The organism is Citrobacter sp. CK195 (assembly GCF_030333365.1).
In the GTDB taxonomy this organism is placed as follows: Bacteria; Pseudomonadota; Gammaproteobacteria; order Enterobacterales; family Enterobacteriaceae; genus Citrobacter_B; species Citrobacter_B koseri.
The window spans coordinates 183,628-241,298 of sequence record NZ_JAOWGB010000023.1 but is presented as its reverse complement, the minus strand read 5'-3'; the positions used below and the strand labels follow the sequence as shown (position 1 = coordinate 241,298).

Sequence of the window (57,671 nt, the reverse complement as noted above, 5' to 3'; positions counted from 1 at the left end):
GATAAAAGCCAGACACTTCGTTATGTAGTTATTTACATAACGAATAAATCGCTATATAGTTTTGTATATAATGAATATGAGAAAAATCAGCGATAAATGCTAATCTTCATTCGAAGGTAGTATTACCCCCAAAGGGGTAACCATTCTTGTCCGGTGTCAAACAGGCATAAAAAAAAGCGCCCGGAGGCGCTTTTTAAGCAGAGAGAAGCGGGGATTAGCCGATATATTCCAGTCCGTTCATATACGGACGTAATACTTCTGGAACTTCGATGCGGCCATCAGCCTGCTGGTAGTTTTCCATCACGGCAACTAAAGTACGCCCAACCGCCAGACCGGAACCGTTCAGAGTATGAACCAGACGGGTTTTCTTGTCGGACTTACTGCGGCAGCGTGCCTGCATACGACGCGCCTGGAAATCCCCTACGTTCGAGCAGGAAGAGATTTCACGATAGGTGTTCTGCGCCGGGATCCATACTTCGAGATCGTAGGTTTTACATGCGCCAAAGCCCATGTCACCAGTACACAGAACGATTTTACGGTACGGCAGACCCAGCAACTGAAGCACTTTCTCAGCATGGCCGGTCATCTCTTCCAGCGCATCCATTGACTCTTCTGGACGCACAATCTGCACCATCTCAACTTTATCGAACTGGTGCATACGGATCAGACCGCGCGTGTCACGACCGTAAGAACCCGCTTCAGAACGGAAGCATGGCGTATGCGCAGTCATTTTGATCGGCAGCGCATCTTCGTCGATGATTTCATCACGCACCAGGTTAGTCAGCGGCACTTCCGCCGTCGGGATCAGCGCATAGTTGCTGCTGTCAGCCTCTTCTTCCAGCGGGCGAGTATGGAACAGATCGCCCGCAAATTTCGGCAACTGCCCTGTACCGTACAGCGTGTCGTGGTTCACCAGATACGGCACGTAGTTTTCACTGTAACCATGCTGTTCAGTGTGCAGATCCAGCATGAACTGCGACAGCGCGCGGTGCATACGAGCAATCTGCCCTTTCATTACCACAAAACGAGAACCGGTCAGTTTAACCGCAGCCGCGAAGTCGAGACCGGCGTGCATTTCACCCAGCGTCACATGATCGCGGACGTCGAAATCAAACTCACGCGGGGTTCCCCAACGGCTGACTTCAACGTTGTCGTTTTCATCTTTACCTACCGGTACATCATCAGCCGGTAAGTTAGGAATGGTCAGCGCGATATCGCGAATTTCAGCCTGTAAGCTCTCCAGCTCGGCTTTTGCCGCATCCAGCTCTTCGCCCAGCTTGTTCACTTCCAGACGTAAAGGCTCGATATCTTCCCCGCGCGCTTTCGCCTGGCCGATGGATTTCGATCGAGAGTTACGCTCTGCTTGCAGGTTTTCCGTGTTGACCTGCAAAACTTTACGACGCTCTTCAAGAGCGCGCAGCTTATCTACATCCAGCTTAAAGCCCCGGCGTGCCAGTTTTTCAGCGACTGCGTCTGGCTCATTACGCAGCAGATTGGGATCGAGCATGCTTATCCTGTGCTTATCGAATTAAAATAGGAAACGTGACCACAGCCTGCAGTCACAGGGATACAGTGCCAACATTACCGCAACGATCGCGCTAACGGTAGCGTTTTGTGGGGCTATTTTGATCCTGTTCAGCCAGCCAGGCGAGCTTTTCGCCAATCTTGCCTTCAAGACCCCTGTTTGTGGGATGATAATAGCGTGTTTGCGCTATTTCCGGCGGGAAATAAACCTCGCCTGCGGCGTAGGCGTTTGGCTCATCATGCGCGTAGCGGTATTCCTGGCCATAGCCCATTTCTTTCATCAGTTTCGTCGGCGCATTGCGCAGATGCACAGGCACGTCATAATCCGGGCGTTCACGGGCATCAGCCAGCGCCGCTTTGAACGCGGTATAAACCGCGTTACTTTTCGGCGCACAGGCCAGATAAACAATCGCCTGGGCTATCGCCCGTTCCCCTTCCGCAGGGCCGACGCGGGTAAAGCAATCCCACGCAGAAATCGCCACCTGCATTGCGCGAGGATCGGCATTGCCGACGTCTTCAGAAGCAATCGCCAGGCAACGTCGGGCGACATACAGCGGGTCGCCGCCAGCGGTAATGATCCGGGCATACCAGTAAAGCGCCGCGTCCGGGGCGCTGCCACGCACCGATTTATGCAATGCGGAGATGAGATCGTAAAAGCGGTCGCCTTTATTATCAAAGCGCGCGCTGCGCTCCCCGGCGATTTCGGTCAGTAATGCGGGCAATAATACTCGCTTACCGCTGTCATCCACTTCCGCCATGTCTGCCATCATTTCCAGCGTATTTAACGCCCGACGCGCATCTCCGTTCACCAGTTCGGCGATCGCCCGGCGCGTCTCGTCCGGCAGAACGATATCCTGGCCGCCATAACCACGCGCTTTGTCATCCATCGCCTGATTCAGCACCTGCTCAATATCTTCAGTCGTTAAGGATTTGAGGAGATACACGCGGGCGCGTGACAGCAAAGCCGAGTTCAGCTCGAAGGACGGGTTTTCGGTCGTCGCGCCAATAAACGTAATCGTGCCGTCTTCGATATGCGGCAGAAACGCATCCTGCTGGCTCTTGTTGAAGCGATGGACTTCATCGACAAACAGAATAGTGCGGCGCCCGGCATTACGGTTCTGGCGGGCGCGTTCAATGGCTTCACGGATCTCTTTTACGCCAGAAGTCACGGCGGAAATGCGTTCGACGTCAGCATTGGCATAGCGGGCAATCACTTCGGCCAGCGTGGTTTTGCCCGTACCGGGCGGCCCCCACAAAATCATCGAGTGCAGGTGCCCGGCCTCAATTGCACGAGGCAAAGGCTTACCCGCAGCCAGCAGATGCTGCTGACCAATATACTGCGCTAAATTTTCTGGCCGCATACGCGCGGCCAGTGGCTGAAAGGTATTATCAGAAAAATCGAGCGACAGATTGCTCACTCATGCGCCTCTACTTACGTTGGTCGTCTACCGTTACACCTTGCGGCGGAGTAAAGGTAAATTTTGATGCATCGACAGCGCTATTCTGCTGAGATTTCAGCTGATAGCTGCTGCGCTGATCGTCTTGTTCCACTGCGCTGAACTGATGAATAGTCCCGTCGCGACCCACATTAATGGTGAACTGTTTCAGGTTACCGCTGCTGCTTTTTGGCGTCAGCACAAAGTCATCGCCATTTTGTTTGATGTTGTACTGCTGCCAGTCGCTGGACTGGTTGCGGGCTATCAGCATAAACGGCGTATTGCCCGTCGCATCTTTTAACCAGGTCGCCGTTGCCTGCTCGACAAACGGGTTAAAGAACCATAGCGTTTTCCCGTCAGAGACCAGAATGCTCTCGTCGGGCTGCGTCATATGCCAGTTAAACAGATTAGGACGCTTAACCCATAAGTCGCCCTGGCCTTCCTGAACGGCGGCGCCGCTGCCGTCAGTCACTTTTTGTGTAAAGCTGGCGTGGAAGCTGCTGACTTTATCCAGACGGCTTTTCAGATCGCTGGCGGCATCCGCCCATACGCTGCTCACCACAAAGCCGGAGAGTAATGCGCAGGTGATTGCGATTTTTTTCATCATTATTCCTCAAAATACGTCACTCCCGATGGGGAGTTCCCTCTGCTCTCTATTCCAGGCCAAAAATCAGCATGAGGAAAGAAGAAAATACTGAATTCTTATTTATTTACCGATCTTTGCAATCATTCGAACGGCGGTGGCGCCAGCACCTCGCGGTTCCCGTTATGGCCTTGTTCGCTGACAATGCCCTGGGCTTCCATCTGCTCGACAATGCGCGCCGCACGGTTGTAACCGATACGGAACTGACGCTGAACGCCAGAAATGGACGCTTTGCGTTTTTCGGTCACAAAGCTCACCGCCTGATCGAATAACGGGTCCAGCTCCTCGCCGCCGTCAAAGCCGCCGCCGCCCCCTTCGCTTTCGCTATCCGAGGTGATGCCATCAATGTATTGCGGGCGACCACGCGCTTTCCAGTCCTGCACCACCGCATGCACTTCCTGGTCGCGAACAAACGCGCCATGAACACGTACCGGCATGGTCGAGTTCGGGCCGGAATAAAGCATATCCCCCATCCCCAGCAGGGATTCCGCGCCGCCCTGATCGAGGATCGTGCGTGAGTCGATCTTACTGGATACGGTAAAGGCGATACGCGTCGGAATGTTGGCCTTAATCAGACCGGTAATAACGTCAACCGACGGGCGCTGAGTCGCCAGCACCAGGTGAATACCTGCGGCACGCGCTTTCTGCGCCAGACGCGCAATCAGCTCTTCAACTTTCTTACCGACGGTCATCATCAGATCGGCGAATTCATCGACCAGAACCACGATATACGGCAGTTTTTCCAGCACCGGATGCTGGGCATCCATGCTGTCGCCCGGCTTCCAGTACGGGTCTGGAATCGGACGCCCCATCCGTGCCGCTTCGGCAATTTTCTCGTTATAGCCCGCCAGATTACGCACGCCAAGCGCCGACATCAGCTTATAGCGGCGTTCCATTTCATTAACGCTCCAGCGCAGTGCGTTGGCGGCGTCTTTCATATCGGTAACCACTTCGGTCAGCAGATGTGGAATGCCTTCATAGACCGAAAGTTCCAGCATTTTCGGGTCAATCATGATGAAACGCACGTCTTCCGGCTGCGCTTTATACAGCATGCTGAGGATCATGGCATTGACCCCAACCGATTTACCGGAACCCGTCGTCCCCGCAACCAGCAGATGAGGCATTTTCGCCAGATCGGCCACAACCGGATCGCCAGCGATATCTTTACCCAGCACCACGGTGAGCGGCGACGGATTCTCGCGGAATTTAGCGTTATCCAGCACTTCACGCAGGTAGACGGTCTGACGTTTTTTGTTCGGCAGTTCGAGGCCCACGTAAGGCTTACCAGGGATCACTTCTACCACGCGTACCGCAACGGTTGACAGTGAACGCGCGAGATCGCGTGACAGGTTAGAAATACGCGCGGCTTTCACGCCCGGCGCCAGATTCAGCTCAAAACGGGTAATAACAGGCCCTGGGGAATAGTTCACCACGTCAGCTTTAATGCGGAAATCCGCCAGACGCGCTTCGACCAGGCGCGCCATTTGTTCCAGCGCGAAAGTATCGACCGGTTCCACTGCGCTCGGCGGCGGCGTCAGCAGATCCAGCGACGGCAACGGCGTGGTAGGCTTCTGCAACGGACGACTGTCGCCATTACGCATCAACAACGGATGGATCAGGCTTTCCTGCGGCTGTGGCGCGGCCGGTTGTTGCGGCTGTTGATACGGTTGCTGCGGCGCAACCGGCTGCTGCGGCTGTTGATACTGTTGCTGCGGCGCGACGGGCTGTTGCGGCTGCTGATACTGTTGCTGTGGCGCAACCGGCTGTTGCGGCTGCTGATACTGCTGCTGTGGCGCGACGGGCTGCTGCGGCGACTGATGCTGCGGCTGCGGCGCGGCCGGCTGCTCAGGCATCACGCCGGGAGTAAACAACGGCTCATGCGGGCCTTCATCCACCAGCGCTTTCATCGGCGAGAATTCAAAATCATCCAGCGAGAACGGATGGGCTCCCGCAGGCTGTTCCCCGGCATAGCGCTGCTGCTGCGAAGAGGCAAACTGGCGAGCCAGTTCAGCTTCTGCTGCATCCTCATCTTCTGCCTGAGGAGCGTCATGTTGATATTCGGAACCATAACGATGCTGCTGAGACTGGGCGAACTGACGTGCCAGCTCATCCTGCTGCATCTCATCAATTTCATCATCGGTATACTGCGTTTCGGCATCATACTGATGACGCCCCGCCGCACGCGCTTTCTCTTCCGCGATACGCTGAGACGGTAATTTTATGCCATACGAGGCCAGCTCACGGCGGGTCGGAACGCGAACGCGGTTAGGGCGAGGCAGTTGCGGGCCAATCCCCTCTTTAACCTGCGGGCGTGGCGCACCACCGCTTACCGGGCTAAACGCAGGTGCAGCGGATGCCGCCGCCGCGCCTGCGGCCAGCGTTGCATCTTTGACGCCTGCCGCCAACGGCGCAACCGCGGCAACGGATTCAACAGGCGGCACAGAAGCTGCTGTCGGTGCCGATGGTTTAACCGACTCCGGCGCTTTCGCTGGCTCAGGAATCGGCTGATACCACGCAGCCAGCTGCTCACGCTCACGCGCGCGTTTTTCTTCCACTTCTTCAAAGTAGTAGAGCGGCGGACGGGCGGGTTTAATTTCTTCTGCTACAGGCTCAGGCTCTACCGCAGACGGTGGCTCAACAGCAGGCTGCTGCTGGTAATACGTATCCTGAACCGGTTCCTGCGGGTAAGCCGGCTGCGGCTCGAAAGTCGGCTCGTGTTGATAAACAGGCTCTTGCGGATAAACCGGCTCAGGGTGCCAGGGTTGTTCCGCCGCAGGTTCCTGCACCTGCGGCACAGGCTGTTCATACGCGTGTTCAGCGTAATACTGCGCTTGCGGCTCGGTCGGCGCAGGTTGCTGCCACGGTTCATGATGTGGCGCTTGCGGCTGCGCATATTGTGGTTGCGGCGGATAACTTTCCGGCGCAGACGCAATGACCGGCTCGCCGGTTTGCGGCCCCGGAACAGGCTGCCATTCCACCACCGGTTGCGCAGACGCGGCTTCAGCACCCGGCACCGACGGTGCAGACATAACTGGATCGACAGGCGCCGCCCAGGCTTGCGTTGCCGTTGTCGCCGCAGCGGCGGAGGCAACAGGCTCCGTGACCGAATGTCCATTCAGCAGAGGATCGTATTCCTCATATTCCGGCTGCGTCGCACGATGGCCAGAGAACAGCACATCATCAGGATCGGCAGCCACGCCACGCGCGCTGTATTCGATATCGTCTTCATCATCCATACGCTTGCCGGAGAAAAGCGCCGCATCCGTGTGTCGCCCACGCGGATTGCTGAACTTCTCTGCCAGCCGCTTACGGCGCGCCAGGGCGCCACGAAGGATGCGCGCACGTCGGGATTCGCGCTGTGCACCCACCGCTTCATCTTCGTATTCGTCATCATCTTCATACTCGTCGTCATCGACCCAGGTGTCATCGCGGCGAGTACGGTTGCTGGCGAAGGTGAGAATATTCAGCAGCCAGCCACCCAGTTTTTCTGCAATGCTCACCCAGGACCAGCCGGTGAAGAGCGTCAGACCGGCTGCCCAGACGCACAGCAGCGTAATCGTTCCCCCGCTGCTGTGCAGCAGAGGCTGAAGCGTGGTGCTTAACAGGCTGCCAATGACGCCGCCGGACGCGAAGTACCAGATATCATCAGCATTAATTGCGGCTAATCCGCAGGAGGTAAGAATCAACGCCAGGACGCCGATAATGCGCAGCGACACGGCAAAATAGTCGATGTAATCGTCGTTGCTCTGGTGCCGCCAGGCAAACCAGCAGCCGCCAACGATAATCACCGGAATGGTGTAGGCCATCACGCCAAAGATAAAGAACAGCGTGTCAGCCAGCCACGCGCCCGGCGCGCCGCCCAAATTATGGATAGGCTCATGCCATGCGGTTTGCGACCAACTGGGATCTGAAGGGTTAAAGCTAAGTAAGGCTGCCATCAACCAGACGGCAAAAAGGGCAATAAGGATCAGCAACGCTTCCAGAAGTCGGCGCCCGCTGCTTAACTTTTTCAATGTGACTTCTTTGTCTTCAGTGTATTCCTGGCTCAAAAAAGGCTCTCCAGGTTTCGGGCTTTTCCTGCCCGATGCTAAAACGGACAACAGCACCGGGTTGCCCCGGCACTGTTGCTGTATGGATTAACAGGAGTGTAATCAAACTACGTCGATTTTGCACCTGTTCCGTGTTAGCGCGTCTTAATTACCAGACGATTGCTCTGTTTGACTTCTTCCATTACCACGTAAGTACGTGTGTCATTCACGCCAGGCAGACGCAGCAGGGTTTCACCCAGCAGCTTACGGTACGCTGACATATCCGGCACGCGTGTTTTCAACAGGTAGTCGAAATCACCGGAAACTAAATGACACTCTTGAATTTCTTCAAGTTTTTGTACTGCGGCGTTAAATTGTTCAAACACATCTGGAGCGCCACGATTCAGAGTAATCTCAACAAAAACCAGAAGTGATGCATCCAGATAATGCGGGTTTAACAGCGCCGTATAGCCCTGAATAAAACCCTGTCTTTCCAGCCGACGGACACGCTCAAGGCAAGGCGTCGGTGAAAGTCCCACTCGTTTAGAAAGCTCGACGTTAGAAATACGCCCATCCTTTTGCAACTCATTAAGAATGTTACGATCGATACGGTCGAGATCTTTGCCAGGGCGCTTCTTGCTATCTACCATTATTATTGTCTCTCTGTATTCCTTCCCTACTCCTGCCTGACTCTACTAACATCACTGTTCAGAGTCGATGCCCATCACAATAGACCGAACCCAGAGGGATTAACGGCGCGCAATGCCAGGGCCTATGGTGAGAAGACCGTTGCCGGATGGCAGCTATCGACATCACGAATGGCGTCTGTCCACGCCATGCGTAGATTTCACTAGCCCGGTAAACATGGTGCTTATATGCATGATTATGCAGCACACACATAACACTGTTTTTTTCTTCCAGAAGATGTTTTCGCAAAACAGCAGGGGATTGTCAAAGCAAAACATCGATTTTTAGTACAACATGCCAGTTATTCATTAAGAGCGGCGCTAAATCGTCATTTTATCACCTTATAACTGACCGATTTTAAGTAGAAAGCGTTATATCGCAGCCCTAAATCCGCCCATTCATCGGTTCCTGCTATTACACATATTGTTAACAAAATCGCTATACTCTTTTTTTACGTCTGCAAATTCCCTACAATCCTGCCCATTGTCTGCCAACAACTATGGGGATCTCATGGGCACGACCAAACACAGTAAACTGCTTATCCTGGGTTCTGGACCGGCGGGATATACCGCTGCGGTCTACGCTGCACGCGCAAACCTGCAACCGGTTCTGATTACCGGTATGGAGAAAGGCGGTCAACTGACCACCACGACGGAAGTGGAAAACTGGCCTGGCGATCCGAACGATCTGACCGGCCCGCTGTTGATGGAGCGCATGCACGAACATGCGACGAAATTTGATACTGAAATCATCTTCGATCACATCAATAGCGTGGATCTGCAAAACCGTCCTTTCCGTCTGACCGGCGACAGCGGCGAATACACCTGCGATGCGCTGATCATCGCAACCGGCGCTTCCGCACGCTACCTCGGCCTGCCGTCTGAAGAAGCATTTAAAGGCCGTGGCGTGTCTGCCTGCGCCACCTGCGACGGTTTCTTCTATCGCAACCAGAAGGTCGCGGTCATCGGCGGCGGCAACACGGCGGTTGAAGAAGCGTTATACCTGGCGAACATCGCCGCTGAAGTGCATTTGATTCACCGTCGCGACGGCTTCCGCGCCGAAAAAATTCTGATCAAGCGCCTGATGGATAAAGTGGAAAACGGCAACATCGTGCTGCATACCCACCGCACTCTGGAAGAGGTGACCGGCGATCAGATGGGCGTTACCGGTTTGCGTCTGCGTGATACGCAAAACCCGGACAACATCGAATCCCTTGACGTTGCAGGCCTGTTTGTCGCCATCGGCCACAGCCCGAACACCGCGATTTTTGAAGGTCAGCTTGAACTGGAAAACGGCTATATCAAAGTCCAGTCCGGCATCCACGGTAACGCCACGCAGACCAGCGTTCCCGGCGTGTTCGCCGCAGGCGACGTGATGGACCATATTTATCGTCAGGCAATCACCTCAGCGGGCACAGGTTGCATGGCGGCGCTGGACGCTGAACGCTACCTTGACGGTCTGGCTGACGCGTGCAAATAGTTTTTACAAATCAGTAACAAAAGTAAAAAAGGCGACTATAAGTCGCCTTTATTTTTGCCCCGTTGTAACATTGCCGTGCCAAAAATTCCGATAACTCACCTGCTAAGCGTGCAATGAATAAAACCCGTCAAAAAGAATTGACCCGCTGGTTAAAACAGCAAAGTGTAATTTCCCAACGTTGGCTGAACATTTCACGCCTGTTGGGTTTCGTGAGTGGCGTACTGATTGTCGCTCAGGCCTGGATCATGGCTCGCATTCTCCAGCATATGATCATGGACAATATTCCCCGCGAAGCCCTCCTGCTCCCCTTCATCGTACTGATGTTGGTGTTTGTCCTGCGCGCCTGGGTGGTCTGGCTGCGCGAGCGGGTGGGTTTTCATGCCGGGCAGCATATCCGATTTGAGATCCGCCGCCAGGTGCTGGATCGTCTGCAACAGGCAGGGCCAGCCTGGATTCAGGGTAAACCGGCTGGTAGCTGGGCGACGCTGGTGCTGGAGCAGATTGACGATATGCATGATTACTATGCCCGCTATCTGCCGCAAATGGCGCTTGCTGTCTGCGTCCCCCTGTTGATTGTGGCGGCGATTTTCCCGTCAAACTGGGCCGCCGCGCTGATTTTGCTCGGCACCGCACCGCTGATCCCATTATTTATGGCGATGGTGGGAATGGGCGCCGCCGACGCTAACCGCCGTAATTTCCAGGCGCTTGCCCGCCTGAGCGGGCATTTCCTCGACCGCTTACGCGGAATGGAGACGCTGCGCATCTTCGGGCGCGGTGAAGCAGAAACGGAAAGCATTCGTGTCGCTTCACAAGATTTTCGCCAGCGCACAATGGAAGTCCTGCGTCTCGCCTTTTTATCCTCCGGGGTACTGGAGTTCTTCACGTCGCTGTCCATTGCGCTGGTCGCGGTTTATTTCGGTTTCTCCTACCTCGGCGAACTTAATTTCGGCCATTACGGGACGGGCGTCACGCTTGCCGCCGGCTTCCTGGCGCTGATTCTGGCGCCGGAGTTTTTCCAGCCACTGCGCGATCTGGGCACCTTTTACCATGCCAAAGCACAGGCGGTAGGTGCGGCTGACAGCCTGAAAACCTTTATGGAAACGCCTCTCGCTCACCCGGAACGCGGTGATGTCGAACTTTCCGGGAAAGAACCGGTAACCCTTGAAGCACAGGATCTGATAATTACCTCGCCGGAAGGTAAAACGCTTGCCGGACCGCTGAATTTCACACTGGCCGCAGGTCAGCGCGTCGTACTGGTTGGTCGCAGCGGTTCAGGAAAGAGTTCGCTGTTAAACGCGCTGTCTGGCTTTCTCTCTTATCAGGGCTCCCTGTGCATTAACGGCGTTGAACTTCGTGATTTATCCCCGGAATCCTGGCGAAAACATCTCTCCTGGGTGGGGCAAAACCCACAATTACCGGCTGGCACGCTCCGTGAAAACGTCCTGCTTGCCCGCCCGGATGCCAGTGAACAAGCGTTACAGGCGGCTCTCGACAGCGCCTGGGTCAGTGAGTTTTTACCTCTGTTGCCGCAAGGCGTAGACACGCCGACTGGCGATCACGCGGGTCGCCTTTCCGTCGGTCAGGCGCAGCGGGTTGCGGTTGCCCGCGCCCTGCTGAATCCCTGCAAATTGTTGTTGCTGGATGAACCCGCCGCCAGTCTGGATGCCCACAGCGAACAGCGTGTAATGCAGGCGCTGAATGCCGCATCAAAACGCCAGACCACGCTGATGGTAACGCATCAGTTAGAAGATCTTGCCGACTGGGACGTGATCTGGGTTATGCAGGACGGGCAAATCATCGAGCAAGGTGATTATGCCCAACTCAGCAGCGCCAACGGCGCGTTTGCGACACTATTGGCTCATCGTCAGGAGGACATTTAAATGCGTGCCTTGCTACCGTATCTGACGCTGTATAAACGTCATAAGTGGATGTTAACGCTCGGTATTATTCTGGCCATCGTCACGCTACTGGCCAGTATCGGTTTGCTGACGCTCTCTGGCTGGTTCCTCTCCGCCTCAGCCGTAGTCGGTGTGGCGGGTATCTATAGCTTTAACTACATGCTGCCGGCTGCTGGCGTGCGCGGTGCGGCGATCACCCGTACTGCGGGCCGGTATTTCGAGCGTCTGGTCAGCCATGACGCCACCTTCCGCGTATTGCAACATTTGCGTATTCATACGTTCAGCAAGCTGCTGCCGCTCTCCCCTGCTGGTCTTGCCCGCTATCGTCAGGGCGAGCTGCTGAACCGCGTCGTTGCCGATGTCGATACGCTGGATCACCTCTACCTGCGCGTCATTTCTCCGCTGGTTGGCGCGTTTGTGGTGATTATGGTGGTCACTCTGGGGCTGAGTGTTCTCGATTTCACCCTCGCGATTACGCTGGGTGGCATTATGCTGCTGACGCTGTTTATTATGCCGCCGCTCTTCTATCGCGCCGGAAAAAGCACCGGGCAGAACTTAACCCATTTACGCGGTCAGTATCGCCAGCAGTTAACCGCCTGGCTACAGGGTCAGGCGGAACTGACTATATTTGGCGCCAGCTCGCGCTATCGGGCGCAAATGGAAGCCACGGAATTACAGTGGCATGAAGCCCAGCGACATCAGTCTGAATTAACGGCGCTATCCCAGGCCTTAATGCTGCTGATTGGCGCACTGGCGGTAATGCTGATGTTATGGATGGCTTCCGGCGGCGTCGGCGATAACAGCCAGCCTGGCGCGCTGATAGCGCTGTTTGTCTTTTGCGCACTGGCGGCATTTGAAGCGCTTGCCCCCGTTACCGGCGCGTTTCAACATCTTGGCCAGGTCATCGCCTCTGCGCTGCGTATTACCGAACTGACCGAGCAGCAGCCTGAAGTGACCTTCCCGGATGGCGAAGCAGCGGCTCCCCGGCAGGTAACGCTGACGCTGCGTGACGTTTCATTCAGTTACCCGGAGCAGCCGCAAAAAGCGCTGGATGCCCTTTCTCTGCAAGTCGCGCCCGGAGAACATATCGCTATTCTCGGACGCACCGGCTGCGGGAAATCGACATTGCTGCAACTGCTCACCCGCGCCTGGGACCCGCAGAGCGGCGATATTCTGCTTAACGATCAACCAATTTCAACGCTGGATGAAGCGGCCCTGCGTCGCACCATTAGCGTGGTGTCGCAGCGAGTACACCTGTTCAGCGCCACATTGCGTGACAACCTGCTGCTGGCAGCGCCAGACGCAAACGACGATACGCTCTCAGAGATGCTGCGCCGTGTCGGGCTGGAAAAGCTGCTGGAGGATGGCGGACTTAACAGCTGGCTAGGCGAAGGCGGACGTCAGCTGTCAGGCGGCGAGCTTCGTCGTCTGGCTATCGCCCGTGCCCTGCTGCACGATGCGCCGCTCATGCTGCTCGATGAACCCACTGAAGGGCTGGATGCGACAACCGAAAGCCAGATGCTTGAATTGCTGGCAGAGGTTATGCGCGGGAAAACCGTTTTAATGGTCACGCACCGTCTGCGCGGGCTGTCACGTTTTGATCAAATAATAGTGATGGACAACGGACAAATTATTGAGCAAGGTAATCACGCAGATCTGTTAGCCAGGCAGGGTCGTTATTACCAGTTTAAGCAACGTCTGTAAGCTATTATTGAACGATCCGACTTGCGTACTGGAGTTTTGCGGTCATGCGCCTGGTTCAGCTTTCTCGCCACTCAATCGCCTTCCCCTCGCCGGAGGGCGCGTTACGTGAACCCAATGGTTTATTGGCGCTTGGTGGCGATCTCAGCCCTGCCCGCTTATTGATGGCCTATCAGCGGGGTATTTTCCCGTGGTTTTCACCGGGCGACCCGATTCTTTGGTGGTCACCCGATCCTCGCGCTATTTTGCAACCTGAAACATTACACATCAGCCGCAGCATGAAGCGTTTTCACAAACGATCGCCCTATCGCGTCACGCTTAATTATGCGTTTGGTCAGGTTATTGAAGGCTGCGCCAACGATCGTGACGAAGGAACCTGGATCACGCGCGATGTGGTGGAAGCGTATCACCGCTTACATGAGCTGGGGCATGCGCATTCCATCGAAGTATGGCGACACAACGCTCTCGTCGGCGGCATGTATGGCGTTTCGCAAGGCACCCTGTTTTGCGGCGAATCGATGTTCAGTCGCCAGGAGAACGCCTCCAAAACCGCGCTGCTTGTTTTTTGCGCTGAATTTATTCGTCAGGGTGGAAAATTAATCGACTGCCAGGTGCTGAATAGCCACACGGCATCGCTTGGCGCTGTCGAAATTCCCCGCAGGCAATACCTTGAGCATCTGGGATCATTACGGCAACAGCGATTACCGGGTCATTTCTGGGTGCCGCGCACGTTATTTTCGCCTCAGGCGTGAATGTTTTCGGCACATTTTTTGTCAGGGTGTTATAATTGTGCCGCAGAGCAGGTTATGCCCATTACCCCGCCGCCGTTAAGGAACCGTTCGCGTCAGGTAACGCCCATCGTTTATCTCATCGCTCCCTTATACGTTGCGCTTCAAGTGCGGCTTTGCCGTGTTTTTCGGAGTAATGCGCCAAACCTGATTTGCTGCGTTTTAAACGCGCAAATCTTTACTTATTTAAAGAACTTCGGCATTATCTTGCCGGTTCAAATTACGGTAGTGATACCCCAGAGGATTAGATGGCCAAAGAAGACAATATTGAAATGCAGGGTACCGTTCTCGAAACGTTACCTAATACCATGTTCCGCGTAGAATTAGAAAACGGTCACGTGGTTACTGCACACATCTCCGGTAAAATGCGTAAAAACTACATCCGCATCCTGACGGGCGACAAAGTGACTGTTGAACTGACCCCGTACGACCTGAGCAAAGGCCGCATTGTCTTCCGTAGTCGCTGATTGTTTTCACGCCCGGGTGGCGTAAAGATAAAAAAAGGTCGGTTTATCCGGCCTTTTTATTGTCCCTTTCCTGCATGAATACCGTTGATGCGAATTAACGTTATTTTTATTCCCCGCAGCGTCCCTTCCTTCTACATTAAATACTGAACTGCCTGTACGGCAGTGAACGAAACGCTACGGCGAACAACGGTGATCAACTTTTTCTAAGCTGCCTGTACGGCAGTGAACATAACTTTGCTGGTGGCGGCGGTGCTTCCACTTTTCTAAGCTGCCTGTACGGCAGTGAACAGGAATAATATCAGACAATCACGTTGATTTATTGAAGAAAAACGCAACGTCTTTCTGTCAGCCCCTTTTTCACCCAAGTTGTATATATAAAATAAAATCAATAAGTTAGTAACATAAAATAAAAAGGGGTATATTGCGCTCTGTTTTAATCTTCCACCATCCGCGCATACTCTTCTGTCAAAAAATCCACCAGCGCGCGTACGGACGGCAATAATCCACGGCGGGACGGGAATACCGCATGAATCACCTCTCTTCTGGGTTCCCATCCTTCCAGCAAGGCAACCAGCTCCCCCGCAGCCAGTTGGTCTTTCACCATTAAAACAGGTAACTGAACGAGGCCGACGCCCGCAACGGCCGCTTCACGCAGCGCCAGCATGTCTGTGGTGATCAAACGCGGTGTAAAGTGAACTTCAGCGCGCGCGCCCTGTGGACCAAAGAGTTCCCAGCGGTGGATATGTTTACCTGAAGCCAGGCTCAGTCCGGGCCAGTGATGCAGTTCTGCTGGCGAAGAAGGATTCCCCATACGCTGTACCAGCGCCGGGCTGGCAAACAAACGGTGCCCCCTGTCCGCCAGCACGCGCATCACCAGATCGCTGTCTTCAAAAGGACGCGGCCGGACGCGAATTGCAACGTCAATGCCCTCACCAACCACGTCAACACGGCGGTTGGTTGCTTCAAGTTGTAACGACACATCGGGATAACGCGCCATAAACTTCGCCAGCATTGGGCCGATATGTACATGTAGCAACGTCACTGGACATGTCAGTTTTACAATGCCGCGCGGCTCGACCTGTAAGGCGGCTATCGCATCCTGCGCCGCCTGTGCTTCCACCAGCATTGCCTTACAATGTTCATAAAAGGTCTGCCCGACTTCGGTGACATTAAATTGCCGCGTGGTTCGTTGAATAAGGCGAACGCCCAGCCGTTCCTCCAGTTGCGCAATACGTCGGCTAAGCTTTGACTTTGGTTCATCCAGCGCTCGCCCTGCCGCCGCAAATCCCCCCTCCTCGACGACATGAACAAACCACGCAAAATCATTGAGATCCGGTTTTGTCATTACATTGTCCTGTTTATAGAACGGTAAGGTCTATTTTAGCGACTACTCAGATCATTGTCATAGATATAAGCTTATTTACATCAAGACAACGCCACCGAGGAGACCACCATGAAACAGATTACAGGCGTCTATACCGCACCTCGCCCGCACTGGGTTGGCGATGGATTTCCGGTTCGTTCGCTATTCTCTTATCAGTCCCATGCAGAGCAGTTAAGCCCGTTCCTGCTGCTGGACTATGCCGGGCCGCATACCTTTGCCCCTGGCGCCGAAAACGAAAAACGTGGAGTGGGAGAACACCCGCATCGCGGCTTTGAAACCGTCACGATTGTTTACAGCGGCGAAGTTGAGCACCGCGATTCAACAGGCCGCGGCGGCGTCATCGGCCCTGGCGATGTGCAGTGGATGACCGCAGGCGCAGGCATTTTGCATGAAGAGTTTCATTCTTCAGCCTTTACCCAACAGGGAGGCGAGCTGGAAATGGTGCAACTGTGGGTGAACCTGCCCGCGAAAGACAAAATGGCGGTGCCGGGTTATCAAAGCATCAGCAGCGATCTCATCCCTGCCGTAACGCTGCCTGACGAAGCCGGAACCGCGCGCATTATTGCGGGCCGCTATCAGGATGTGAAAGGCCCGGCGCATACCTTCTCGCCGTTGAATGTCTGGGATATGCGCCTACAACGCGATCGTCATCTTACGCTGCCCGTCGCTGAAGGGTGGAGCACCGCGCTGGTCGTCCTGAAAGGAAGTATTACGGTGAATGGCACAACACCGGTAAATGAAGCGCAACTGGTGGTGTTAAGCCAGGAAGGTGAAAACCTGTATCTCGAAGCCAGTAGCGATGCCAGCGTTCTGCTGTTGTCGGGCGAGTCGCTGAATGAACCCATTGTCGGTTACGGCCCATTTGTCATGAACACAAAACAAGAAATCGCAGAAGCCGTACGCGATTTCAACTCCGGCCGTTTTGGCCAAATCTGAAAACATTGAGGAGTACACAATATGTCCAGTCCTGCTAATTTTAATGGTTTGCGCCCGGTAATTGACGTTAACGATTCCGTTATGCTGTTAATCGACCACCAGAGCGGGCTTTTCCAGACCGTTGGCGATATGCCGATGCCTGAATTGCGCGCCCGTGCGGCCGCGCTGGCCAAAATGGCAACCTTGTCGAAGATGCCAGTCATTACGACGGCATCTGTACCGCAGGGACCGAACGGCCCGCTGATCCCGGAGATCCACGCCAATGCACCGCACGCGCAGTATATTGCCCGTAAAGGCGAGATCAACGCCTGGGATAACGCTGATTTCGTCCAGGCGGTAAAAGCGACCGGCCGTAAAACGCTGATCATCGCCGGTACGATTACCAGCGTTTGCATGGCATTCCCGGCGATTAGCGCAGTCGCGGAAGGTTATAAAGTGTTTGCTGTCATCGATGCTTCCGGCACCTACAGCAAAATGGCCCAGGAAATCACGCTGGCACGCGTTGTTCAGGCGGGCGTCGTACCGATGGATACCGCCGCAGTGGCTTCCGAGTTGCAGAGCACCTGGAACCGTGAAGACGCAGCAGAGTGGGCTGAGGTCTACACCAAAGTGTTCCCGGCGTATCAGTTGTTGATCGAGAGTTACAGCAAAGCGCAGGAAGTGGTGAAAAACGGTGAGATACTGGATTCACAGCGCTAATCGTATTCCCTGCTCCCCCAGGGCAGGGAATATGTTCATTGCGTAACCAAACGATAATTAAAGCGTAAATTCTGCTTGACCGTTTTGGCGCAACTCCCTATAGTAGCGCCCCGTTGCCCCCCAAGCGGTCAGGCAGCAATACAATATGGTGAGGTGTCCGAGTGGCTGAAGGAGCACGCCTGGAAAGTGTGTATACGGCAACGTATCGGGGGTTCGAATCCCCCCCTCACCGCCATATTCAGAAAGAGAGCTCGTACGAAAGTACGGGCTTTTTTTTCACCTATTGCACGTACTGTGGGGGGATGAGAACCCACGACCGGGGTTCGACAACTGGCGGCAGCCAGTTGGACAGACCGCGAACGCAGAGAGCGGGCTGCCCGCAGGGCGAGCGAAGCGAGTCAATCCCCCCCTCACCGCCATATTCAGAAAAGAGCTCGTACGAAAGTACGGGCTTTTTTTTCACCTGTTGCACATCGCCGGATGGCGGCGCACACGCCTTATCCGGCCTACGAGTGGCGCTCTGTAGGCCTGATAAGCGAAGCGCCATCAGGCTTCTCAGAACCAGGGAATGGTCGCCGTAGAACTTAATCCATAGCTTGTGAATGTCCCGCTAACAGGTTCAGAACGCAGTTCGCCGTGGCGAATAAACACCCGAAATTGTTGCTGATTCGACAAGCTCTTAACGTTCAGGTAAGGCAAATCGCTATGCTGTTCGGTTGACTCCACCAGGCGCAGTTGCGCCTGCTCTTCCGTTAACCATCCCTTCCTGACGGAACGCCGCAATAACCGTTGCGGACTGCTTTTCACCTGCACCCGACTCACCGTGCGCCAGCCTTTTACAGCCGGAACAGGCGTTATCGCCATACACTGGCAATAATCATTCAGCCCCTTGCGCCATGAACCGGCCTCAAGTTCCTGTAACGCCAATAACGAACCATGAAGACGCAAGCACGATCCTGGCGTCACGCCAAACTGGGGGAAGCTAACGCCAATATCCCCCTTTCCCCTTGCGCCTAACGCACGATGCAGTTTGGCAAATAACGCCGCCATCAGCATTTCAGTATTAAATTCAGGGTCTGGCAGGACACGGAGATCAAGATAGTGATCCATCATCGCTCCTTATTCGCTTTTCTCACCAAATACGCCGCCGCGAACCAGTACCGCCATCACATAATGCTGCTGAGCGGCATCCGGTTTCATACCCTTAGTGACCCAGTTATCCAGTAAGGTATAAAAATCCATTTTATCCTTCGGCTGGCGACACGCTACGCCACGACTGGTTACTGAGCCATAGGGTTCTACCGCAATCGCGCCCAATTCTTCTACTTTTGGGTGCCACGTATCGACGGTACGCAAAGCGTTGCCGATTTTCTGCGAGTGAATGCCCGCAACACCACTGACCTGGTATAACACCCTGCTTTTACTGCTGTTACTGTCCAGCACCAGTTCCTGCGAAGGAAAAACCTCCTGCCCGGCGCCCAGATGCACCTGCGCTTCGACAGTCAGCATGACCCATTCCTGACCGCTTAATCCTTTTTCGATTATCGCCGCCAGTTGGCTCAGCGAAGCATCTTCCTGCTCAAACTCACGCAGGGAATAGTTGTGACTGTTAAAAATCCATTCCTGCCCACTGGCCGCGACATTCACCTGGATCTGCTCAGCGCCAATGCGGTTGCGCCACAGGAAACGTCCGTTCGCCAGATTCGTGGCGTACCTGCGTGCCAGTTCACCAAATCCATACTCATTGATATAGCCATCAATAACCTGCTGAAGCGCATCCTGATATGCCATATCATTACATACCGATGGCGTAGATAAATTACCCAACACGCGCAGCGTAAACACCACTTTCAAGGTGTCGGCATCTGCCGGTAAGGCCGCAATATCCACACGTTGCAGGTTTGCTTTTTGAATTTCCGCATCCAGCTTCGCCGGATCGCTGGAAATCGCATTTTTCAGCCGATTGGAAATCGTTCCTCGAACCGCCTTTTCCTGAATTTCAATCGGTTGCCAATGATCGCTTTGCCAGTTACCCGCATACATCATCGCATCGGACGTAGCGAGTTTGCGCTCAAATGCCAGTACAGAAGCGGTTTTTACAGATACAGGAGCCTTTGCCATAGTCATGTCCTTATTCTAAATCGTCGTCTTCGTTAAACGTAAAGTCGTCTGCGACAGGCATTGCAGAGCAATAGTAGCCAGTGTCGGTTGTGCGGTAACGCCAGAGAAGCGGCTGAATATCCGTAACACGATGCAACCCACGCCATTCTCCTACGCCATACACCGCCTCGGTAAACGCAAACGGCGTCGAATTATCGCGCGCACTGGCAACCTCTCCGGGGGAATAAAGCGGAGAAATACGCTGATAGCCGCACATCAGCGGCACCAGATAACCAGGCATCGGCTTAGGCTGATATTCCCATTGAGCGTTGTCCCCCTCTCCCGGTGGTATAGCGCGGTACTGGATTGCGGCAAAATCTAACCAGGCATCCAGTAATGTGCTTTCCGGCTGTTGTTGTCGACGCTGGTGATAATGCGTTGTCAGCCATTCGCTGCGGTCGCAAAGAGCAAAACCCGGCATCAGCCGCCAGAGGATCTGACGGAGCTGTTTTTCATCATCCGGCGCAGGAAATACCTGCGGATCGCGCAGACTGACAATACTTCCGCCCGCCAGCTTTTGACTCTGACACAGCATTTTCAACCGCGAACAAAACGCCTCTTTGCCGTATTCGCCATTCACGATTTCACCCTGGCACTCAATCACCAGGGAGACGGTAAGGTGCATTCTTCCTTCTTCATTGAACGAGGCCGTTTTCCCTTCTTTAGTCAAAGGGTTACGCGTAAGCGCAAACTGATAGTCACGCCCTGAGGAATATGCCTGAACATGAGAATGATGGCTGATCACCGCGCAGCCATCAAAATGCACGCCATGCGTGGCGCGCACTTTACGGGAAAGCGCATGCACGTACCCCAGGAAATGGCTTATCGCGGGAAAACCCCAGGTTAACCCGGCAACGGCATTCGCATTCTCAATATGGATATGGGGCAATAAAATCAGATAACGCATTTCAGCGCCTCCCGCAAAATCGCTTCCATTTCCCGCATCCGCTGGCGAAACAGCGATTGCGTCCGCCATTCCCGGCGCTCAACAAGCCCCACATCCAGACGCGCCTTATTCAGCCGATAGTTCAGCCAGCGTGCGAAATCATCCGCAACGCTTATTTGCCAGTCATCTTTGTCACGTTCAAGACGGAAAGTTTCATCCGTCTGGCCGCGCCAGGGATCGAGCCAAAGCTGCTGATGGATGGGGAGATCGGTATTATTTCGCGTCCAGCCTTGCCAGGACGCCTGCTGGAAAGTGGCGGCATGCATGAAAAGAAGGTCGATAAGCTCATCAACATACGCTGCTCGCGCATTGCGAATAGCGTGATTATTCTTCTCAGTATTTTCTTTCAGCAGAAACACCATACGGGAAACAATACCTGACGCGGCCCGATTAAACGCGCCGCGCAACGCAAAGAGATTGCGCATATTTTGCGGCGCTTTATCCAGATTCAGCCATTGAGGCGGCTGCGACGACAGCAGCCAGATACGCCCACCGCGCGCGCTGTTCAACGCAGAAATATTCTGCGGCTTGGTACCGCCAAAATGCATTTCAGCCATGTCTGGATAACGAACATCGGGCTGCGGATGCCATTTACCCGCTTTGCGCGCATCGCGTACCGCTTTCGCCTCTTCTCCAAAGCGAGATGCGACGAGTTTTTCATGCAACACCTGCGCCAGCGAGGTAGCAAACAACGGACACAACAGATGGTAATCATTGCCTACGGGGAAATAGACCTGTTTAGCGAGTTTATGCGATGCCGGCTGAGTGGGCGTTAACGCACGATTAAACCCTTCCACCCACTGCGTCAGTTGAGCGTCATTCTCAGCAAAGGCGTGAAGCGGTTGATGTTCACCCCGTTTCAGGCAGGCCAGCAGCGAGTCACCCTCGACGTCGGTTTGTAACAATTTCGCGACGTCAAGCGCGGCGGCGTTTCCAACGGCATCCGTCGGGAGGTTCTTAAGCGACGCAGTGCTTAAATACCCCTCTTCACCCACGGTATCGCGATATATGCTGCTGCTTTTTGAATCCCCGTGGGTAAATTTAGCCGCATGCGTCACCAGGCTAATTTGCTCTGCTCGCCTTGCCGCATCCGTCAACCAATTTTGCGGTTGATAGCGTGCCTCAAGCGTCTGACGTTCCAGGGCGATGGTACTGGCATCTTCTCCCTGCGCCAGTCGCTTTGCAGCCTCTTTTTCAAAGGCTTCCAGCTTTGGCTGCCTTCGCGAGGCAATGTAATCGGTAATAAAATGGGTCAGTGCTTCGGTTGTCATAACTGCTCCCGACGTTCTTAATTAATATCCCTGTAAACACCCAACCACGGGTGGTAACGCCAGTCGCTCGTCACATCCTCTTCATTTACAGGTACGCTGATCTCACCGAAAATTTCACCTACGCGGTTAATCTCAGCCTGTTGGGCATCGGCCAACGCCAGCAACACCTGGCGGTAGTCCGTACATCCCCAATGGTCTGTTCCCTCTGCATACTCAACGTCCTGAAGAACAAATTTATCGGAAGCCTTGATGTTGCCGTTTTCGGTATGAAATGCGAAATAAGGCTCGCTCTCTTCCTCTTCCATATGCAGAAAAAATCTGGCTTCCGGCTGCGACTGACGAAACGGTGTCTTACGCTGTAGCCAGGCGTTCCAGGTGAGCGGCTTACGCCACCAGTTTGCGGCAATAATCTGCCGGCTCTTACTGCTGAGTAATTCTTCCCTGAGCCGCATATGCTCCAGTTCCGCCAGTTTATTTTCACCATTTGCAGGCAAAATACGTGGCAATGCAGTGATCGTCTGATAATCCTGCGGTGGTAATAGTTCACGCAGGTCGTGACTGGCTAATGGATGATCCTTATTTTCAAATCCCGGCTTACAAAACGCGGGAGAGCGCTTTCTCAGCGCTTTAATATTACTGCTGAGAATCACCAGGTTTTCGTTCTCTGGAACGACGCGTCGATGGCGCTGTATACGTCCGGCGAACTGAATAATGGATCGCATAGAGCTGGGTTCGATGATGCCCCAACTGCTGTCCCAGTCCCTGCCAACCTCCATGACGGAAGTCCCTAACACGACAAAAAGGTGATGCTTCTCCGGGCGGAGATTGAGAGCTTTTGCAATATCTGGATGTTGCCAGAGCGTATCGGGCTGATGGCGAGTAAATGCGCTATCCAGACATTTTTCGATGGCTGAACGCACCGCCAGCGGGTGCCGGGCATGGTAGACACAATAATGGATACAGACATCCTGCGGCGAAGGGATCGCCATTAACGCTTTTGCGACAGCGACCAGCGGATCGATATTCGCGAACCGGACTAAACCCAATGACACGGTCTTACCACCGGAATGCGTCTCTTTATGCGCGTGATGTAAAACCTGCATTTCCGTATGCACGGCGCGGGCCACGCAGGTAATGACATCGCTCACCTCTGGCGACACTGGAGATACGGGCGAAATACGCCCAAAGTGCAGACGAGGTTTTGCCGCCAGCATTGCCGCCCGCTGCTCAACAAATGTTTTATGCGCAATGCTAAAGCTGCGTCCATCCGCGATGTGCTCCACCTTCGCGCCTTTTTCATCGAACCATGCGCAGCAAATATTCATCGGTTTCTCTGACGCGCCGCAGGACGCCTGCCATATTTTGCGCCCGGCAAGCCAGGCGGCAAACATTGCCTGGATAAGATCCGGCGGCAGCGTTGCCGACGAGAGCAGCACGCGAGTTCCCAGCATCCCGGCCCAGTTCATCAGGCGGCAAACGGCATGCAGATCGGCAATATCAAAATCATCAGGTTCATCCAGCACCAGATCGCTGGTCAGCAAGCGCAACATCGCCGGTAGCTGCTTCCCGCCACGCACGCCTTCCGTCGCCGAAATCAAATGATCGAGGGTTGTCACTAAAACAGGCGCACTGACTAACGCCGACAATTTCCTGTCGCCGCTCAACCATTTTTCCAGCGCCCCCGTTTGCACACTGCCTTCATAATGAACATATTGCTGTTCTTCAGACAAGGCCTTCGCCGAGGCGCTATCCCTGTCTGGTTCCGGTTCTTTTTCCTTCTGCCACAACTGCTTCACCGCACCCGAGCCAATCAGTACCGCCAGGTCGTCGTCGTCCAGCTTCAGTCGATTACGCAACGCATCGCCAGTTTGCAGCGTCAGCGTGCGTAATCCCATTGCCACAGTGAAGCGACAGCCTTCCTGCTCATCAGCCAGCGCATACATTATTCGTGCATTGGCAAACGTCTTCCCGCAGCCCGTCGAAGCCATATTGACGCCGAAAAAACCCTCTTCCCGACTCCGCTCACGCAGCGCGGCAGCTACATCCCAGGCTTTATTTTGCCAGTGATAAAGCGGATTACCCGAACGCTCACGAAAACCTTTATGCCTTGCAATCGCCGGAAGCGACGAACGCACACGCGCCAGTTGTCTCCCCAGAAGCAATGCGTGATGCGCGACACCGGTCAGATGCTCATCAACCCGTTGTTTTAGCGTGCCATTTTTCCGATCGCTGTTTGCCCATACACAATAATCAGGATCTTGCCACGTTGGGTGAGGATGGCTGGAAGAGTAGAAGTGATCGGCCAGCATCAGACAAAAACGCGCCATATGCAGCGTGAACAGTTGATCCATCTGTCCCCACTGTTTTAATGCCGCGGCATTCTTAGCGCGCCGGGAGATCTGACGTGCTTTCTCCCGCCAGACGCGACTTTGTACAGGCGTACCTGATGGAAAAACCCAGACATTACGAAAATCGACGTCTCGCCACCCTTCTTTTATATGATTCACGGCGTTCCAGTCTGCATTAAGCTGATTTTCAAGCCAGCTCTGACATCCCTCCAGCACGTTGTCGCCACGCAGGTTTTCAGGAAGACGGTGATGAGACAAAATCAGCCAGGCGACGACGCTGGCGAGCGGTGGAAGCGTACGAAAAGGGCTGTCAGAATAGCAGGGGTTATCCTTGCGCAATCGAGCCAGAAGTTCAGCGTCGTCATCCGCAGACAACTCACCGAGTTTTGCCAGCCACTGTTCATCATGTTGCTCACCGACAAACGCCTGAAACAGGCGTACCGAAACCCATTCATGGCGATAAGGTTGATAACTTTTAGCTGTTTTTTTCGTCAGGCTTTCCTGAAAACAGAACCCTGCCTTACCAAAATCATGAAACAAGCCCGCAATCGCTGCTAACAGCGCAATGCTTTCCGCACATCGCCACCGATGTTCATCGGTGTTCGTGATAAGCGTTTGTGTGGTTCGGTTGGTAGGAACACGCCCTTGCGCATTAAAACGACGTATATTGCCGACAATCCATAGCAATTCCATTTGCCCGTTTTTCTTCAACCAGTGGCAGGCAACCGCAGTATTACGCCTTGCGGTTTTCCGTAATAAACGGCGCAGCGTGTTAACGCCTTCTAAGGTGATGATGGTTTGCCAGGCCGCGTCTCCCGTTCGCTCAGCAAACTGATCAAGTATACGGCAACTCTCCTCGCGAGCGCGTTTGGTGCAGCGAGAGATAATCAGCACATTCATTCGCTATCCTCAGCCAACTGTCGCGCCGTGTCCTGAAGCGTGGTGATCATTAAATCTAAAGCATCAGACTGCTGAAATCTATTAATACAGCGCTGGCGGAACGCCTGTGCATCCTCCCCCTCCATTGCCGCGATAAACGCTTGCGGCATGACAAGCGCGTCTTTGATAAGATCGGCCAAATCAAAGACCAGGCCGCCGCGACGCGTTTTACCGTGCATAACTGCCAGACCGTGTGGGAGCCCTGTAACCCATGCCGCAACAGCCGCTAATCCGTATGCCAGATAATTACCCTGATCCAGAAACCGATTCGCCATATCCAGACCACCGCCCCGTTTTGCTCGGGTAAAATCGCCATATCCAACGGTCTGGCTCACCAGTTTATACAGCGCTTTTGTTAATTGCGCCTCTTTGAGCATTAAATGAGTATGATCCTCTGCTTGCGCCATAGACGCATCCGCGCGCGTGATAATATCATTTAATCGTTCCCGGTCTGGCTGAAATATTTTCTGTGATGATGGAGCTAACCAATATTTTTCTATTTGCTGCAATCTTATTTTCTGAAACATCTTTGCCGCGATCAGTCTTTTTTCTTCTTTAAACCAGAAAGAGACCCAATGCTGTAAATATTCAGTCGGCCGATATTCACTTTGCGGTGACAGCCATGACACATCAATATCAACTTCATTTGCGGAATAAAGCGGCGTACCATCAGTGCCACAGAAGCCAACCATCACGCCAGCCCTTGCGAACTCCCGCATCGCCGCCTGTGACACTGACGTGCCCATGCCCAGCATCACTGCCGTAGTATTCGCGACAGGAATATTCCAGTAATACGATTCATTACCTGCACTCGTAATGTATTCAACTCGCCCACCATTTACCTGCACACGACACTTTTCAAGATAATATATATTGGCGCGTTTAGAGTGCAGAATGGTTTTTAAATCCGAAGGCATAATTGAATTTGCAGACATATCTATTTAAACCCCGTCATTTTATGTGTTATCGATAGTACTGATGAGGCTCCGGCAGATGAAATGATAAAAATCAACAAAAGAGCTTTCAAAATAAATAATTACATTTGTGGTGTGGTAGCTGCCTGTACGGCAGTGAACTGATAAGTGAATCGCCAGTCCTGAACCCCCTCTTTCTAAGCTGCCTGTACGGCAGTGAACTGCTGCCACTTGCCTGGATGCCGTGACCCGTTTTTCTAAGCTGCCTGTACGGCAGTGAACATTTGGGCGTTGTAGCCGGAGCTGCCGATTCGTTTCTAAGCTGCCTGTACGGCAGTGAACCTTCTAAGAATGTCCCCGGGGAAGCAGCTGCTTTTCTAAGCTGCCTGTACGGCAGTGAACCTGAAGATGGAGATTGCGTCTGGACTTGCTAATTTCTAAGCTGCCTGTACGGCAGTGAACTTGCCCTTCCCCTTCCCCTTCCCTTTTTTGAACTTTTTTTTCTAAGCTGCCTGTACGGCAGTGAACTTACTGGACGAACTATTCGTTACTTCGCTTGTTTTCTAAGCTGCCTGTACGGCAGTGAACTTGAATAGAACCGTGAGTTGCAGCCAAAACAGTTTCTAAGCTGCCTGTACGGCAGTGAACGGTTGTATGCGCAGGAGCTACGTGTTTTGTCTTTTCTAAGCTGCCTGTACGGCAGTGAACACGAGTTGGGCATCATCAAGCGGTATTCGAAGTTTCTAAGCTGCCTGTACGGCAGTGAACAAGCCGAAAGAGCATACGAAACATGCTGGGATTTTCTAAGCTGCCTGTACGGCAGTGAACATAAAAAACCATTGTTCCCGGAATTGCACACTTTTCTAAGCTGCCTGTACGGCAGTGAACCATCAACCAAAGCGCTGACAGTTTTACTTCCATTTCTAAGCTGCCTGTACGGCAGTGAACAACCATCCGGGCTTTGACTTCGCCATCATCCCTTTCTAAGCTGCCTGTACGGCAGTGAACTCCTGAATCGCAGTTGTTTGAGGCCTGGTACATTTCTAAGCTGCCTGTACGGCAGTGAACCTCTCGCATGTTCTGGTTCGATAAGCAGGATGGTTTCTAAGCTGCCTGTACGGCAGTGAACGTTGTTGTCACAGGTGATCAGAGGATATTGCGTTTCTAAGCTGCCTGTACGGCAGTGAACATTCTTTTTCCAGTGCTGGCACTGCACCATCATTTCTAAGCTGCCTGTACGGCAGTGAACGCGCATTGGTGTAGTTGTGCTGGCCGGAAAGCTTTCTAAGCTGCCTGTACGGCAGTGAACTGAAGCAGTTCGTCGCTATCATGGTGTTAATAAAGAAAAATATCAACGAAATGATTAAATACCCTTTTATCGCCACCTAATATAAACACATAAAAATCATAGCGTTAAAAAAACACTCAAAAAAAGGGTTTCCAGGTATCCGGGGCATGACGGCAAAAAAAATCCGTAACCTCAAAAGAGATTACGGATTTTAGCGAGTTTATCTGAACGCGACTGGCGTTCAGATTTTACCGGTTACGAGATTAATGCGCGGCTTCCGGTTTGTGCTTTTGCGCACTCTGGAAGCCATACGTCAGCTCATTTTTCTCTTTATCCAGCGCAACGGTCACCTGGCCACCGCCAACCAGTGAACCGAACAGCAGCTCGTTTGCCAACGGTTTTTTCAGGTTGTCCTGGACGACGCGCGTCATTGGACGTGCGCCCATCGCGCGGTCATAGCCTTTCTCAGCCAGCCAGTCACGCGCTTCCTGACTCACTTCCAGGGAGACGCCTTTCTGATCCAGTTGAACCTGCAACTCGACGATAAACTTATCGACAACCTGATGGATCACTTCAGTAGACAGGTGATCGAACCAGATAATGTTGTCGAGACGGTTACGGAACTCCGGCGTAAACACTTTCTTGATTTCACCCATCGCGTCCGTACTGTTGTCTTGATGGATGAGGCCAATCGATTTACGCTCAGTTTCACGCACACCGGCGTTGGTGGTCATCACCAGCACCACGTTGCGGAAATCCGCTTTACGCCCGTTGTTGTCCGTCAGCGTGCCGTTGTCCATCACCTGCAACAGCAGGTTAAAGACATCTGGATGCGCCTTCTCAATTTCATCCAGCAACAGAACTGCATGCGGATGTTTGATAACCGCATCGGTCAGCAGACCGCCCTGGTCGAAACCGACATATCCCGGAGGCGCGCCGATCAGGCGGCTTACGGTGTGGCGTTCCATATACTCGGACATATCAAACCGCAGCAGCTCAATACCCAGCGCTTTGGAGAGCTGTACCGTTACCTCGGTTTTCCCTACCCCGGTAGGCCCCGCGAACAGGAACGAACCGACAGGTTTATGTTCATGACCGAGACCCGCACGGCTCATTTTGATCGCTTCGGTCAGCGCTTCAATTGCCTTATCCTGCCCGAAGACCAGCATTTTCAGGCGGTCGCCGAGGTTTTTCAGCGTATCGCGATCGCTCTGCGAGACGCTCTTCTCAGGAATACGCGCAATGCGCGCCACCACGGACTCAATATCCGCCACGTTGACGGTTTTCTTGCGCTTGCTGACCGGCATCAGACGAGCACGCGCACCGGCTTCGTCGATGACGTCAATCGCCTTATCCGGCAGATGACGGTCGTTGATGTATTTCACCGCCAGCTCTACCGCCGCACGCACCGCTTTCGCCGTGTAGCGAACATCGTGGTGCGCTTCGTACTTCGGTTTCAGACCGTTGATGATCTGCACAGTCTCATCCACGGACGGCTCAGTGATATCAATTTTCTGGAAGCGACGCGCTAACGCGCGGTCTTTCTCGAAAATGTTGCTGAATTCCTGATACGTCGTGGAACCAATCACGCGGATCTTACCGCTGGAGAGCAGCGGTTTAATCAGGTTTGCGGCATCCACCTGGCCGCCCGACGCCGCACCCGCACCGATAATGGTGTGGATCTCATCAATAAACAGGATGCTATTGGTGTCCTGTTCCAGCTGTTTGAGCAGCGCTTTAAAACGTTTTTCGAAATCGCCGCGATACTTGGTGCCCGCCAGCAGCGAGCCGATATCCAGCGAGTAGAGGGTGCAATCCGCCATCACTTCCGGCACATCGCCCTGGACAATACGCCAGGCCAGACCTTCGGCAATCGCCGTCTTACCGACGCCGGACTCACCCACCAGCAGCGGGTTATTTTTCCGGCGGCGACACAGCACCTGAATGGCACGCTCCAGCTCTTTTTCACGACCAATCAGCGGATCGATTCCGCCCACGCGAGCAAGCTGGTTAAGGTTAGTCGTGAAGTTCTCCATACGTTCCTCCCCGCCAACTTGTTCTTCGCTATTTGGCTGATTGCCGGGGTCAGAAGACTGACTCGGCTCGTCCTTTCGCGTCCCATGAGAAATAAAGTTCACCACGTCGAGGCGGCTGACTTCATGCTTACGCAGCAGATAGGCCGCCTGGGATTCCTGTTCGCTGAAGATAGCCACCAGCACATTCGCGCCAGTTACCTCACTGCGCCCGGAGGACTGAACGTGAAAGACCGCACGTTGCAGCACGCGCTGAAAACTCAACGTCGGCTGTGTGTCGCGCTCTTCTTCGCTGGCAGGCAGTACGGGTGTGGTTTGTTCAATGAAGGCTTCAAGTTCCTGACGGAGCGCCACCAAATCCACGGAGCACGCTTCCAGCGCTTCGCGGGCCGATGGGTTACTGAGCAACGCCAGTAACAAGTGCTCGACGGTCATAAACTCATGTCGGTGCTCGCGCGCTCTGGCGAAAGCCATGTTTAAACTGAGTTCCAGTTCTTGATTGAGCATAGGCACCTCCCCCAATTTTTACGCCTGCATTCAGGCTTTTTCCAGCGTACACAGCAACGGATGCTCGTTCTCCCTCGCATACTTGTTCACCATCGCTACTTTGGTCTCCGCGACCTCGGCGGTAAATACGCCGCAGATAGCTTTACCTTGATAGTGAACCGCAAGCATCAGTTGCGTTGCACGTTCTACATCATAAGAAAAGAATTTTTGTAACACGTCAATAACAAACTCCATTGGAGTGTAATCATCATTGACTAATATCACTTTATACATAGATGGCGGTTTTAGCGCGTCGCGCACCTTATCTTCCGCCAGCTGGTCAAAATCCAGCCAATCGTTCGTCTTACCCATTGTCAGTCGTCATCTTCGGTTACGGTTACCGGCAGAACGTACTGCCGCTGACAAGAGCCTATGCACGCAATCAATCTACCCCAATTAATAGATAACTATCATCTATCTCTGTCATCCGCGACATCTGTCACATTACCGGCAATAGCGTTAACTGCTTCAAATTTTTGATTCATTTTTACCCCATCCACCCCGCCTGGCGCTTGACGCCCCGCCTGATTTCTCTAAATTGTAGTTTCGAGAGTTGGCGAGGTTTTGAACAGCCCCCACTCCGCCACCGGTTCATTCCATCTTACTTATATAAGATTTACGAAGGATGTCGAAGCATGGAAACGGGTACTGTAAAGTGGTTCAACAATGCCAAAGGGTTTGGTTTCATCTGCCCTGAAGGCGGCGGCGAAGATATTTTCGCCCATTACTCCACCATTCAAATGGATGGTTACAGAACGCTTAAAGCCGGGCAGTCTGTCCGGTTTGATGTCCACCAGGGGCCAAAAGGCAATCACGCCAGTGTCATCGTGCCCATCGAAGCAGAAGCCGTTGCATAGCTCTTCTGTCTCATTGTGTACATCCCGCAGTCAAAATGCCAGCCCGATCGGCTGGCATTTTTATTTCTGCGCCACTGCTTTTTGCCGAATAGCGACGCTGACGCGCCTTACCCGGCGGACAAACATCCGGCAAGATTCACTCCCGCGCCAGCGCATCTACCGGATCGAGTCGTGCCGCATTACGTGCGGGCAACCAGCCAAACAGTATCCCGGTAAACGTCGAGCACAAGAACGCCGTCAGGAGCGCGACGGGCGAGAAGCCAATTTCCCAGCCGGGTAAAAACATCTGTAGCGTAAAGGCGATCAGCATCGACAGCCCGATCCCCAGCGCGCCGCCGACCAGACACACCAGCACCGCTTCAATTAAGAACTGTTGCAGCACATCGCTGGCGCGCGCGCCTACCGCCATACGGATGCCAATCTCCCGGGTTCGTTCAGTGACGGAAACCAGCATAATGTTCATTACGCCGATCCCCCCAACCACCAATGAGATCACCGCAACCAGCGTCAGGAACAGTTGAAGAGTACGTGTGGTCTTTTCGGCGGTTTTCAAGACGCCGTCCATATTCCAGGTAAAGAAATCCTTCTTCCCGTGGCGCAGCGTCAGCAGGCGGGTAAGCTGCTGCTCAGCCTGCGCGCTGTCAAATCCCTCTTTCACCCGAACGGTGATGGAGTTCAGCCATGACTGCCCCATCACCCGCCCGGACATCGTGCTGTACGGCAGCCAGACGCGGAGGATCTTACTGCTGCCGAACATAGACTGTTTCTCTTCGGCCACGCCGATCACCGTTGCAGGCATATTACCGACCAGGATCACTTCGCCCACCACTTTCGCTTTATTGGGGAAAAGTTGACGCCGCGTGTTGCTGTCGAGCACCACCACCTGTGCCCGGCCATTCAACTGCTCTCTGTTGAACGTGTTCCCCTCGCTAAAGGTCATGCCGTAGACGTTAAAATAGTCGCCGCTAACGCCATTGGCGCTGGCGGCCACGTCGATGTTGCCGTAGCGAAGCCGCAGATTTTGCGATACGGCAGGCGTCGCGGACGTTACCCACGGCTGCTTCTGAATCGCGTTCAGATCGTCATATTTCAGCGCCTGCTGATATTGCGGATCGTCGTCGCCGAAGTCTTTACCGGGGTAAATATCGATAGTATTGGTGCCAATGGCGCGAATATCCGCCAGCACCATCTGTTTTGCCGCATCGCCGACCACCACGATCGACACCACCGACGCAATCCCGATAATAATCCCCAGCATGGTGAGTAAGGTGCGCATTTTATTGGCGGCCATCGCCAGCCACGCCATCGTGAGCGCCTCACGAAATCCGCTGACAAATTGGCTCCAGCCAGAGGCCGTTTTGACGACGGGCTCCGCAATGCCTTGCCCCGCTTGCGTTTTCTGCGACGGCGGATTACGCACGATCTCGCCATCGTGGATTTCAATCACCCGTTCGGCCTGAGCGGCAACCTGCGGGTCGTGGGTCACGATAATGACCGTATGCCCCCGATCGCGCAGTTGATGCAGAATCGCCATCACTTCATCGCCGGAATGGCTGTCGAGCGCCCCGGTCGGTTCATCGGCGAGGATCACCTGCCCGCCGTTCATCAGCGCGCGCGCAATACTCACCCGCTGCTGTTGCCCGCCGGAGAGCTGCGAAGGCTGATAATCCACCCGATCGCCCAGCCCCAGCCGTTGCAGCAACTCTTCGGCCCGCTCCAGCCGTCGTTTGCGCTCCGTACCGGCATAAACGGCGGGCACCTCAACGTTTTGCGCCGCCGTCAGATGTGAGAGCAAATGATAACGCTGGAAGATAAAACCAAAATGTTCGCGGCGGAGTTGCGCCAGCGCGTCGCTGTCGAGCGTGGAGACATCCCGCCCCGCAATCCGATAGGTGCCGCTGGTGGGTTTATCCAGACAGCCGAGGATATTCATCAGGGTCGATTTACCGGAGCCGGACGCGCCGACAATCGCCACCATCTCTCCGGCATGAATTTGCAGGGAGATGCCCTTCAGCACCTCGACCTGTTCTTCACCTGACGGATAACTACGGCGAATATTGCTCAGCTCAAGCAATACCGTCATTGCGCGGCTCCAGGTTTGCTCTCGCTGATCACCACCTCATCGCCCTCTTCCAGTCCCTTGACGATCTCCACGTCGGTATCGTTACGCGCGCCAATCGACACCTCGCGTTCACGGGTTTCGCCGTTACGCAACAGCGTGACTTTGTAGCGGTTGTTGCCGACCGGGTCGCCAAGCGCCGCCAGCGGAATCGTCAACACGTTTTTAATGTCTGTGAGCTGAATATGCACCTGTGCGGTCATGTCCAGGCGCAAAATCCCTTTCGGGTTAGGAACTTCAAAACGCGCGTAATAGAAAATAGCGTCGTTCACTTTTTCAGGCGTGGGCAGGACATCTTTCAGCGCGCCTTCATAGCGGGTCTGAGGGTCGCCCAGCACGGTAAACCAGGCTTTTTGTCCGGGACGCAGGTGAATAACGTCCGCTTCGGAAACCTGCGCCTTCACTAGCATGGTGCTCATATCCGCCAGCGTCAGGATATTTGGCGCCTGTTGAGCGGCAATCACCGTCTGTCCCTGCAAGGTGGTGATTTGCGTCACCTCGCCTGCCATCGGGGCGACAATGCGGGTGTAATCCAGGTTGGTTTTTGCCGTATCAAGGGAAGCCTGATTACGTTTAATCTGCGCGTCAATCGTGCCGATCTGCGCCTGTTTGACGGCCATTTCCGTCGCGGCCGTATCCAGTTCCTGTCGCGAAATCGCCTGGGTTTTCGCCAGCTGTTGCTGGCGTGACAGGGTGACGCGCGCCAGTTTCCACTCGGCTTCAGCCTGTCGGCGCTGAGCGCGTAATTCCATCAGCGTGGCTTCCACCTCTTTGATCTGGTTTTCCGCCTGTTCAGGATCGATAACGCCAAGCAGCTGATCTTTTTTCACCTTGTCGCCAATTGCGACCGACAGCGTTTTAAGCTGGCCGCTGACCTGCGCCCCGACATCCACTTTGCGCAGCGCATCCAGTTTCCCCGTCGCCAGCACGCTCTGCTGGAGGTCTCCCGGACGGACAATCAGCGTTTGATAGTGGGGTAACGGCGCATTTAACGTTCGCCAGAGCGTAAACATCGCCACGATGATAATGAGGGCGATGAGAAGATAGCGCTTTTTCATTTTTCCCTTGAGCTTCATAACGATCCAACATTCCCCGAGATATCCACCAGAGTGGGAAGATAAACCTTAACGGTAAATAAACAAACACTGAAAAACGCGCCGAATATCGCCGTCGCTATCCATTGCTGGACTGCATTCCGCCACAGATGTCGCGGCTGTTTCGCCGTTAATCCGCTCTCCCGCGCGCCAGCCAGAGTACGCGAGAAAACATTTTTTTGAACAGCGTCGGCACCGCGTCAACGCCGCGTCGCCCTGCCTCCATCGCCACTTCAATGGCTAAATCAGGCTTTGACGAGCGGTGGATCGCCTTCGAGATAATTTTCCGCATATTCATTGGAACGTTTTCCGGTATTTGCGCCACCCGATGAAAGACATCAGCAAATCCTGACCGATACATAAAATGCTCCATATCCAGAGCAGGCAATGCCGTCAGGTGCTCACGCTCTTCTTCCCGGTCGTTATTCAGCAAACCGCGCACCGTTGCGGCATATTTTTTCCCGGCTTCGTCGCCATCCACCAGCACATGCCACTCAATCCCCATCCGGCGGGCGAATTTTACCAGCGGTCTCAGGCCAGACTGGGCGAATTCGATCACTTTAATCCCTTCGGCATCGAAGTGGTGCCCACACTGGCGCGCCAGTTCGTTGATAACCCAGGTTTCCGTTTCGCCTTCCACCAGCAGCCAGCAGCGGGAAAACAGCGACGAGGCCCGGTTAAAACGAATATGAAAGGCGATGCGGCGACCATCTTCCGCGCTCAGCCCGCCAGGCCCCAGTCGCCAGGCCGCGACCCGTGAAGATTCACGCACCAGACGGACAACGTGCTCCACAGGCGTCAGCGACAGCAGCTCGCCGGAATTGGTCGTTGCCACACGTTGCAGCGGTAAAAGATTCAACAACTGCCATGCCACCGACAGCATAATCGGATGCAGACGCGTTTCCGGGTCTTCAACCAATAATAATGGTCGGGCATCTTTATCCAGCCGCAGCGTCCCTTTCGCCTGTAACAGCGTGGAAAACAGCCCCAGCAGGATCACGCGATGCGTGCGGCCGCCGGGTTTGTCGATCATCCGGTTAATAATGTCCAGATAGCGCCAGCTACGCTGCTCGTTGTTCGAACGGCGACGCATCAACCGATGACGGGATTGCCCCGCGCCTTGCTCGGAAAAGTAATGCTCCAGCAGCTGTACCATCGCCGAAAGCCCCTGGCGGATCTGCCCGTCCGTTAAATTCTGCGGACGGGTCGCCAGCTCTCGCGCCAGAAAGTCCAGCTGGCAGGCGGTAACTTCAACATCGGGAACATCGGGCACTGTACCGTTACGGATGCGTCGCATAAAGCGCGCATCGCGCAGGCGCAGTACCGGCATCAAACGAATGAGATGGTGTGCCTGGCGATTAATATCATCGATCGGTAGCGGGTGGCCGTCGCCATCAAGGAAGCTGCGCAGCGTCATCACGCTGCCATCTGCCGCGCTCTCCCCCTCCAGACGGTAGAAAATACGGTGAAAGCCATCCTGACAGGGAGACCAGCATGCCTCCAGCGGGCGGTATCGACGCACCCGATGGCGGCCTGGCTGAGATTCACGGAAAGTGAGGATAATATGCAGATGATGTTCACGTCCCTGAATATCTCCGGGGGGAAACCAGAAATCCTCGCGGATGAAATGATACAGTTCCGATTCTGGCGACAGCAGCAGAGTTAAGGCATCCAGCAGGCTGGATTTCCCCCACGCGTTCTCCCCAATCAGCACGTTGTTTTGCTCCAGCATCAACGATAATCGATTGATCCCGCGAAAACCCACAATCTCAACGCGTTCGAGAATCATGTATCCTCCAGAAATGAACAACTTATCCTTTCCGCAGTATAACGACAAAATCCGTTGCATGGCGTGATAATTGCAGCATTAAGTCCGTGCACTACACTCTTATTAAGACAAATCAGAACAAGGATTCACACCACATTGCCCTAAATCAAACTAACTGAATTTTTTTAACTGGTGATTGGGTGACGTTCGTTCTTAAAATATAGTTTCCTGCATTATGTCGTCACCCTTTTTATGACGATAAAAAAACAGCCGCATATTCCATGTGGTTAATTTTATTATTTGAGGTGGTTATGTTTAGAAAATTAGCAGCCGAATGTTTCGGTACATTCTGGCTCGTTTTCGGTGGCTGCGGAAGCGCCGTTCTGGCTGCGGCATTCCCTGAACTGGGAATTGGTTTTGCGGGTGTCGCGCTGGCTTTTGGTCTGACCGTACTGACAATGGCATTTGCCGTAGGTCATATTTCCGGCGGACATTTTAACCCGGCAGTGACATTAGGTTTATGGGCTGGCGGTCGTTTTCCGGCAAAAGAGGTCATTGGCTATATTATCGCTCAGGTTGTCGGCGGTATTATTGCCGCGGCGGTGCTGTATCTGATTGCCAGCGGTAAAGCAGGCTTTGATGCCGCTGCCAGCGGTTTTGCCTCTAACGGTTACGGCGAACATTCCCCTGGCGGTTATTCCATGCTTTCCGCCATCGTCATTGAAATCGTGCTGACCGCCGGTTTCCTGCTGGTCATTCATGGCGCGACGGACAAACACGCCCCGGCGGGTTTTGCCCCGATCGCCATTGGTCTGGCGTTAACCCTGATTCACCTGATCAGTATTCCGGTCACCAACACCTCTGTGAACCCGGCGCGCAGCACCGCGGTTGCGATCTTCCAGGGCGGTTGGGCATTACAACAACTGTGGCTGTTCTGGGTGATGCCGATTATCGGCGGTATTCTGGGTGGCGTGCTGTACCGCACGCTGCTTGAAAAACGCGATTAATTGAGTGAAGTCCGTGGTGTCGGGTGGCGACTACGCCTTACCCGACCTGCGGTACAGTACAATAAGCAGGCCGGGTAAGCGTTAGCGCCACCCGGCTTTTTTTTGCTCCTTTACCTGACCGCCTTTATTGGGTAGTGTCATTGCGCTGTCTCGCATATAAAGGACCCGGTTGTTCATGTTTTCAGGACTTTTAATCATTTTGGTTCCACTGATTGTGGGCTACCTCATTCCGCTTCAGCATCAGCATCAGGCCGCATTAAAACTGATCAACCGGCTGTTAAGCTGGATTGTCTACGTCATTCTCTTTTTTATGGGGATCAGCCTGGCGTTCCTGGATAATCTCGCCAGTAATTTGCTCGCTATTTTTCATTATTCCGCTGTCAGTATTACCGTTATTTTGCTGTGCAACATCGCGGCATTATTCTGGCTGGAACGTTCGCTACCGTGGCGACACAACCACCAGCAGGAGAAATTACCTTCACGTATCGCGATGGCGCTTGAGTCACTTAAATTATGCGGCGTCGTGGTGCTGGGTTTTCTGCTTGGCCTCAGCGGGCTGGCATTTCTCAAACACGCTACGGAAGCCAGCGAATATACGCTGATCTTCTTATTATTCCTGATCGGCATCCAGTTGCGAAACAATGGCATGACCTTAAAACAGATTGTGCTGAATCGCCGGGGGATGATTGTCGCCGTGGTGGTGGTCGCCAGCTCTATGCTCGGCGGAGTCATCAATGCGCTCATTCTCGGCCTGCCGATCAAAACCGCGCTGGCTATGGCATCGGGTTTCGGCTGGTATTCCCTGTCCGGCATTTTATTGACCGAATCGTTCGGCCCGGTAATTGGCAGCGCCGCTTTCTTTAACGATCTGGCGCGCGAGCTGATAGCGATTATGCTGATCCCCGGTCTGGTTCGTCGCAGTCGCTCCACCGCGTTAGGGTTATGCGGCGCCACGTCGATGGACTTCACGTTGCCGGTGCTTCAGCGTACAGGCGGTCTGGAGATGGTGCCTGCCGCCATCGTTCACGGTTTTATCCTCAGCCTGCTGGTGCCAATCCTGATGGCCTTTTTCTCAGCCTGATACCTCCCTGGCGGTAGAACCCTGCCGCCAAAATTGCGCTAAATCAATCTCCCTGTAAATTATGTAAGAAATCACTTTTATCCCTTTGCGCGCAGGCATAACCTTAAACATGTATATTAAATATAACTTTAAAAAAGGTGTGACCATGTTTTGTGTGCAATGTGAACAAACCATCCGTACTCCGGCGGGGAACGGCTGCTCCTACGCGCAGGGTATGTGCGGTAAAACAGCGGAAACGTCCGATCTCCAGGATCTGCTGATTGCGTCCCTGCAAGGTCTGTCTGCATGGGCTGCTAAAGCCCGTGAATATGGCATCATCGATCATGACGTTGACAACTTTGCCCCGCGTGCATTTTTCTCCACTCTGACCAACGTTAACTTCGACTCTCCGCGTATCGTCGGCTATGCCCGTGAAGCGATCGCCCTGCGCGAATCGCTGAAAGCGCAGTGCCAGAACATCGATGCAAGCGCCACGGTAAACAACCCGATGGCCGACCTGCAACTGGTCAGCGACGATCTGGGCGATTTGCAACGTCAGGCTGCCGAGTTCACCCCGAACAAAGACAAAGCCGCTATTGGCGAGAACATCCTCGGCCTGCGTCTGCTTTGCCTGTATGGCCTGAAAGGTGCGGCAGCGTATATGGAGCACGCCCACGTTCTGGGTCAGTATGACAACGACATCTACGCGCAGTACCACAAAATCATGGCGTGGCTGGGCACCTGGCCTTCCGATATGAACGCTCTGCTGGAATGTTCTATGGAAATCGGCCAGATGAACTTCAAAGTGATGAGCATCCTGGATGCCGGTGAAACCACCAAATACGGCCACCCGACCCCGACTCAGGTTAACGTGAAAGCGGTTGAAGGTAAGTGCATCCTGATCTCCGGTCACGACCTGAAAGATCTGTACAACCTGCTGGAGCAGACCGAAGGGACTGGCGTGAACGTCTATACCCACGGTGAAATGCTGCCCGCGCACGGTTACCCGGAACTGCGTAAATTCAAACACCTGGTCGGTAACTACGGCAGCGGCTGGCAGAACCAGCAGGTTGAATTCGCCCGCTTCCCTGGCCCTATCGTGATGACCTCTAACTGCATCATCGACCCGACCGTTGGCGCGTATGACGACCGTATCTGGACGCGCAGCATCGTCGGTTGGCCGGGCGTAAACCACCTGGAAGGCGAAGATTTCTCTCCGGTTATCGCTCAGGCGCAGCAGATGGCAGGCTTCCCGTACAGCGAAATCCCGCATCTGATCACCGTTGGTTTCGGTCGCCAGACGCTGCTGGGCGCAGCAGACAGCCTGATCGACCTGGTCAGCCGCGAAAAACTGCGTCACATCTTCCTGGTGGGCGGCTGTGACGGCGCGCGTGGCGAACGTAACTACTTCACCGATTTCGCGACCAGCGTACCGGATGACTGCCTGATTCTGACGCTGGCCTGTGGTAAATACCGCTTCAACAAACTGGAATTCGGCGACATCGAAGGTCTGCCGCGTCTGGTTGACGCCGGTCAGTGTAACGACGCTTACTCCGCCATCATTCTGGCCGTCACGCTGGCAGAAAAACTGGGCTGTGGCGTGAACGACCTGCCGCTGTCTCTGGTGCTCTCCTGGTTCGAACAGAAAGCGATCGTCATCCTGCTGACGCTGTTGTCTCTGGGCGTGAAAAACATCGTGACCGGGCCGACTGCGCCAGGTTTCTTCACCCCGGATCTGCTGGCTGTCCTCAACGAGAAATTTGGCCTGCGTCAGGTCACCACCGTTGAAGAAGATATGCAGCAACTGTTGAGCGCGTAAGGAGTTTTAGAATGACGATGCCAACCACTCAGTGTCCGTGGCGGATGCAGGTACATCACATCCATCAGGAAACCCCGGATGTGTGGACTCTCTCATTACTGTGTCACGATCACTATCCGTACCGTGCCGGTCAGTATGCACTGGTCAGCGTTCGCAACTCTGCGGATACGCTGCGGGCCTACACCATTTCGTCCACGCCGGGCGTGAGCGAGTACATTACGCTGACGATCCGTCGCATTGATGAAGGCGCAGGTTCACAGTGGTTAACCCGCGAGGTGAAACGCGGCGACTATATCTGGCTGTCCGATGCGATGGGCGACTTTATCTGTGAAGACAAAGCCGAAGACAAGTTCCTGATGCTGGCGGCCGGTTGCGGCGTCACGCCAATTATGTCGATGCGTCGCTGGCTGGCAAAATACCGCCCGCAGGCAGATGTGCAGGTGATCTTCAACGTGCGTTCGCCGCAGGATGTGATTTTCGCTGAGGAATGGCGTCAGTACCCGGTCACGCTGGTGGCGGAGAACAATGCGACCCACGGTTTCGTGGCGGGTCGCCTGACCACTGAATTACTGAAAAACGTGCCGGACCTGGCATCGCGCACCGTCATGACCTGCGGCCCGGCGCCGTATATGGACATGGTTGAGCAGGAAGTGAAAGCGCTCGGCGTAACGCGCTTCTTTAAAGAGAAGTTCTTTACACCAGTTGCCGAAGCGGCAACGGAGGGTCTGAAGTTCACCAAACTGCAACCGGCGCAGGAGTTTTACGCGCCTGTCGGCACCACGCTGCTGGACGCGCTGGAAAGCAATAAAGTTCCGGTAACCGTGGCATGTCGTGCTGGCGTGTGCGGCTGCTGCAAAACCAAAGTGGTTTCCGGTGAATATACGGTCAGCAGCACCATGACGCTGACCGATGCGGAAATCGCCGACGGTTATGTGCTGGCCTGCTCCTGCCATCCGCAGGGCGATTTAGTTCTGGCATAAGCTCTCATTGCCGGATGACGCTTCGCTTACCCGGCCTGCCATTTTTCGGCAGGCCGGGTAAGGCATTTACGCCGCCATCCGGCAATTCTTCACCGCCAGGCCGAATTTCCCGCAACAGAGAACCGCCCCGCCCCCAGAAACGCCACCGCCAGCGCGCCAATAAAGAAATAAACTAAACTTTCTATCGCCCATGCGCCGACGGCATCCAGTTGCCAGGTTTTCCCGGTGCCGACCATTAACCACGCCACCACCATCGTCAATGCCAGCACCAGCGCGGCAGGACGCGTAAGAATACCCAGCACAATCAGGCAAGGCGCAATCACCTCGCCCACCAGCACGCCATAGGCGATAAACCCGGGCAATCCTTTTGCAATCAGCATATTGCTAATGCCATCAATACCGTCGAACAGTTTATGCAGGCCGTGAAACAGCATCAGCCCCCCTACCGCGAGGCGTAACAGAAACTTGCCAAAATCTTCATGCGTCAGCATACGGTTCACTGCATTTAATAACGTTGTAACCATCTGAATTGACTCCTGGTTCCGGCTGGTTTGCCATTAAATTACGCGTTCTGTCGGTTGAAATATAGCTGCTGAAAATAAGGGGTGATGACAAAGCGTAACGATTATCTTCATCTAAACTTGTAACCGGTATCACATTACAGGAGATGGAAAACCATGAAACAAACCGTTGCCGCTTACATTGCAAAAACACTTGAACAGGCTGGCGTGAAACGTATCTGGGGCGTGACAGGCGACTCCCTGAACGGCCTGAGCGACAGCCTGAACCGGATGGGGACGATTGACTGGATGTCGACGCGCCATGAAGAGGTCGCCGCCTTTGCCGCTGGCGCGGAAGCGCAACTCACCGGTGAACTGGCGGTGTGCGCGGGTTCATGCGGGCCTGGCAACCTGCATTTGATTAACGGTCTGTTCGATTGCCACCGTAATCACGTCCCGGTTCTGGCTATCGCCGCCCACATTCCTTCCAGCGAAATCGGCAGCGGCTACTTTCAGGAGACCCACCCACAAGAGCTGTTTCGCGAATGCAGCCACTATTGCGAGCTGGTTTCCACCCCGGAGCAGATCCCGCAGGTACTGGCGATCGCCATGCGTAAAGCGGTGCTTAACCGTGGCGTCTCCGTCGTAGTGCTGCCGGGCGACGTTGCGCTGAAACCGGCGCCGGAAAGCGCCAGCACCCACTGGTATCATGCCCCGCTGCCGGTCGTGACCCCGGCCGAAGAAGAGCTGAAAAAACTGGCACAGCTATTACGTTACTCCAGCAATATCGCCCTGATGTGCGGCAGCGGCTGCGCGGACGCGCATAAAGAGCTGGTGGAATTCGCCGCCAAAATTAAAGCGCCAATTGTTCATGCGCTGCGCGGCAAAGAGCATGTGGAGTACGACAACCCTTACGATGTGGGCATGACGGGATTGATCGGCTTCTCATCCGGTTTCCATACGATGATGAATGCTGACACCCTGATCCTGCTCGGCACCCAGTTTCCCTATCGCGCCTTTTACCCGACCGACGCCAAAATCATTCAAATCGATATCAACCCGGCAAGCATTGGCGCGCACAGTAAAGTCGATATGGCGCTGGTCGGCGATATTCGCTCCACGCTCGCAGCGTTATTGCCGATGCTGGAAGAAAAAACCGATCGTAAATTCCTTGATAAAGCACTGGAGCACTATCGCGACGCGCGCAAAGGGCTGGATGATTTAGCCAAACCGAGCGAGAAAGCGATTCACCCGCAATATCTGGCGCAGCAGATCAGCCATTTCGCCGCAGATGACGCCATCTTTACCTGCGACGTCGGCACGCCGACCGTATGGGCGGCGCGTTATCTGAAAATGAACGGTAAGCGCCGTCTGCTGGGATCGTTTAACCACGGTTCAATGGCCAATGCCATGCCGCAGGCGTTAGGCGCCCAGGCCACCGAACCGGGCCGTCAGGTGATCGCCATGTGCGGCGACGGGGGATTCAGTATGCTAATGGGCGATTTCCTCTCTGTCGTACAGATGAAGCTGCCGGTAAAAATTGTTGTTTTCAACAACAGCGTGCTGGGCTTTGTGGCAATGGAGATGAAAGCGGGCGGCTACCTCACCGACGGCACCGAGCTGCACGACACGAACTTCGCCCGCATTGCTGAAGCCTGCGGCATTACAGGGCTCCGCGTTGAAAAAGCCGCCGACGTCGACGAGGCGCTGCAACGCGCGCTGTCTATCGACGGTCCGGTACTGGTCGATGTGGTCGTGGCGAAAGAAGAACTGGCCATTCCGCCGCAAATCAAACTGGAGCAGGCCAAAGGGTTTAGCCTGTATATGCTGCGCGCGATCATCAGCGGGCGCGGTGATGAAGTGATCGAACTGGCGAAAACCAACTGGCTAAGGTAAAACAATGCACATCGCCTTTTAAACTATAGGGATGTGCAATGATCGATTTACGTAGTGATACCGTTACCCGGCCGAGTCGTGCCATGCTCGAAGAGATGATGGCCGCCCCGGTCGGGGACGACGTGTACGGAGATGACCCAACCGTCAACGCCCTCCAGCAATACGCCGCTGAGCTTTCTGGCAAAGACGCGGCGATTTTTTTACCCACCGGCACTCAGGCTAACCTGGTCGCTCTGCTCAGCCACTGTGAACGCGGCGAAGAGTATATCGCCGGTCAGGGCGCGCATAACTATCTGTACGAGGCAGGCGGCGCGGCGGTGCTGGGCAGCATTCAACCGCAGCCCATTGATGCCGCCGCAGACGGTACGTTGCCGCTGGATAAGGTCGCCGCGAAGATCAAGGCGGATGATATCCATTTTGCCCGCACTCGCTTACTCAGTCTGGAAAACACCCACAACGGTAAAGTGCTGCCGCGCGAATATTTAAAACAGGCGTGGGAATTTACCCGCGAGCGCGGTCTGGCGTTGCACGTTGACGGCGCGCGTATTTTTAACGCGGTCGTCGCCTACGGCTGCGAACTGAAAGACATTACTCAATACTGCGATTCATTCACCATTTGCCTGTCAAAAGGTCTGGGGACGCCGGTAGGCTCACTGTTAGTCGGCAACCAGGACTACATTAAGCGCGCCATCCGCTGGCGCAAAATGACCGGCGGCGGTATGCGTCAGGCGGGCATTCTGGCGGCTGCCGGGCTGTACGCGTTGAAGAATAACGTCGCACGTTTACAGGACGATCACGACAACGCGGCCTGGATGGCGGAGCAACTGCGTGAAGCTGGCGCGGATGTTATGCGTCACGACACCAATATGCTGTTTGTCCGCGTTGGTGAAGAGAACGCGGCGGCGCTGGGCGAATGCATGAAGGCACATGACGTGCTGATCAACGCGTCGCCGATCGTGCGTCTGGTGACGCATCTGGACGTATCGCGTGAACAGCTTGCTGAAGTCGCCGCCCACTGGCGCGCCTTTTTAACCCGCTAAGGAGACGGACGTGCCGCAACGTATTTTGGTTCTTGGCGCCAGTGGTTACATTGGTCAACATCTGGTGCGGGCGCTCAGCGCGCAAGGGCATCAGATTCTGGCGGCGGCACGTCGCATCGAACGGCTGGAAAAACAGCAACTGGCTAACGTCAGTTGTCATAAAGTCGATCTCAACTGGCCGGATAATCTGCCCGCGCTGCTCCGCGAGGTCGACACCGTCTATTATCTGGTGCATGGTATGGGCGAAGGCGGCGATTTTATTGCCCATGAGCGCCAGGTTGCGATGAACGTGCGCGATGCGCTGCGTGAAGTACCGGTCAAACAGCTCATATTCCTCAGTTCATTGCAGGCGCCGAAACATGAGCAGTCTGACCATTTGCGCGCCCGGCAGTTAACTGCGGAGACGCTGCGCGAATCCGGCGTGCCGGTGACTGAACTGCGCGCCGGCATTATCGTCGGCGCAGGTTCAGCCGCCTTCGAAGTGATGCGCGATATGGTCTACAACCTGCCGGTGCTGACGCCGCCTCGCTGGGTGCGCTCCCGAACCACGCCCATCGCGCTGAAAAATTTGCTGCACTATCTGGTGGCGTTGCTGGATCACCCTGCCTGCGAGCACCGGGTTCTCGAAGCCGCCGGGCCGCAGGTCTTAAGCTATCAGGAGCAGTTCAAGCACTTTATGGCCGTCAGCGGCAAACATCGCCTGCTGATCCCCATCCCTTTTCCGACCCGCTGGATTTCAGTCTGGTTTTTAAATGTCATTACGTCCGTTCCGCCGACCACGGCAAAAGCGCTGATCCAGGGGCTGAAACATGACCTGCTGGCCGATGATACCGAACTGCGGGCGTTGATCCCCCAGACGCTTATCACCTTTGACGATGCCGTGCGTCGCACGCTGAAGGAGGAAGAAAAACTGGTCAACTCCAGCGACTGGGGATACGACGCCCAGGCGTTTGCCCGCTGGCGACCAGAGTATGGCTATTTTGCCAAACAGGCCGGATTCACGGTTAAAACCTCCGCCAGCCGGAAAGCCCTGTGGCAGGTGATCAACCGTCTCGGCGGCAAAGAAGGCTATTTCTTTGGCAATATTCTCTGGAAAACGCGTGCGGCAATGGATCTGCTGGTGGGGCATCGGCTGGCAAAAGGCCGACCTGAACACGCGCTTCTTCAGACCGGCGACACGGTGGACAGCTGGAAAGTCATCATTGTCGAGCCGGAAAAGCAGCTGACTTTACTGTTTGGCATGAAAGCACCGGGCCTTGGCCGTCTGAGTTTTACCCTTGAAGATAAAGGCGATCACCGGCAAATTGACGTGCGCGCCTGGTGGCACCCGCACGGGATGCCCGGCCTTTTCTACTGGCTGCTGATGATCCCGGCGCATCTCTTTATTTTCCGGGGCATGGCAAAGCGAATCGCCCGGCTTGCAGAACAAATCACAGATTAATCATAAAAACATACTGTATTCTTTCATGTTTCCCATTGCATACCGACGTAATTCACGGAAGAATGCGCACGAAGTTCTATTAACCACAGTGGATTGATATGAAGGTACTGGTTACCGGCGCCACCAGCGGCTTAGGTCGAAACGCGGTTGAGTTTTTGCGCAATAAAGGCATCAGCGTCAGAGCTACCGGTCGCAATGAAGCGATGGGCAAGCTGCTGCAAAAAATGGGGGCGGAATTTGTCCATGCGGATTTGACCGAGCTGGTCTCTTCGCAGGCAAAAGTGATGCTCGCAGGCATTGATACGCTGTGGCACTGCTCCAGTTTCACCTCGCCGTGGGGAACCCAGGAAGCCTTCGATCTGGCGAACGTCCGCGCCACCCGACGCCTCGGCGAATGGGCCGTCGCCTGGGGCGTACGTAACTTTATTCATATCTCCTCTCCGTCACTCTATTTTGATTATCACCACCATCGCGATATCAAAGAGGATTTTCGTCCGCACCGCTTCGCCAACGAATTTGCACGCAGCAAAGCGGCCGGTGAAGAGGTGATTAACCTGCTGGCGCAGGCCAACCCGCAGACGCGTTTTACTGTCCTGCGCCCGCAAAGTCTGTTTGGCCCACACGATAAAGTCTTTATTCCGCGTCTGGCGCATATGATGCACCACTACGGCAGCGTTCTGTTGCCGCACGGCGGCAGCGCGTTGGTGGATATGACTTATTATGAAAATGCCGTCCATGCGATGTGGCTGGCAAGCCAGGAAAGCAGTGACAAGCTGCCTTCTGGTCGGGTCTATAACATCACAAATGGCGAACACCGGACGCTGCGCAGCATTGTGCAAAAGCTGATTGATGAATTAAACATTGATTGCCGAATCCGTTCGGTTCCGTATCCGATGCTGGATATGATCGCCCGCAGCATGGAGCGTTTCGGCAATAAATCGGCGAAAGAGCCGACGCTGACGCACTACGGCGTTTCCAAGCTGAATTTCGATTTTACGCTGGACACCACGCGCGCCCAGGAAGAACTGGGCTATCAGCCCATCGTCACGCTGGATGAAGGCATTGAGCGTACCGCCGCCTGGCTGCGCGATCACGGCAAGCTACCGCGCTGACCAGCGCACAGTGAACACAAAAAACGGCAACCATCAGGTTGCCGTCAGATTGTTGTTGTACCAGATGCCACAATAGATACGACTCACCCGCCGCAGGCCCGATAAGCCTTCGCCATCGGGCATTTCAGGCGTTGTCGTTTTATATTGTCATTACAGCGCGCTCCACGCGTCAGACCATGCCAGACCCGCGCCGGGTTCATAATAGGCCGGCGCCGTATTACACCAGCCGCTATACGGGAATGGTTTGCACTGGAACAGCTTACCGTGGTTATTCACGATATCGCCCGCATTGTACTTGCTGTTCGCGCTCCATGCCGGATACGAACCCGAAGCGCCGTCGTCCTGAGATGGCGTTGCCGCTTTCGCTTTCACGTTGAGCAGATAAGAGGTGGTGCTGCTCAGCTCACCATCACTGACGGTCAGACTCACCTCGTACTGCTGAGCGGTCGCCGCTTCCGGCGCAGCGAAGGTTACGACCGCTTTGTCTTCGCCAGACACGGTCTGACCATCCTGAGCACGCCAGGTGTAGGTCAGTTTGTTGCCGTCTTCGTCAGTCGACCCCTCCGCGCTCAAAGAGACCTGCGCCCCCGCATCTACCGCGCCAATCGGCCCTGCGATATGGGCTACCGGCGCATGGTTAACGGTGGTCGGCTCTGCTGGCGTTTCATCCGGCACTGGCGCAGGTGCAGGCGTATCATCAGCCGGTGTTGGCGTTACGGGCTCTTCATCCGGTTTAGTCGAAGAACCGTCATCATTAATGATGTTCACATTGTAGAAATGCTGTACACATTTCGTGTAATCCCCCTCTTTAAACGCGCTGAATGGCGTCTGATAACCCACCAATTGGCAAGCATAGGTTTTGCCGTCCGGCGTATCCGAACTCCATCCCCAATCTTGTTCCCAGTAGATCTTCAATGCGCCCGCGCCGCCTTCATCGAACTGCTTCATGTTGGCGCAGCCCAGCACTTCATCTGCCGGAACCGGTACTTTCAGGTAGTTAGCGAACTCTTTGTAGTATTTGATACGATTCTGCGACTGCGCGATTTCCGTCGGGCCGCCGCATTCAACGCCGCCGTTGATAATCTGGGTGGTGACGCCAAAGCCGGGCACCAGACCGTTAGCCTTATCGTGCGCGTTCGGCTGCCAGGTGCCATCGATGACCTGCAACATGCTAGGTTTCGGCGGCTGCGGGTAGGCGAAGAAGAAAATAGCGCTCGCCAGGTTCAGCCAGGTATCGGCAACCAGTTCCGGTTTATCCAGCAGCGTGCGAACGTCGCCATACATCGCTTCGGAGAACGGCCCGTAGTTGTAGTTATAGGACAACTGTTTCGCACCGCGGCCAAAGTAACTCAGGAATTCACCATCTTTGTCTTTGCCGCACGGCCAGGTTTGCCCCTGCCAGACGCTCGGATTACATTCGCCGTTATAGCCGCCTTTCTGCCCTTCGCTCCAGCCCATTTCACGCACATACACCAGCGCCTGACGCCATTCGGCCTCTGGACGCCAGCTCTCATGGCCGCCGGTTTCCTGCGCAAAGTGGGCGAACATCGTAGCCAGCTCTTTGCGGCAAATCGCATCACTGTCGCGACCATCGTTATAGGTCTTACACAGCGCCGGGAATTTGCCGACTGCTTTCAGGAAATTGCTGTAGGTATATTCTTTAGCACGCAGCGGGAAAAGATATTCCCAGTCGCTGGCTTTGATGATCCCCTCAACGCGTTTGACGTTTTCCGGGTTGGCGGCGCGACCGGGTTCAATGAGTTCTACCTGGGCATTATCCAGCGTCTGGATCGTCTCTTTCACCGAAGCCATCAACGGGAAATTTGTCAGCTCCTGCTCCTTTTTCGCCAGATCGCTGGCTTTTATGGTGTAAGGCTCACTGCTGCTGGCCTGCAATGTATTTGCTTGCGCCATAAACGGCACCGTACAGGCACCCGCAATGAGTACACTCAATAATGTCCTTTTGCTCATTTCAATTTTTCCTTTATGTACAATAGTGATTAATTCAAATTCTGCGTTGTCCATTAACAACACGAATAAACAAACGTCAGAACCTGGGGTTTTACTTTTCGAAGAACACCAGCAGGAATTCTTCAAAAAATAAAAGCGGCTGGATTTATTTATATTGCGTGGTCATTTTTATACGCTGGTATGTTTCCCAGACTTTATGCGCGTAAATCATGCGCTGCGGGTAATTCTCTTTTTTAACCCCGGCGTTATATGCGCCTACCGCCTCCCAGTTATAACCATATACTTTGATCATATCGGATAAGATCGACGCGCCGACCATAATAGATGTACAGGGTTCCAGCATCAGTCGATACTCATCAATGCCACGGCGTTCCAGCGCTGAAAAATGCGAACTATTTATTTGCATCAACCCGACATCTCTCGTCCCGTCGTGATTTCGTCCTACCGCATAGGGATTCATGCCAGACTCGACTTGCGCAATGGCAAATAACAAATAAGGGTCAACATGATAATAATTTGCGGCTCTGTCCCAGCAGTTGGCAAACGCGCTTTGACTTAACATCAATAACAACAAAATTAAACGTTTCATATTTTTATCCGGTTGTCGGGGTGATCTGCTCCTTGTTCGTTATGCACATTATTTGTTAGAGATGGCCGCCCCCAGACAGGGGCGGCTACCCTTCGCGAATAGATAACGTATCCGCATTATTAAGGTAAGAGGATTATTGACAGTCTGCGGCGGCGCCTTCTTTCACCCACACGTCGCTGTTGCCGGGTTTATCACCCTGCGTCCACCATTTGGCGCGGTATACAGACCCCTGATAGGTGGTAGTCTCACCGCCGTTGTAAACCACATCGGAACGCCAGTTGAATTTCACCTGGCTGACCAGTTCCCACGCGTCCACGCCAAAGCCTGGCTGATTGCCCTGCGTCCAGTACTTCGCTTTCCACACCAGGTGATCAAAACTGACGGTATCGCCATTGTTGTAGATTTTGCTGGCGTCCCATGCCGCGTAGTGGCTGGCATTGGCATCAACCGGGCTGTCGCAACCGCCGGTTGCCGCGCCTTCATCAGACGGCGTCGTCCCCTCATCGGATGGCGTAGTGCCTTCATCAGACGGTGTTGTCCCTTCGTCGGACGGCACCGGCGCCGCTTTTGGCGTAACGTTAATCTGCACGTTGGACTGCACGCTGGTTTTACCATCGCTGACCACGACGCTGACGGTGTAAGTCGAGGCGGAGCTTACTTCCGGCGCGGTGATGGTCACGCTGGAGGTGTCCGTCCCCGTCGCGTTCATGTCGCCCGGCACGCTCCAGGCGTAGGTCAACGTGTCGCCATCAGGATCGGCAGCCTGCGCATTCAGCGTGTAGGTTGCGCCTGCTTCAAGCGACACCGTTTCCAGCGGATTCACAACCGGAGCCTGGTTCGCTTTTGGCGCTTTGTTCACAACCTGAACGTCAATGGCGTTACTCAGACCTTTCGCATCGGTAACGGTCAGACGGAACGCCAGATTCTGATTGCTGGAGACGGCGGCGACGTTAAAGCTCGCTTTCGCGCTGGTGCTCTTGTTCAGCGTTACGGACGGACCGGAGATCTGCGTCCACTTATAGGTGATCGCATCGCCATCCGGGTCGGTAGAGGCAGAACCGTCCAGCGTGACCGTCGCCGGGCCGGTGACGACCTGGTCAACTGCGGTCGCGACTGGCGCATGGTTGGTTACAACCGGCTCAACCGGCGTAGAACCCCCACCCAGCAAGCTTTCGTTCATCGCGTTCAGAATGTCGCCGTTATCAGAGTCAATAGACCAGGAAAACAGGCCGCCGAGGTTGTTAGCCAGGACGTATTTACCTTTCGCCGCCGCAGAACGGGCGTCTTCATAGGTAATCAGGTCGCCGGTGGATTTATTGAAAATATACGGCGCTTCCGCCGCAGCGTCGTAACGGTATTCCCAGCCTGGTTTGCCTTTGTATTCATTAACAATCTGACGATAATCAACCACGCCCGGCTCCCAGGTGCCTTTCACCGGGCCGGTAGCCGTACCGGTAAACGGATTGTCGCCGGTATAGCCATGCACGCCAGTCCAGCCGCGGCCATACATCCCCGCGCCCACCACGATCTTGCCTGGCTGCACGCCCTGTGCCAGCAACGCATTGACGCCATTTTCCGTGGTGTATTTGGTGTCCGGTTTCCACTCTGCGCCGTGCAGCGCCGCCTGGTGCCCCAGATCGGTGTTGCTCCAGCCGCCGTAGAAGTCGTAGCTCATCAGGAAGATGTGATCCATATACTGCTGCGCCTGGGCGTAGTCCACGTCTTCAATTTTGTCCTGACCGGAACCGATAGCGGAGGTCAACTCGTAAGTCCGACCGGTTTCGGCAGACAGTTCGTTGAGCATGGTGCGCAGATCGTGCATCAGTGCCGTGTAGGTCGCTTTATCCTGCTGCGGGTTGCCCAGCGTTTCATTCTGACCGCCGCCGCCCGGGAATTCCCAGTCAATATCTACGCCGTCGAAGAATTTCCAGGTCTTCAGGAAATCCTTAACGGAAGCAACAAACCGCGCGCGAATCGCGCTGTCATGCATCTGGAAGAACGGATCGGAAAGCGTCCATCCCCCAACCGATGGCAGGATTTTCAGATCCGGGTGCGCTTTTTTCAGCGCCATCAATTGACCGAAGTTGCCTTTATACGGGTCATCCCAGTTAGAGACGCCAGCCTGCGGTTTTTGCAGCGCCGCCCACGGATCGTGGATCGCCACGGTATAGTCCTGTCGGCCATTGCAGGCGCGTTTCAGCGCTTCAAAACTGTTGCCGCCTTCGATGGATTTCAGGCTGTCATTGATGCCGTCGCCGCCGCAAATGGGAATAAAGCCGTACAGGATATGGTTCAGATTAGCCGCCGGGATTTTATCTACCGGGAAATTACGGCCATACACGCCCCATTCCGGGAAGTACGCGCCCACCACTTTATCGGTATGCTGAGCAAACGTTTTATTGTTTTCCTTCATGGTGGTATTCAGCGGCAGCAGATGGCTACCGTCGGTATCCGCCACAATAATCAGCTTGCTGGCGCTTTTCGTACACCCGCTGGTATTACATAACTCAACCTGCTCCTGATAACGACCGCCTTTTTTGACTTTGAAGGTCGCAGAACCGGCAGCGCTACCTGCGCCAGACCATACGGTCTTACCATCCAACAGCACTTTCGCGGAGGTCGGCGCATCGCCGCTCCAGACGTTCCATTCCACCTTGACGTCCACGCCATCGTTATGAACTTTCACCAGGTTGTTATAATCCTGCGCAGCCTGATCCACTTCCACAATGGCGAATTTATCATTGCCGCTGGTAATAGACGGCGTACCCGGCGCAGCGGCAAAAACCGGACTTGTCGCTGCTGCCACAAAAAGTGCCAGATATTTAGGCTTCATAAATTTCATTATTAATTCCTGATAATTTTATTCGTGAATATTTAACAGCCATGCATTCCTTAGAGCATGGACGAATTGCAAACAGTAATTTATTTAAGACAACGGAAACCAACCCATTATAAAAATGAAATAATCTATTTCGCTTTACGCTCCTCCCTAAAATGGCATAAGCATTAATTCTATTAACTTATGCGACAATGATAATCTGGAAAATAAATAAGTTCCCTTTATTCCCTCGGCGAAAGAATTTAAAAAAACACTTGACCAACCGCGTCAGAATGTGAATTGCAATGTCTGGAAGATAAACATCGCCATTCCCGAAAAGGCCAGACAGGGACCAAAAGGAATTTGCCCCGCTTTATTTACGCCAGAGTAAAAAAGTCCATACAGCACAATACCGCTTAATGCCGCAACCAGAATTAATAACGGTAACGCCTGCCAGCCGCACCACGCCCCCAGCGCCGCCAGTAGCTTAAAATCGCCCTGTCCAAGCCCTTCCCGCCCCGTCAGCAGGCGAAAACTCCAGTACACCAGCCACAAAATGAGATACCCCGCAACGGCGCCATATAACGCGCTCGCCAACGGCATCGTGTGGAAAACGCAATGCAGCAGCAGCCCAGCCCACAGCAGCGGCTGCGTGAGACTATCCGGCAACAGCATATATTTCGCATCAATCATCGTGAGCGGCAGCAGACCGCACCATAAAACCCACAGCGCGATCAGCGTGACAAAGGAAGGGAGCGCCGCCGCCGTTGCCGCAAAAAAAAGCGCGCTGGCTGACTCTACCAACAGCAAGCGCAGGGGAATCACAGACTGGCAATGGCGGCAGCGACCGCGCAGGCAGCACCAGCTCAGTAACGGAATATTTTCCCACCAGGCCAGTTGATGCCCGCAGTCCGCGCAGTGTGAGGCAGGAAAAAGTAAATTCCCCGCCCCTTCCTTTTCCATCACCATTGCGGGAACGCGCTCGCTGACTACGCCAAGAAAACTGCCGAGGATTCCGCCCAGACAGGCGCTCATTATGCAAAATCCAATCGGCCAGCTTTCCCGAAACAACATGATCGTATTCATGCGTTTTTATTCCAGCTCAGCGTAATATTGGCTTTCACGTCGCTTTGACGATCGACCGGCTGCAAATCCATTTTTTGCAACTGAACGCCGGACGTAACATTCACTTCACGTAGCCAGTTTTTCAGTTCATAAATATTGACCTGTTCAACAACAAAAGAGAGTGAGCGTTCATCCTGACGAATATCAGACAACGCGAGATGGATCTCTTTCGCGCTCTCTTCAATAACCGTTCGCGGGTTGTTCGTTTTTAAGACTTTCGCCTGTAAATGATTTTTATCGATTTCGTCCCGCATCCAGCGCAGCGTCTCTTTTTGCCGCATTAACGTGGACTGGCTGTTTTGAATCATATGATCCAGCGGAATAATGCCGCCGTAATAAATTACCGCGCAGCACATCGCCGCCGCACATAGCGTAATAAGACCACGCTCGCGATCGCTGTAGTTTTGATAGCGCGCTTTTAATTGTGCAATTCGCTCTTTCATTTATATTTCCCCGTCACGATCGCCGTATAGGGTGACTGGTTCGAAACCGGTTGTAACGCAAAGTCAAAATGGGGAGTGGCCTGCGTAACGAAATCCTGTAGCGCCTGCGCGTTCGGCGAGGCCGCATTCAGCGTCAACACATTCTGCGCGTTGTCATATTCCACTTCATTTATCTCAATAGCAGGCACAGACTGTTTAACCTGTTCCAGCGCTTCAAGTTGCAGAAAAATACCTTTGCTCTGTTTTTTAATATTCTGACCAAAATAGTATTTGATATTGGTTTTCTGCCGCAGACTCGGGAAATAGTGTTGAGCGACCTGGGCAATCTCGGCCTGCACCTGGTTTTCCTGCTGAACCAACATCCATGCCATTGCCACGCGCGGGCCAATCAGCAAACCCATCGACAGCAGCGCAGACACCGCCATTGCTGTCCTCAGATGTCGAAATCGCCCCACCTCTTTGCCGCAGGCGGCAAATGCGCCATGCAGCATATTGGCGCGACACGCTTTCCATTGCGGCTGAATCAATACCAGCGGATGCTGCCACGGCAGTTGTTCAGCGACATTGATACCCGCAGGCGCTTCGCCATAGCAGCGCACTTCACCATCGCCGCCTTGCGCCAGCAACAGCGGCAGCAGCGTAGCATCCGCTTCGCAGGCGCCGAACGGCGGAAAGCGCAGCCACCAGCTTTCGTCACAGGAAACCAGCGTACTGCCGCCTTCGTTTACCGGCAGCAGAATGGCGTCCGGCAATACCTGAATTACCTTCAGTCCGGCCTCTTCGCACAGCGCAAGCCAGCGCTCAAAGCAGGTGGCGTCAATAGCCACGGCATCCACTTCCCGCCCTTTTTTCCGCAATACCGTCCAGTGCAGCGAGTCCACATCGCCGATCAGCGTCTCTTCCGCCAGCCATGAAAACGGTGTGGAGGCCGTCGATAACCCTTTTTTGGGCAGGGTAAAATGACGGAACACCATCTCACTGGCGGGCAACAGCAAACAAACGCGTGTCGCCAGGGGATTTACGGCAAGCGTTTTCAGCGCATCCCGACTTTCCAGCGTTGCCACCTGCTGGCTACCGGAGACGCACCACTCGATTTTCCCGTCCACGTTTGCATCGGGACGAATAAAAAGTACCTGTTTCATAGACTATGACTTTTCTTATTCAATCATTCGGTAACGGCGTTGCCAGGTTCTCACCTCGCCAGAGTCACGATCGACATGAATCTGGCTGACAACGCGCAGCGTTAAATCATCAGTATTACCGGTACTCTCGACCCGGAAATAGTGACTGTTCACCGCAACAAACGCCTGCATCTGCGCGAGGATCGCTTTGCTCTGCGGATAGTTTGTTTCGAGCGTTTTACTGAACGCGTCAACCGACGCCCACCCTTCTTCCGGGCGCGAGGCAATCAGCCGTGCTGCGTCATCCTCACTTAACGTCCCCGCAGACAGCGCAGACAACAGCGGCGCCTGCCCGGGCTTCAAGGTATTCACATCCACTTTGCTCTCCGTATCAGGCAGCGCGCACAGCACCTTGCTGGCGCGGGGATAAGCCGCCACCGGAAAACCCGGCAACCGTTTTATCTCGCTGATGGTGCGCATCATCTGATTCGCAGGAAGGCGCTGCGGCGTCACGCCTGCCCAGGCATCGCTTTCCAGAGCCTCTTTTGCGGTTGTGCTGTCAGCGTCCAGATAATCCACCAGTTGTTGATAAACCTCTTCCGCCGCTGCCGTACTGATGCCGCTGTCGATCAGCAACTGTTCAACGATCTGCTCTTTCACCGGCTTTGTCGGCTGCGCGGCGGCGCTATCCGCAGGAAGAGCAGGGTCAATGACCAGCAGACTGTTCACGTTAAAGCAGGTCTGGGCGTCCTCAATCTGGCTCACGACGGTATAGTTCTCACCCTGAGTTTCCAGCGGTTCGTGCCACGCGCCTTCTGGCGATAATCCATTGCTCTCACCGCTGGCGTCGGTTTGCAGACGATCTTTTATCGCCGCAGCCTGGCCTTGCATCGCCCAGCGCAGCTGCTGCTGACTGACCTGATAGCGGGTTTTCTGCAAATTTCGGCAAAACTGCTGACCGATCTTTGCCGCCAGCGCTGACATCATCACCAGCAAAATCAACACCACCAGCAGCGCGACGCCGCGCTGTTTTTGCGCCGATTGCGTGTTCATTGCTGTTCTCCACCGCGTGCTGGCGGAACCGATGCCGTAACGTCAGCAGGCGTGGGTTGTGCAGCCTCAGCGCTTTCGTCTTTCTTTGCTCCCTGGATTTCCGGCATGTCTCCCGGCGTCATAAACACCCAGCGCCAGGTATCCCCGTTTTCCATCGTCAGCGTCAGTTCGGCGCCTTCCGGCTGATGGGCAGTTTCAACCCATGTCGTCTGCCAGCCCTGTCGCCAGAATCGCCACTTCATCGCTTTAACGTTGCTTAAAATCGGGACTTCTTCTGGACTCACGTCAGCCGGGCTATCAATGTCAGGCCAGACATCACGCCACAGGCGATGCGCCTCCAGCCGCCAGCGCACGCGTTCCAGCTGAATTTGCCCACTGACGCCGCTTACCGTCGTCAGCTCAACGGCATGTTGATCCAGACGGAACACATCCGTTTCATTGCGCGGCGCGCGCGGCTGGAGCTGAGAGAAATCGCGCTCCAGCAGGTTACAGGCTCGCTGAAGCTGATTAAGCGTCGTCGCAGCAGCATCCGTTGCCGTGGTGGTGCGCATCGCGCCGTCAAGGATTTGCCAGGCAAGGGTGCTGATCACGGCAAAAATCGTCAGCGCAATCATGATCTCCAGCAGCGTAAAACCTTGCTGACGACGGAGTGGCGTATTCATTTGCGCTCCTTCGGCGGGACAACCCGCAGCGTGATGACCGGCTGGCCCTCTTCGCCTTCGGCATACACCTGGACTTCATTGGCAAACGCCTTGTCATCGGTTTTCACCCGCTGTTTGCGCCAGTTCCAGCTGCGTCCACCCATCGTTTCACTGCCTTCTTCAGCGACGTCGGGAAAAACGCTTTTTGCAAGCTGCGCTTGCGCGAGCTGGTTTTCCGCAACCCAACTGGCCTGTAGCGTATCGGCAAGACCGTGCGTAAAACGCACATTCAGCGAGACGGAATTCATCAACGCCAGCGCGGCGGTAGAAAAGATCACCAGCGCCACCATGACTTCCAACAGCGTCATGCCCTGTTCTTTCGCTTCCGGTTTAGTCATTGTTCTCTACCAAAACGGGTGAAGCGCCCTGCGACACCACGCGGAAATGGTGCTGTTTGTCATAGCTCTGCAACGTCAGCGTGAATCGGCTAATTTCCCCATCCGGTAAAAAGAGCACCTGCGGATCGGCATCAGGCGTGGCCGCCAGACGCTGGGGAGCGAGCGAAACGTGCATCTCTTCAGGAAACTGTCCGTGGGTGAAAATACGCCCGGCTGTCAGCGGCGCCCAATGACGCCCGCCGTTTTCCCCGGCCCACTTCACCAACTGATATTCCGTTGGCGTCATCACCAGCCCGACAATATTTCCGTCCATCACTGCCCGATCAGAACCATATTCAACGAGGGATTGTAATTGCTGGCCTAATATATCTGTGCCGCTGCGTGAGGGTATTGTCGAAACCACCATCATGGCGCAGCTGGCAAAAATAACCAGCGCCAGAATAATTTCCAGCAATGTAAATCCACGTTGTTTATTCATTACTTATCTTTTTTATCTAAAGACCAGTTCGTTATATCATCGGCGGTATTCGCTTCACCATCTGGGCCGGAGGAGAAAACATCTACCGCGCCATGTTCGCCAGGGCTAACCAGAATGTAATCATTTCCCCACGGGTCCTGCGGCAGACGGCGAATATAACCGTCAGCACGATAGCCGTTGGGAATCGGCGCGATCTCCGGCTTCGTCACCAACGCCTGCAACCCCT

The 57,671-nt window shown here is 54.4% G+C and carries 46 protein-coding genes, 1 tRNA gene, 1 other RNA gene and 1 CRISPR repeat array (1 of these 49 running past the window's edge); of the genes, 18 read left to right on the top strand and 30 right to left on the bottom strand.

Annotated elements, in window-relative coordinates; all coding sequences use genetic code 11:
• Positions 1 to 214 precede the first annotated feature (214 nt).
• From serS to lrp, 5 genes are all read right to left on the bottom strand, one after another.
• Complete coding sequence (gene serS, locus OGX93_RS09635) at positions 215 to 1,507, bottom strand: serine--tRNA ligase (RefSeq protein WP_286449812.1); 1,293 nt, start codon at positions 1,505 to 1,507, stop codon at positions 215 to 217.
• Positions 1,508 to 1,598: 91 nt separating this feature from the next.
• Positions 1,599 to 2,942: a replication-associated recombination protein RarA gene (rarA, locus tag OGX93_RS09630; RefSeq protein WP_024130481.1), complete on the bottom strand. Its 1,344-nt coding sequence runs from the start codon at positions 2,940 to 2,942 to the stop codon at positions 1,599 to 1,601.
• 10 nt (positions 2,943 to 2,952) lie between these two features.
• On the bottom strand, positions 2,953 to 3,564 hold the full coding sequence (gene lolA, locus OGX93_RS09625; RefSeq protein ID WP_024130482.1) for an outer membrane lipoprotein periplasmic chaperone LolA: 612 nt from the start codon (positions 3,562 to 3,564) through the stop codon (positions 2,953 to 2,955).
• Between the two features lie 122 nt (positions 3,565 to 3,686).
• Positions 3,687 to 7,652, bottom strand: a complete 3,966-nt coding sequence (ftsK, locus tag OGX93_RS09620; protein ID WP_286449811.1) for a DNA translocase FtsK — start codon at positions 7,650 to 7,652, stop codon at positions 3,687 to 3,689.
• Between the two features lie 134 nt (positions 7,653 to 7,786).
• Positions 7,787 to 8,281 carry a leucine-responsive transcriptional regulator Lrp gene (lrp, locus tag OGX93_RS09615; protein WP_000228469.1) on the bottom strand — a complete coding sequence of 165 codons (495 nt, stop codon included), beginning with the start codon at positions 8,279 to 8,281 and terminating at the stop codon, positions 7,787 to 7,789.
• A gap of 547 nt (positions 8,282 to 8,828) precedes the next feature.
• Here lrp and trxB point away from each other — a divergent pair.
• The 5 genes from trxB (at position 8,829) to infA (ending at position 14,651) form a co-directional block, all read left to right on the top strand.
• A complete protein-coding gene (gene trxB, locus OGX93_RS09610) occupies positions 8,829 to 9,797 on the top strand; it encodes a thioredoxin-disulfide reductase (RefSeq protein WP_012133038.1) in 969 nt (322 codons plus the stop codon).
• A gap of 113 nt (positions 9,798 to 9,910) precedes the next feature.
• Positions 9,911 to 11,677: a heme ABC transporter permease/ATP-binding protein CydD gene (gene cydD / locus OGX93_RS09605; protein ID WP_286449810.1), complete on the top strand. Its 1,767-nt coding sequence runs from the start codon at positions 9,911 to 9,913 to the stop codon at positions 11,675 to 11,677.
• Complete coding sequence (gene cydC, locus OGX93_RS09600; RefSeq protein ID WP_286449809.1) at positions 11,678 to 13,399, top strand: heme ABC transporter ATP-binding protein/permease CydC; 1,722 nt, start codon at positions 11,678 to 11,680, stop codon at positions 13,397 to 13,399.
• Between the two features lie 44 nt (positions 13,400 to 13,443).
• Positions 13,444 to 14,148: a leucyl/phenylalanyl-tRNA--protein transferase gene (aat, locus tag OGX93_RS09595; protein WP_012133041.1), complete on the top strand. Its 705-nt coding sequence runs from the start codon at positions 13,444 to 13,446 to the stop codon at positions 14,146 to 14,148.
• A 284-nt stretch (positions 14,149 to 14,432) separates the two neighbouring features.
• Complete coding sequence (gene infA, locus OGX93_RS09585; protein ID WP_001040187.1) at positions 14,433 to 14,651, top strand: translation initiation factor IF-1; 219 nt, start codon at positions 14,433 to 14,435, stop codon at positions 14,649 to 14,651.
• Positions 14,652 to 15,084: 433 nt separating this feature from the next.
• On the opposite strand, the gene OGX93_RS09580 is transcribed toward infA, so the two are convergent.
• Positions 15,085 to 15,996 (bottom strand): LysR family transcriptional regulator, encoded by a 912-nt coding sequence (locus OGX93_RS09580; RefSeq protein WP_012133045.1) that lies wholly within the window; start codon positions 15,994 to 15,996, stop codon positions 15,085 to 15,087.
• 108 nt (positions 15,997 to 16,104) lie between these two features.
• On the opposite strand from OGX93_RS09580, the gene OGX93_RS09575 reads away from it, so the two are divergent.
• The 4 genes from OGX93_RS09575 to OGX93_RS22340 all read left to right on the top strand — a co-directional run bounded on the left by OGX93_RS09575 (position 16,105) and on the right by OGX93_RS22340 (position 18,089).
• Complete coding sequence (locus tag OGX93_RS09575; RefSeq protein WP_286449808.1) at positions 16,105 to 16,971, top strand: pirin family protein; 867 nt, start codon at positions 16,105 to 16,107, stop codon at positions 16,969 to 16,971.
• A 21-nt stretch (positions 16,972 to 16,992) separates the two neighbouring features.
• Positions 16,993 to 17,670, top strand: coding sequence for an isochorismatase family protein (locus OGX93_RS09570; protein WP_049011452.1), 678 nt, complete (start codon positions 16,993 to 16,995; stop codon positions 17,668 to 17,670).
• Between the two features lie 147 nt (positions 17,671 to 17,817).
• Positions 17,818 to 17,905: transfer RNA gene (locus tag OGX93_RS09565), tRNA-Ser, on the top strand.
• A 45-nt stretch (positions 17,906 to 17,950) separates the two neighbouring features.
• Positions 17,951 to 18,089, top strand: a non-coding RNA gene (locus OGX93_RS22340) — RtT sRNA.
• Between the two features lie 136 nt (positions 18,090 to 18,225).
• Here OGX93_RS22340 and cas6f read toward each other — a convergent pair.
• The 9 genes from cas6f to OGX93_RS09520 all read right to left on the bottom strand — a co-directional run bounded on the left by cas6f (position 18,226) and on the right by OGX93_RS09520 (position 30,600).
• A complete protein-coding gene (cas6f, locus tag OGX93_RS09560; RefSeq protein WP_199977785.1) occupies positions 18,226 to 18,780 on the bottom strand; it encodes a type I-F CRISPR-associated endoribonuclease Cas6/Csy4 in 555 nt (184 codons plus the stop codon).
• A 9-nt stretch (positions 18,781 to 18,789) separates the two neighbouring features.
• Entirely contained in the window at positions 18,790 to 19,791 is a 1,002-nt protein-coding gene (gene csy3, locus OGX93_RS09555; RefSeq protein ID WP_200053975.1) for a type I-F CRISPR-associated protein Csy3, read from the bottom strand.
• A gap of 10 nt (positions 19,792 to 19,801) precedes the next feature.
• The gene (gene csy2, locus OGX93_RS09550; RefSeq protein WP_275155975.1) at positions 19,802 to 20,737 is read right to left on the bottom strand and encodes a type I-F CRISPR-associated protein Csy2; all 936 of its coding nucleotides are present in this window, start codon (positions 20,735 to 20,737) and stop codon (positions 19,802 to 19,804) included.
• On the bottom strand, positions 20,725 to 22,047 hold the full coding sequence (gene csy1 / locus OGX93_RS09545) for a type I-F CRISPR-associated protein Csy1 (RefSeq protein ID WP_286449807.1): 1,323 nt from the start codon (positions 22,045 to 22,047) through the stop codon (positions 20,725 to 20,727). The genes csy2 and csy1 overlap by 13 nt, the downstream gene beginning before the upstream one ends.
• A gap of 17 nt (positions 22,048 to 22,064) precedes the next feature.
• A complete protein-coding gene (gene cas3f, locus OGX93_RS09540; protein WP_286449806.1) occupies positions 22,065 to 25,295 on the bottom strand; it encodes a type I-F CRISPR-associated helicase Cas3f in 3,231 nt (1,076 codons plus the stop codon).
• On the bottom strand, positions 25,292 to 26,269 hold the full coding sequence (cas1f, locus tag OGX93_RS09535; protein ID WP_049009757.1) for a type I-F CRISPR-associated endonuclease Cas1f: 978 nt from the start codon (positions 26,267 to 26,269) through the stop codon (positions 25,292 to 25,294). Before cas1f ends, cas3f begins: the two co-directional genes overlap by 4 nt.
• Before the next feature lie 113 nt (positions 26,270 to 26,382).
• A CRISPR array of direct repeats spans positions 26,383 to 27,557; the repeat unit is 28 nt; unit sequence TTTCTAAGCTGCCTGTACGGCAGTGAAC.
• A gap of 242 nt (positions 27,558 to 27,799) precedes the next feature.
• Positions 27,800 to 30,076: an ATP-dependent Clp protease ATP-binding subunit ClpA gene (clpA, locus tag OGX93_RS09530; protein ID WP_012133049.1), complete on the bottom strand. Its 2,277-nt coding sequence runs from the start codon at positions 30,074 to 30,076 to the stop codon at positions 27,800 to 27,802.
• 30 nt (positions 30,077 to 30,106) lie between these two features.
• Positions 30,107 to 30,427 carry an ATP-dependent Clp protease adapter ClpS gene (clpS, locus tag OGX93_RS09525; RefSeq protein ID WP_012133050.1) on the bottom strand — a complete coding sequence of 107 codons (321 nt, stop codon included), beginning with the start codon at positions 30,425 to 30,427 and terminating at the stop codon, positions 30,107 to 30,109.
• Positions 30,428 to 30,525: 98 nt separating this feature from the next.
• Positions 30,526 to 30,600 (bottom strand): hypothetical protein, encoded by a 75-nt coding sequence (locus OGX93_RS09520; protein ID WP_213164981.1) that lies wholly within the window; start codon positions 30,598 to 30,600, stop codon positions 30,526 to 30,528.
• A gap of 150 nt (positions 30,601 to 30,750) precedes the next feature.
• On the opposite strand from OGX93_RS09520, the gene cspD reads away from it, so the two are divergent.
• Complete coding sequence (gene cspD, locus OGX93_RS09515) at positions 30,751 to 30,972, top strand: cold shock-like protein CspD (RefSeq protein WP_000447499.1); 222 nt, start codon at positions 30,751 to 30,753, stop codon at positions 30,970 to 30,972.
• Between the two features lie 136 nt (positions 30,973 to 31,108).
• Here the strand turns inward: cspD and macB are convergent, their stop codons facing one another.
• The 3 genes from macB to OGX93_RS09500 form a co-directional block, all read right to left on the bottom strand.
• Positions 31,109 to 33,055 (bottom strand): macrolide ABC transporter ATP-binding protein/permease MacB, encoded by a 1,947-nt coding sequence (macB, locus tag OGX93_RS09510; RefSeq protein ID WP_115614903.1) that lies wholly within the window; start codon positions 33,053 to 33,055, stop codon positions 31,109 to 31,111.
• Complete coding sequence (gene macA / locus OGX93_RS09505) at positions 33,052 to 34,149, bottom strand: macrolide transporter subunit MacA (RefSeq protein WP_371417097.1); 1,098 nt, start codon at positions 34,147 to 34,149, stop codon at positions 33,052 to 33,054. Before macA ends, macB begins: the two co-directional genes overlap by 4 nt.
• A 166-nt stretch (positions 34,150 to 34,315) precedes the next feature.
• Complete coding sequence (locus OGX93_RS09500; RefSeq protein ID WP_049009763.1) at positions 34,316 to 35,974, bottom strand: ATP-dependent endonuclease; 1,659 nt, start codon at positions 35,972 to 35,974, stop codon at positions 34,316 to 34,318.
• A gap of 290 nt (positions 35,975 to 36,264) precedes the next feature.
• Between OGX93_RS09500 and aqpZ the strand changes: the two genes are divergently transcribed.
• The 4 genes from aqpZ (at position 36,265) to hcr (ending at position 40,819) form a co-directional block, all read left to right on the top strand.
• Entirely contained in the window at positions 36,265 to 36,960 is a 696-nt protein-coding gene (gene aqpZ / locus OGX93_RS09495; protein ID WP_024130486.1) for an aquaporin Z, read from the top strand.
• Positions 36,961 to 37,135: 175 nt separating this feature from the next.
• Entirely contained in the window at positions 37,136 to 38,041 is a 906-nt protein-coding gene (locus OGX93_RS09490; RefSeq protein WP_199971417.1) for a LysO family transporter, read from the top strand.
• A gap of 145 nt (positions 38,042 to 38,186) precedes the next feature.
• A complete protein-coding gene (hcp, locus tag OGX93_RS09485) occupies positions 38,187 to 39,839 on the top strand; it encodes a hydroxylamine reductase (RefSeq protein WP_024130487.1) in 1,653 nt (550 codons plus the stop codon).
• Positions 39,840 to 39,850: 11 nt separating this feature from the next.
• The gene (hcr, locus tag OGX93_RS09480; protein WP_024130488.1) at positions 39,851 to 40,819 is read left to right on the top strand and encodes an NADH oxidoreductase; all 969 of its coding nucleotides are present in this window, start codon (positions 39,851 to 39,853) and stop codon (positions 40,817 to 40,819) included.
• Between the two features lie 89 nt (positions 40,820 to 40,908).
• Here the strand turns inward: hcr and OGX93_RS09475 are convergent, their stop codons facing one another.
• The gene (locus OGX93_RS09475) at positions 40,909 to 41,343 is read right to left on the bottom strand and encodes a DoxX family protein (protein ID WP_024130489.1); all 435 of its coding nucleotides are present in this window, start codon (positions 41,341 to 41,343) and stop codon (positions 40,909 to 40,911) included.
• 153 nt (positions 41,344 to 41,496) lie between these two features.
• Between OGX93_RS09475 and poxB the strand changes: the two genes are divergently transcribed.
• The 4 genes from poxB (at position 41,497) to OGX93_RS09455 (ending at position 46,808) form a co-directional block, all read left to right on the top strand.
• Positions 41,497 to 43,215: a ubiquinone-dependent pyruvate dehydrogenase gene (gene poxB, locus OGX93_RS09470; protein WP_200031470.1), complete on the top strand. Its 1,719-nt coding sequence runs from the start codon at positions 41,497 to 41,499 to the stop codon at positions 43,213 to 43,215.
• A 38-nt stretch (positions 43,216 to 43,253) separates the two neighbouring features.
• Positions 43,254 to 44,255, top strand: a complete 1,002-nt coding sequence (gene ltaE, locus OGX93_RS09465) for a low-specificity L-threonine aldolase (protein WP_286449805.1) — start codon at positions 43,254 to 43,256, stop codon at positions 44,253 to 44,255.
• A 10-nt stretch (positions 44,256 to 44,265) separates the two neighbouring features.
• Positions 44,266 to 45,696, top strand: coding sequence for an SDR family oxidoreductase (locus OGX93_RS09460; protein ID WP_286449803.1), 1,431 nt, complete (start codon positions 44,266 to 44,268; stop codon positions 45,694 to 45,696).
• A 98-nt stretch (positions 45,697 to 45,794) separates the two neighbouring features.
• Positions 45,795 to 46,808, top strand: coding sequence for a 3-beta-hydroxysteroid dehydrogenase (locus OGX93_RS09455; RefSeq protein ID WP_012133064.1), 1,014 nt, complete (start codon positions 45,795 to 45,797; stop codon positions 46,806 to 46,808).
• Between the two features lie 150 nt (positions 46,809 to 46,958).
• Here OGX93_RS09455 and OGX93_RS09450 read toward each other — a convergent pair whose 3' ends face one another.
• From OGX93_RS09450 to gspG, 11 genes are all read right to left on the bottom strand, one after another.
• On the bottom strand, positions 46,959 to 48,779 hold the full coding sequence (locus OGX93_RS09450) for a glycoside hydrolase family 19 protein (RefSeq protein ID WP_104869149.1): 1,821 nt from the start codon (positions 48,777 to 48,779) through the stop codon (positions 46,959 to 46,961).
• Between the two features lie 145 nt (positions 48,780 to 48,924).
• Entirely contained in the window at positions 48,925 to 49,368 is a 444-nt protein-coding gene (gene iagB / locus OGX93_RS09445) for a type III secretion system invasion protein IagB (protein WP_012133066.1), read from the bottom strand.
• 133 nt (positions 49,369 to 49,501) lie between these two features.
• Positions 49,502 to 52,210, bottom strand: a complete 2,709-nt coding sequence (locus tag OGX93_RS09440; protein ID WP_286449802.1) for a glycosyl hydrolase family 18 protein — start codon at positions 52,208 to 52,210, stop codon at positions 49,502 to 49,504.
• A 264-nt stretch (positions 52,211 to 52,474) separates the two neighbouring features.
• Positions 52,475 to 53,272 (bottom strand): prepilin peptidase, encoded by a 798-nt coding sequence (locus OGX93_RS09435; protein WP_286449801.1) that lies wholly within the window; start codon positions 53,270 to 53,272, stop codon positions 52,475 to 52,477.
• Positions 53,269 to 53,754 carry a type II secretion system protein M gene (locus tag OGX93_RS09430; RefSeq protein ID WP_115609441.1) on the bottom strand — a complete coding sequence of 162 codons (486 nt, stop codon included), beginning with the start codon at positions 53,752 to 53,754 and terminating at the stop codon, positions 53,269 to 53,271. The genes OGX93_RS09435 and OGX93_RS09430 overlap by 4 nt, the downstream gene beginning before the upstream one ends.
• Entirely contained in the window at positions 53,751 to 54,896 is a 1,146-nt protein-coding gene (gspL, locus tag OGX93_RS09425) for a type II secretion system protein GspL (RefSeq protein WP_286449800.1), read from the bottom strand. The genes OGX93_RS09430 and gspL overlap by 4 nt, the downstream gene beginning before the upstream one ends.
• Before the next feature lie 15 nt (positions 54,897 to 54,911).
• The gene (gene gspK, locus OGX93_RS09420) at positions 54,912 to 55,928 is read right to left on the bottom strand and encodes a type II secretion system minor pseudopilin GspK (protein ID WP_104868856.1); all 1,017 of its coding nucleotides are present in this window, start codon (positions 55,926 to 55,928) and stop codon (positions 54,912 to 54,914) included.
• A complete protein-coding gene (gene gspJ / locus OGX93_RS09415; protein ID WP_047457854.1) occupies positions 55,925 to 56,590 on the bottom strand; it encodes a type II secretion system minor pseudopilin GspJ in 666 nt (221 codons plus the stop codon). The genes gspK and gspJ overlap by 4 nt, the downstream gene beginning before the upstream one ends.
• Positions 56,587 to 56,967 (bottom strand): type II secretion system minor pseudopilin GspI, encoded by a 381-nt coding sequence (gene gspI / locus OGX93_RS09410; RefSeq protein WP_286449799.1) that lies wholly within the window; start codon positions 56,965 to 56,967, stop codon positions 56,587 to 56,589. The genes gspJ and gspI overlap by 4 nt, the downstream gene beginning before the upstream one ends.
• Positions 56,960 to 57,445 carry a type II secretion system minor pseudopilin GspH gene (gspH, locus tag OGX93_RS09405; RefSeq protein WP_275155672.1) on the bottom strand — a complete coding sequence of 162 codons (486 nt, stop codon included), beginning with the start codon at positions 57,443 to 57,445 and terminating at the stop codon, positions 56,960 to 56,962. The genes gspI and gspH overlap by 8 nt, the downstream gene beginning before the upstream one ends.
• Positions 57,445 to 57,671, bottom strand: partial view of a type II secretion system major pseudopilin GspG gene (gene gspG / locus OGX93_RS09400; protein ID WP_012133075.1) — the 3' portion only. It continues 223 nt past the right edge of the window; 227 of the gene's 450 nt are visible here — the last part of the coding sequence; the start codon falls outside the window, past its right edge; its stop codon occupies positions 57,445 to 57,447. Before gspG ends, gspH begins: the two co-directional genes overlap by 1 nt.

Bases quoted from the DNA above. Each gene is read 5' to 3' on its own strand.
- serS (WP_286449812.1), bottom strand. From the start codon at position 1,507: ATGCTCGATCCCAATCTGCTGCGTAATGAGCCAGACGCAGTCGCTGAA.
- lolA (WP_024130482.1), bottom strand. From the start codon at position 3,564: ATGAAAAAAATCGCAATCACCTGCGCATTACTCTCCGGCTTTGTGGTG.
- lrp (WP_000228469.1), bottom strand. From the start codon at position 8,281: ATGGTAGATAGCAAGAAGCGCCCTGGCAAAGATCTCGACCGTATCGAT.
- trxB (WP_012133038.1), top strand. From the start codon at position 8,829: ATGGGCACGACCAAACACAGTAAACTGCTTATCCTGGGTTCTGGACCG.
- cydD (WP_286449810.1), top strand. From the start codon at position 9,911: ATGAATAAAACCCGTCAAAAAGAATTGACCCGCTGGTTAAAACAGCAA.
- cydC (WP_286449809.1), top strand. From the start codon at position 11,678: ATGCGTGCCTTGCTACCGTATCTGACGCTGTATAAACGTCATAAGTGG.
- aat (WP_012133041.1), top strand. From the start codon at position 13,444: ATGCGCCTGGTTCAGCTTTCTCGCCACTCAATCGCCTTCCCCTCGCCG.
- infA (WP_001040187.1), top strand. From the start codon at position 14,433: ATGGCCAAAGAAGACAATATTGAAATGCAGGGTACCGTTCTCGAAACG.
- OGX93_RS09580 (WP_012133045.1), bottom strand. From the start codon at position 15,996: ATGACAAAACCGGATCTCAATGATTTTGCGTGGTTTGTTCATGTCGTC.
- OGX93_RS09575 (WP_286449808.1), top strand. From the start codon at position 16,105: ATGAAACAGATTACAGGCGTCTATACCGCACCTCGCCCGCACTGGGTT.
- OGX93_RS09570 (WP_049011452.1), top strand. From the start codon at position 16,993: ATGTCCAGTCCTGCTAATTTTAATGGTTTGCGCCCGGTAATTGACGTT.
- cas6f (WP_199977785.1), bottom strand. From the start codon at position 18,780: ATGGATCACTATCTTGATCTCCGTGTCCTGCCAGACCCTGAATTTAAT.
- csy3 (WP_200053975.1), bottom strand. From the start codon at position 19,791: ATGGCAAAGGCTCCTGTATCTGTAAAAACCGCTTCTGTACTGGCATTT.
- csy2 (WP_275155975.1), bottom strand. From the start codon at position 20,737: ATGCGTTATCTGATTTTATTGCCCCATATCCATATTGAGAATGCGAAT.
- csy1 (WP_286449807.1), bottom strand. From the start codon at position 22,047: ATGACAACCGAAGCACTGACCCATTTTATTACCGATTACATTGCCTCG.
- cas3f (WP_286449806.1), bottom strand. From the start codon at position 25,295: ATGAATGTGCTGATTATCTCTCGCTGCACCAAACGCGCTCGCGAGGAG.
- cas1f (WP_049009757.1), bottom strand. From the start codon at position 26,269: ATGTCTGCAAATTCAATTATGCCTTCGGATTTAAAAACCATTCTGCAC.
- clpA (WP_012133049.1), bottom strand. From the start codon at position 30,076: ATGCTCAATCAAGAACTGGAACTCAGTTTAAACATGGCTTTCGCCAGA.
- clpS (WP_012133050.1), bottom strand. From the start codon at position 30,427: ATGGGTAAGACGAACGATTGGCTGGATTTTGACCAGCTGGCGGAAGAT.
- cspD (WP_000447499.1), top strand. From the start codon at position 30,751: ATGGAAACGGGTACTGTAAAGTGGTTCAACAATGCCAAAGGGTTTGGT.
- macB (WP_115614903.1), bottom strand. From the start codon at position 33,055: ATGACGGTATTGCTTGAGCTGAGCAATATTCGCCGTAGTTATCCGTCA.
- macA (WP_371417097.1), bottom strand. From the start codon at position 34,149: ATGAAAAAGCGCTATCTTCTCATCGCCCTCATTATCATCGTGGCGATG.
- OGX93_RS09500 (WP_049009763.1), bottom strand. From the start codon at position 35,974: ATGATTCTCGAACGCGTTGAGATTGTGGGTTTTCGCGGGATCAATCGA.
- aqpZ (WP_024130486.1), top strand. From the start codon at position 36,265: ATGTTTAGAAAATTAGCAGCCGAATGTTTCGGTACATTCTGGCTCGTT.
- OGX93_RS09490 (WP_199971417.1), top strand. From the start codon at position 37,136: ATGTTTTCAGGACTTTTAATCATTTTGGTTCCACTGATTGTGGGCTAC.
- hcp (WP_024130487.1), top strand. From the start codon at position 38,187: ATGTTTTGTGTGCAATGTGAACAAACCATCCGTACTCCGGCGGGGAAC.
- hcr (WP_024130488.1), top strand. From the start codon at position 39,851: ATGACGATGCCAACCACTCAGTGTCCGTGGCGGATGCAGGTACATCAC.
- OGX93_RS09475 (WP_024130489.1), bottom strand. From the start codon at position 41,343: ATGGTTACAACGTTATTAAATGCAGTGAACCGTATGCTGACGCATGAA.
- poxB (WP_200031470.1), top strand. From the start codon at position 41,497: ATGAAACAAACCGTTGCCGCTTACATTGCAAAAACACTTGAACAGGCT.
- ltaE (WP_286449805.1), top strand. From the start codon at position 43,254: ATGATCGATTTACGTAGTGATACCGTTACCCGGCCGAGTCGTGCCATG.
- OGX93_RS09455 (WP_012133064.1), top strand. From the start codon at position 45,795: ATGAAGGTACTGGTTACCGGCGCCACCAGCGGCTTAGGTCGAAACGCG.
- OGX93_RS09450 (WP_104869149.1), bottom strand. From the start codon at position 48,779: ATGAGCAAAAGGACATTATTGAGTGTACTCATTGCGGGTGCCTGTACG.
- iagB (WP_012133066.1), bottom strand. From the start codon at position 49,368: ATGAAACGTTTAATTTTGTTGTTATTGATGTTAAGTCAAAGCGCGTTT.
- OGX93_RS09440 (WP_286449802.1), bottom strand. From the start codon at position 52,210: ATGAAATTTATGAAGCCTAAATATCTGGCACTTTTTGTGGCAGCAGCG.
- OGX93_RS09435 (WP_286449801.1), bottom strand. From the start codon at position 53,272: ATGAATACGATCATGTTGTTTCGGGAAAGCTGGCCGATTGGATTTTGC.
- OGX93_RS09430 (WP_115609441.1), bottom strand. From the start codon at position 53,754: ATGAAAGAGCGAATTGCACAATTAAAAGCGCGCTATCAAAACTACAGC.
- gspL (WP_286449800.1), bottom strand. From the start codon at position 54,896: ATGAAACAGGTACTTTTTATTCGTCCCGATGCAAACGTGGACGGGAAA.
- gspK (WP_104868856.1), bottom strand. From the start codon at position 55,928: ATGAACACGCAATCGGCGCAAAAACAGCGCGGCGTCGCGCTGCTGGTG.
- gspJ (WP_047457854.1), bottom strand. From the start codon at position 56,590: ATGAATACGCCACTCCGTCGTCAGCAAGGTTTTACGCTGCTGGAGATC.
- gspI (WP_286449799.1), bottom strand. From the start codon at position 56,967: ATGACTAAACCGGAAGCGAAAGAACAGGGCATGACGCTGTTGGAAGTC.
- gspH (WP_275155672.1), bottom strand. From the start codon at position 57,445: ATGAATAAACAACGTGGATTTACATTGCTGGAAATTATTCTGGCGCTG.